Source organism: Hylemonella sp. W303a, assembly GCF_046452315.1.
In the GTDB taxonomy this organism is placed as follows: domain Bacteria; phylum Pseudomonadota; class Gammaproteobacteria; order Burkholderiales; family Burkholderiaceae_C; genus Hylemonella.
This window is the reverse complement of sequence record NZ_JBKFDG010000005.1, coordinates 278130-321512: the sequence shown is the minus strand read 5'-3', so window position 1 is coordinate 321512 and position 43383 is coordinate 278130. Positions and strand designations below refer to the sequence as shown.

42 protein-coding genes (1 of these 42 cut by a window edge) are annotated in these 43383 nt (G+C 65.3%); 12 read left to right on the top strand and 30 right to left on the bottom strand.

All coding sequences use genetic code 11. The features are described 5' to 3' along the window. Positions 1 to 1026, top strand: a 1026-nt coding sequence (locus tag ACLBKS_RS12020; protein WP_410193038.1) for a methyl-accepting chemotaxis protein, incomplete at its 5' end; no start/stop codon positions are given. Positions 1027 to 1119: 93 nt separating this feature from the next. On the opposite strand, the gene ACLBKS_RS12015 is transcribed toward ACLBKS_RS12020, so the two are convergent. From ACLBKS_RS12015 to ACLBKS_RS11995, 5 genes are all read right to left on the bottom strand, one after another. Then, positions 1120 to 1557: a PaaI family thioesterase gene (locus ACLBKS_RS12015; RefSeq protein ID WP_410193037.1), complete on the bottom strand. Its 438-nt coding sequence runs from the start codon at positions 1555 to 1557 to the stop codon at positions 1120 to 1122. Positions 1558 to 1570: 13 nt separating this feature from the next. Then, on the bottom strand, positions 1571 to 2017 hold the full coding sequence (locus ACLBKS_RS12010) for an SRPBCC family protein (protein WP_410193036.1): 447 nt from the start codon (positions 2015 to 2017) through the stop codon (positions 1571 to 1573). A 130-nt stretch (positions 2018 to 2147) separates the two neighbouring features. Further along, entirely contained in the window at positions 2148 to 2771 is a 624-nt protein-coding gene (rsmD, locus tag ACLBKS_RS12005; protein ID WP_410193035.1) for a 16S rRNA (guanine(966)-N(2))-methyltransferase RsmD, read from the bottom strand. After that, a complete protein-coding gene (locus ACLBKS_RS12000) occupies positions 2771 to 4147 on the bottom strand; it encodes a M16 family metallopeptidase (protein ID WP_410193034.1) in 1377 nt (458 codons plus the stop codon). The genes rsmD and ACLBKS_RS12000 overlap by 1 nt, the downstream gene beginning before the upstream one ends. A gap of 50 nt (positions 4148 to 4197) precedes the next feature. Beyond that, positions 4198 to 5628, bottom strand: a complete 1431-nt coding sequence (locus ACLBKS_RS11995) for a M16 family metallopeptidase (protein ID WP_410193033.1) — start codon at positions 5626 to 5628, stop codon at positions 4198 to 4200. Between the two features lie 28 nt (positions 5629 to 5656). Between ACLBKS_RS11995 and ftsY the strand changes: the two genes are divergently transcribed. Continuing rightward, positions 5657 to 6679: a signal recognition particle-docking protein FtsY gene (ftsY, locus tag ACLBKS_RS11990; protein WP_410193032.1), complete on the top strand. Its 1023-nt coding sequence runs from the start codon at positions 5657 to 5659 to the stop codon at positions 6677 to 6679. Positions 6680 to 6765: 86 nt separating this feature from the next. On the opposite strand, the gene ACLBKS_RS11985 is transcribed toward ftsY, so the two are convergent. Beyond that, on the bottom strand, positions 6766 to 7590 hold the full coding sequence (locus ACLBKS_RS11985; protein WP_410193031.1) for a hypothetical protein: 825 nt from the start codon (positions 7588 to 7590) through the stop codon (positions 6766 to 6768). A gap of 257 nt (positions 7591 to 7847) precedes the next feature. On the opposite strand from ACLBKS_RS11985, the gene ACLBKS_RS11980 reads away from it, so the two are divergent. Continuing rightward, a complete protein-coding gene (locus ACLBKS_RS11980; RefSeq protein WP_410193030.1) occupies positions 7848 to 8597 on the top strand; it encodes a sulfite exporter TauE/SafE family protein in 750 nt (249 codons plus the stop codon). Between the two features lie 78 nt (positions 8598 to 8675). On the opposite strand, the gene phhA is transcribed toward ACLBKS_RS11980, so the two are convergent. From phhA to selD, 3 genes are all read right to left on the bottom strand, one after another. Then, entirely contained in the window at positions 8676 to 9563 is an 888-nt protein-coding gene (gene phhA, locus ACLBKS_RS11975; RefSeq protein ID WP_410193029.1) for a phenylalanine 4-monooxygenase, read from the bottom strand. A gap of 15 nt (positions 9564 to 9578) precedes the next feature. Next, positions 9579 to 9902, bottom strand: coding sequence for a 4a-hydroxytetrahydrobiopterin dehydratase (locus ACLBKS_RS11970; protein WP_410193028.1), 324 nt, complete (start codon positions 9900 to 9902; stop codon positions 9579 to 9581). A gap of 277 nt (positions 9903 to 10179) precedes the next feature. Next, a complete protein-coding gene (gene selD / locus ACLBKS_RS11965) occupies positions 10180 to 11259 on the bottom strand; it encodes a selenide, water dikinase SelD (RefSeq protein ID WP_410193027.1) in 1080 nt (359 codons plus the stop codon). Positions 11260 to 11322: 63 nt separating this feature from the next. Here selD and ACLBKS_RS11960 point away from each other — a divergent pair, with 63 nt between their 5' ends. Genes ACLBKS_RS11960 through ypfH form a run of 3 tightly spaced genes read left to right on the top strand, consistent with a single transcriptional unit; the run spans position 11323 to position 13469 of the window. Further along, complete coding sequence (locus tag ACLBKS_RS11960; protein ID WP_410193026.1) at positions 11323 to 11784, top strand: DUF962 domain-containing protein; 462 nt, start codon at positions 11323 to 11325, stop codon at positions 11782 to 11784. Between the two features lie 9 nt (positions 11785 to 11793). Next, a complete protein-coding gene (locus ACLBKS_RS11955) occupies positions 11794 to 12684 on the top strand; it encodes an urease accessory protein UreD (protein ID WP_410193025.1) in 891 nt (296 codons plus the stop codon). Beyond that, positions 12642 to 13469, top strand: a complete 828-nt coding sequence (gene ypfH / locus ACLBKS_RS11950) for an esterase (RefSeq protein WP_410193024.1) — start codon at positions 12642 to 12644, stop codon at positions 13467 to 13469. The genes ACLBKS_RS11955 and ypfH overlap by 43 nt, the downstream gene beginning before the upstream one ends. A gap of 25 nt (positions 13470 to 13494) precedes the next feature. On the opposite strand, the gene ACLBKS_RS11945 is transcribed toward ypfH, so the two are convergent. The 6 genes from ACLBKS_RS11945 to ACLBKS_RS11920 form a co-directional block, all read right to left on the bottom strand. Further along, positions 13495 to 13938, bottom strand: coding sequence for a DoxX family protein (locus ACLBKS_RS11945; protein ID WP_410193023.1), 444 nt, complete (start codon positions 13936 to 13938; stop codon positions 13495 to 13497). Positions 13939 to 14156: 218 nt separating this feature from the next. Beyond that, positions 14157 to 14645, bottom strand: a complete 489-nt coding sequence (locus tag ACLBKS_RS11940; RefSeq protein WP_410193022.1) for an SRPBCC domain-containing protein — start codon at positions 14643 to 14645, stop codon at positions 14157 to 14159. Positions 14646 to 14819: 174 nt separating this feature from the next. Then, positions 14820 to 15398: a YceI family protein gene (locus ACLBKS_RS11935; RefSeq protein ID WP_410193021.1), complete on the bottom strand. Its 579-nt coding sequence runs from the start codon at positions 15396 to 15398 to the stop codon at positions 14820 to 14822. An 84-nt stretch (positions 15399 to 15482) separates the two neighbouring features. Next, entirely contained in the window at positions 15483 to 16067 is a 585-nt protein-coding gene (locus tag ACLBKS_RS11930) for a YceI family protein (RefSeq protein ID WP_410193020.1), read from the bottom strand. A 26-nt stretch (positions 16068 to 16093) separates the two neighbouring features. Next, on the bottom strand, positions 16094 to 16666 hold the full coding sequence (locus tag ACLBKS_RS11925; protein WP_410193019.1) for a cytochrome b: 573 nt from the start codon (positions 16664 to 16666) through the stop codon (positions 16094 to 16096). A gap of 65 nt (positions 16667 to 16731) precedes the next feature. After that, a complete protein-coding gene (locus tag ACLBKS_RS11920; protein WP_410193018.1) occupies positions 16732 to 16899 on the bottom strand; it encodes a hypothetical protein in 168 nt (55 codons plus the stop codon). Here ACLBKS_RS11920 and ACLBKS_RS11915 point away from each other — a divergent pair. After that, complete coding sequence (locus ACLBKS_RS11915; protein WP_410193017.1) at positions 16898 to 18409, top strand: amino acid permease; 1512 nt, start codon at positions 16898 to 16900, stop codon at positions 18407 to 18409. The genes ACLBKS_RS11920 and ACLBKS_RS11915 overlap by 2 nt on opposite strands. Positions 18410 to 18544: 135 nt before the next feature. Here the strand turns inward: ACLBKS_RS11915 and ACLBKS_RS11910 are convergent, their stop codons facing one another. Beyond that, on the bottom strand, positions 18545 to 19219 hold the full coding sequence (locus tag ACLBKS_RS11910; RefSeq protein WP_410193016.1) for a TetR/AcrR family transcriptional regulator: 675 nt from the start codon (positions 19217 to 19219) through the stop codon (positions 18545 to 18547). A gap of 74 nt (positions 19220 to 19293) precedes the next feature. Between ACLBKS_RS11910 and ACLBKS_RS11905 the strand changes: the two genes are divergently transcribed. Next, a complete protein-coding gene (locus ACLBKS_RS11905; RefSeq protein WP_410193015.1) occupies positions 19294 to 19740 on the top strand; it encodes a DUF2214 family protein in 447 nt (148 codons plus the stop codon). Positions 19741 to 19804: 64 nt separating this feature from the next. Here the strand turns inward: ACLBKS_RS11905 and eutC are convergent, their stop codons facing one another. From eutC to kdpA, 12 genes are all read right to left on the bottom strand, one after another. Then, positions 19805 to 20641, bottom strand: a complete 837-nt coding sequence (gene eutC, locus ACLBKS_RS11900) for an ethanolamine ammonia-lyase subunit EutC (protein WP_410193014.1) — start codon at positions 20639 to 20641, stop codon at positions 19805 to 19807. Positions 20642 to 20691: 50 nt separating this feature from the next. Continuing rightward, positions 20692 to 22095 (bottom strand): ethanolamine ammonia-lyase subunit EutB, encoded by a 1404-nt coding sequence (locus ACLBKS_RS11895; protein WP_410193013.1) that lies wholly within the window; start codon positions 22093 to 22095, stop codon positions 20692 to 20694. A 189-nt stretch (positions 22096 to 22284) separates the two neighbouring features. Continuing rightward, on the bottom strand, positions 22285 to 23229 hold the full coding sequence (locus tag ACLBKS_RS11890; RefSeq protein ID WP_410193012.1) for an exopolyphosphatase: 945 nt from the start codon (positions 23227 to 23229) through the stop codon (positions 22285 to 22287). Positions 23230 to 23313: 84 nt separating this feature from the next. Then, positions 23314 to 24462 (bottom strand): TIGR03364 family FAD-dependent oxidoreductase, encoded by a 1149-nt coding sequence (locus tag ACLBKS_RS11885; protein WP_410193011.1) that lies wholly within the window; start codon positions 24460 to 24462, stop codon positions 23314 to 23316. 20 nt (positions 24463 to 24482) lie between these two features. Continuing rightward, positions 24483 to 26213: a putative 2-aminoethylphosphonate ABC transporter permease subunit gene (locus ACLBKS_RS11880; protein ID WP_410193050.1), complete on the bottom strand. Its 1731-nt coding sequence runs from the start codon at positions 26211 to 26213 to the stop codon at positions 24483 to 24485. 56 nt (positions 26214 to 26269) lie between these two features. Further along, positions 26270 to 27373, bottom strand: a complete 1104-nt coding sequence (locus ACLBKS_RS11875; RefSeq protein WP_410193010.1) for a putative 2-aminoethylphosphonate ABC transporter ATP-binding protein — start codon at positions 27371 to 27373, stop codon at positions 26270 to 26272. Between the two features lie 114 nt (positions 27374 to 27487). Further along, a complete protein-coding gene (locus ACLBKS_RS11870) occupies positions 27488 to 28525 on the bottom strand; it encodes a putative 2-aminoethylphosphonate ABC transporter substrate-binding protein (protein ID WP_410193049.1) in 1038 nt (345 codons plus the stop codon). A gap of 272 nt (positions 28526 to 28797) precedes the next feature. After that, positions 28798 to 29499, bottom strand: coding sequence for a response regulator transcription factor (locus ACLBKS_RS11865; RefSeq protein ID WP_410193048.1), 702 nt, complete (start codon positions 29497 to 29499; stop codon positions 28798 to 28800). 60 nt (positions 29500 to 29559) lie between these two features. Beyond that, on the bottom strand, positions 29560 to 32364 hold the full coding sequence (locus tag ACLBKS_RS11860; protein ID WP_410193009.1) for an ATP-binding protein: 2805 nt from the start codon (positions 32362 to 32364) through the stop codon (positions 29560 to 29562). A gap of 4 nt (positions 32365 to 32368) precedes the next feature. After that, positions 32369 to 32965 carry a potassium-transporting ATPase subunit KdpC gene (gene kdpC, locus ACLBKS_RS11855; protein WP_410193008.1) on the bottom strand — a complete coding sequence of 199 codons (597 nt, stop codon included), beginning with the start codon at positions 32963 to 32965 and terminating at the stop codon, positions 32369 to 32371. Positions 32966 to 33020: 55 nt separating this feature from the next. Next, a complete protein-coding gene (gene kdpB / locus ACLBKS_RS11850; RefSeq protein ID WP_410193007.1) occupies positions 33021 to 35102 on the bottom strand; it encodes a potassium-transporting ATPase subunit KdpB in 2082 nt (693 codons plus the stop codon). Between the two features lie 32 nt (positions 35103 to 35134). Beyond that, positions 35135 to 36835: a potassium-transporting ATPase subunit KdpA gene (kdpA, locus tag ACLBKS_RS11845; protein ID WP_410193006.1), complete on the bottom strand. Its 1701-nt coding sequence runs from the start codon at positions 36833 to 36835 to the stop codon at positions 35135 to 35137. 198 nt (positions 36836 to 37033) lie between these two features. On the opposite strand from kdpA, the gene ACLBKS_RS11840 reads away from it, so the two are divergent. Beyond that, positions 37034 to 37906: an EamA family transporter gene (locus tag ACLBKS_RS11840; protein WP_410193005.1), complete on the top strand. Its 873-nt coding sequence runs from the start codon at positions 37034 to 37036 to the stop codon at positions 37904 to 37906. A gap of 86 nt (positions 37907 to 37992) precedes the next feature. Here the strand turns inward: ACLBKS_RS11840 and ACLBKS_RS11835 are convergent, their stop codons facing one another. Both ACLBKS_RS11835 and ACLBKS_RS11830 read right to left on the bottom strand, forming a co-directional pair. After that, a complete protein-coding gene (locus ACLBKS_RS11835; protein WP_410193004.1) occupies positions 37993 to 38814 on the bottom strand; it encodes a DUF4198 domain-containing protein in 822 nt (273 codons plus the stop codon). A gap of 2 nt (positions 38815 to 38816) precedes the next feature. Continuing rightward, complete coding sequence (locus tag ACLBKS_RS11830) at positions 38817 to 39326, bottom strand: hypothetical protein (RefSeq protein WP_410193003.1); 510 nt, start codon at positions 39324 to 39326, stop codon at positions 38817 to 38819. A 183-nt stretch (positions 39327 to 39509) separates the two neighbouring features. On the opposite strand from ACLBKS_RS11830, the gene ACLBKS_RS11825 reads away from it, so the two are divergent. The 3 genes from ACLBKS_RS11825 to ACLBKS_RS11815 all read left to right on the top strand — a co-directional run. Beyond that, a complete protein-coding gene (locus ACLBKS_RS11825) occupies positions 39510 to 41711 on the top strand; it encodes a TonB-dependent hemoglobin/transferrin/lactoferrin family receptor (RefSeq protein WP_410193002.1) in 2202 nt (733 codons plus the stop codon). Between the two features lie 185 nt (positions 41712 to 41896). After that, positions 41897 to 42739 (top strand): phosphonoacetaldehyde hydrolase, encoded by an 843-nt coding sequence (gene phnX, locus ACLBKS_RS11820; RefSeq protein WP_410193001.1) that lies wholly within the window; start codon positions 41897 to 41899, stop codon positions 42737 to 42739. Between the two features lie 165 nt (positions 42740 to 42904). Then, positions 42905 to 43383: the 5' end (the start) of a benzoate/H(+) symporter BenE family transporter gene (locus tag ACLBKS_RS11815; protein WP_410193000.1), read on the top strand. 685 nt of this gene lie beyond the right edge of the window; 479 of the gene's 1164 nt are visible here — the first part of the coding sequence; the start codon lies at positions 42905 to 42907; its stop codon lies beyond the right edge, outside the window.

Here is a 43383-nt window from a genome sequence, read left to right as displayed (position 1 = left end):
CTCTCGATCAGCGCGGTGTTGATGCTGGTGATCGTGGCGCTGGCTTGGGACATGCTGCGCACCTTGGTGCGTCAACTCGGCGGTGAGCCCCAGTACGCGGCCGAAGTCGTCAAGCAGATCGCCGATGGCAATCTGGTGGTGAACGTGGCGACGCGGCCCGGCGACCAGACCAGCATCCTGGCGGCGATCCAGCTCATGCGCGACAACCTCGCGCGCCTGGTGCGCCAAGTGCGCGAGAGCACCGACTCCATCACCACCGCCTCGGCGGAAATCGCCGCTGGCAATGGTGACCTGTCGGCCCGCACCGAATCGCAGGCCAGCGCGCTGGAAGAGACCGCGGCGTCGATGGAGGAGCTGACCTCTACCGTGCAACAGAACGCCGAAAACGCGCGGCGCGCCAACGAATTGGCCGTGGCTGCCTCGGGCGTGGCGGCACGCGGCGGCGCGGTGGTCGAACAGGTGGTGGGCACCATGGCCTCCATCGACGTGTCCTCGCGCAAGATCGTGGACATCATCAGCGTGATCGATGGCATTGCCTTCCAAACCAATATCTTGGCGCTGAATGCCGCCGTGGAAGCCGCCCGCGCGGGCGAGCAAGGCCGAGGCTTCGCCGTCGTGGCCAGCGAGGTGCGCAGCCTGGCGGGACGATCAGCAGAGGCCGCCAAGGAGATCAAACGCCTGATCGATGACTCGGTGAGCAAGGTCGGCGCAGGCACCACCTTGGTGGAACAGGCTGGCGAAACCATGCGCGAGATCGTCGCAGGCGTGGAGCGTGTCACGCAGATGGTGGCGGAGATCAGCGGCGCCAGCGCCGAGCAAAGCGCGGGCATCGCGCAGGTGAATCAGGCCATCACGCAAATGGACCAGGGCACGCAACAGAACGCCGCGCTGGTGGAAGAAGCATTGGCTTCCGCGCAATCGCTGCGTCAGCAGGCGCAGGCGCTGTCGCGCACGGTGGACCAATTCCACATCAGCGACACGGCCGCCGCGCCCAAGTCCGCCGTGGCCCTGCCCGCCCCGCGCTGAGCCCTGCAGGGCCAGCAGGGGCGCGACCGCCACCCCGCGTCGTGATCGACGCGGCGCAGGCAGTCAGGCGTCGCGCCCAACGGTCCGGGCGCCTCAACGTGTCGAGGGAATCGCGTAACTGCCCACGGCGTGGGCCACGGGATCGTCCAATCCCTCGGAATACACGCTGGCCTCGCCGACGGCGAGCGTGCGCCCGACTTTCAGCAGCCGACACACACCGATCAGCGCCCGGTCACCCGCGGGCTTGCGCAAGAAGTTGAAACTCAATTGGGTCGTGACGATCATGGGCAAGAGCCCCACCCGGGCCATGATCGCCACATAGAGCGAGACATCGGCCAGGGCCATCATGGTCGGGCCCGAGACGGTTCCGCCGGGACGCAATTCGGCGAGTCCGACTTCGTGCCTCAGCGTGGCGCCCTCGTCACTCAAGGACACGATGCGGCAGGGTGTCTGCGGAAACTCGCGCTCGAGAAAGGCAGCCAGTTCCTCCTGAGTGGGGCGCTGGGTGACAGGCTCGCGCGGTGCGACCATTGTCAGTCGAGCCTTATTCGGCGATGTCAGGCTCGACCAGCCGCGCCAGTTGCTCCAGCGACTCTTGCCAGCCCAAGTAGCACATCTCGGTCGGAATCACTTCGGGAATACCATCCTGCGTCACTGAAAGATCCGTGCCGCACGACACGGCCCGAAGCACGACCGTCGTCGTCATCTGCCCCGCCGGACCTGGCGCGTCAAAGCGGTCGGTGTAGCGGATCTTTTGACCTGGCACCAATTCCAGGTAGTCACCGCCAAAGGCGTGGCTCTGGCCTGTGCCAAAGTTCCTGAAGGCCATGCGGTAGCTGCCACCCACGCGCGCGTCCATGTGTTCGACCGTGCAAGTGAAGCCATAAGGTGGCAACCACTTGGCCAGGGCATCGGGTTCCAGGAAGGCGCGATAGAGGCGCTCGGGAGGCGCACGCAAAACACGGTGCAGTTGTACGGTGCCAGTGGCCATGAGGGCTCCCTGATTCAAAGTCAAAGCGCTTGCAAAAACACGCACAGCAGGGTGCGCGAATAAGCGTCCATGATATGACGGCGCCGCTCAAGGTGGTGCTGGGGCCTGCCCCAGGAACCCCAGGAGGCCCTCAATCGCGCCGCAAGAGGTGCGCGTGCACCGCGCCGGCTTTGAGATGGCGGTGAGGCGTGAGACCCAGCGGCGCGAGTTGCTCGGTCGTCCATTCAGTGGGGGCTTCGAGGTAGACGCAGGCCCCAGGTTTGACCACGCGCGCCGCGGCCTTCAAGGCGGGCTCGAACAACTGCGCATCAAAAGGTGGATCAAGAAAAACGAGGTCCAAGCCATCCTGTGGCTGCGCGGCTGGCCAGGCGGCCAAGGCCGCGATGCCGTCGCCGCGCCGCAACGTGATCTGAACGCCTGCCGCATCGGTCTTGAGGTGATCCTTGATTTTCTGGAGTTGAGCGATCAAGGCCGCGTCCTGCTCGACCAGGGTGACCTCCTTCGCGCCGCGCGAGGCCGCCTCGAACCCCAACGCGCCGCTGCCCGCGAAGGCATCGACGCAGCGCCAGCCCGTGAGGTCCTGCCCCAGCCAGTTGAACAGGGTCTCGCGCACGCGGTCGGGCGTGGGGCGCAGGCCGGGCTTGTCGGCCACGGGCAGCTTGCTGCGCTTCCAAAGCCCGCCGATGATGCGAACCTCGTGTTTGCGAGGCGTCGCTGTTGGAGTGCGCGCCGCAGCGGGCTTGCCTTGCCGCATCACTTGCCGCCCAGCACCACGGTCACCATGCGGTCCGCGCGCAGCTTGCGGGCGAACGCGGCTCGGATGTCAGCGACCGTCACCTTGTTCACCTGCTCGGTCCAGCTGTCCAGATAGTCCAGCGGCAAGTCGTGCGCGGCGATGTTGGCAAGGTTGTCGATCAACTTGCGATTGCTGTCGATGCGCAAGGCAAAACCGCCGATCAGGTTGGCCTTGGCCGCCTTCAGTTCAGCCTCGGTCGGGCCCTGGATCAGGAAACGCGCCAGCACCTCGCGGGCCACCTTGAGTGCGGCCTCAGCCTGGTCAGGGCGGGTCTGCAGACCAATGGAGAAACTGCCCGCATGCAAGCCGGGGTTGAAGTAGCTGTAGACGCTGTAGCTCAGACCGCGCTTTTCCCGCACCTCCTCGGTCAGGCGCGAAACGAAACCGCCCCCCCCCAGGATGTAGTTGCCCACGGTCAGCGCGAAATAGTCCGGGTCGTCCCGCTTGAAGCCGGGTTGTCCGATGAACACCTGCGCTTGCGCGGCGTCGAAAGGAATGCGCAGATCGGCGGCCTTGTCCAGGGGTGCCACCTCGGGCACGGGAGGCAAGGAAGGGCAATCCTTGGGGTCCCGACTCCGGGGCAAGCGCGCCAGCAGTTGCGCCGTGAGCTCTTGCGCCTGCGCGCGGTTGACCGCTCCCACGATGCTGACCTTCGCGCGGCAGGCCAGGAACGTGCGTCCATGCCAAGCCTGCAGGTCGACCAGACTGATGCGCGCCAGGCTCTCGTCCGTCATGGCCTGCCCGTAGGGATGCACGCCAAACACGGCGCGCTGGTAGGCGCGCGAGGCCACGGTGGCCGGTCGCGTGAGGGATTCCCGCAGCGCGGCCTGCATGCGCTCGCGCTCGCGCGCCCAAACCGCCTCGGGCCAGGACGGTTCGGCCAGCACACGTGCCGCCAGGGCAGCGGCGCGCTGCAATAGGTCCGTGTCCGTGAGGCTGCGCAGAGAGAAGCTCACGCGGTCCGTGGTGTCATCGCCACCGAACATCGCGCCCAGGTCGGCCCAGGCCTCGCCCAAGGCGTTCTCGTCCAACGCAGGTTCGCGCCCTGCCTTGCCCAAGGAGTCACGCACGCCCTTGCCCATCATCAGGGTGCCGGCCTCGGCCAGGCCCGCGCGGTCCGCCGGGTCACGCCGGCCTCCGCCATCGAACTCGAGGCGCACATCGACCATGGGAACGGCCGGGCTTTCGATCAACCAGACCTGAGCCCCTTGCCCTGGGCCTTCCGGCTGGGTCCAGTGCTGGATGGGAATGGCGGCGTGGGCCGAAGCCACGGCCCATCCGCCGAGCAGCGCCGCGAGAAGCCGCGCCACGAATGTGTTGTGCATCATGTTCATCTTCAGTTCACGCTGTGAGGGCATCAGTGCCGGCAGGCCAGGTCAGGCACTCAGAAATCCCTGCCGCCGCCCATGGGTCGCGAGCGCCGTTGCGGGTCCGGCGGCAAGGGGTGCAGTACCCCGACGGTGAGGGTGTCCTCGCCAAAGTACCGCATCGCGACGCTCTGCACCTGCTGGGAGGTGATGGTGCGCAGATGCACGAGCAACCGGTCATCCGCGTCCAACGGCAAATTCAGCATGGCGTTGGCCCCTAGCTTGCGTGCGCGATAAAACAGGGAATCGCGCTGGTACACCTCGCCAGCCATCCACTGCGTCTTGACGCGGTTCAATTCGGCCTCGCTCACGCCTTCGCGCGCGATGCGCGCGACTTGTTCGCGCAAGGCGGTTTCCAGCTCAGCGGGCGTGCGCCCCGCCACGGGCGAGCCATCCAGCACGAACAGTTGCGGACCGCGGCCCGTCAGGCCATTGCCCGCGCCAGCGCTGTCGGCCACGCGCTTGGCGTTCGCGCCTTGGCCTTGCACGAGGGCACGTTGCAGACGCGCGCCGTCATAGCCATCCAGCACGGCGGCGAGCACGGTCAGGGCCATGGCATCCCAATCTTCGGCCGTGGGGTTGGCGATGTTGCGCAGGCCCGGCACTTTCCAGGCCAAGGCCACGTAGGCCTGTTCGGCAGGGGCTTTGACCTCCACGCGTTTCACGCCCGTCTGCGGCGGCTCCACGCGCGGCTTGCGCTCAGGCAAGGCACGCGCGGGCACCTTCCCGTAATACTGCTCAGCCCAACGGCGCACCTGGGGCACCTTCACGTCACCGGCCACCACCACCACGGCGTTGGCAGGCACGTACCAGTCGCGATGGAAGGCGCGCACATCGTCCGGCCGCAAATTATCCAAGTCATTCATCCAGCCCACGATGGGACGGCGGTAGGGTGAGGCCACGAAGGCCGTGGCTTCGAGCGTCTCGTACAGCAGCGCGCGCGGCTCGTCCTCGGTGCGCATGCGGCGCTCTTCCTTGACCACCTCGATTTCCTTGGTGAACTCGCTGTCCGGCCAGTGGTTGTGCGCGAAGCGGTCGGCCTCGAGTTTCATCACGTCTTCCAGCCGGTTGGCCGGGATTTGCTGGAAGTAGCCCGTGTAGTCGCTGGCGGTGAAGGCGTTCTCGCGCCCGCCCAGGGCAGCCACGCGGCGCGAGAACTCACCCGCAGCCGTGCTGCCCGCAGCCGATTGCGTGCCCTTGAACATCATGTGCTCCAGCACGTGCGCCACGCCGCTCTTGCCGTCCACCTCGTCCATGCTGCCGGCGCGCACCCAGAGCATGTGCACGGCGGTCGGCGCGCGTCGATCCACCTGCACGATCAAGGTCATCCCGTTGGCCAGGGTGAACTGCTGGGGCTTGGCGCTGATGGCGTTTGCGCTCGCGTGTTGCGCCTGCGCGCCCGCCCAGGCGGACAACAAGGCAAAAAAGCAGATGAGTAGGCGTTTCATAGAATGCGGCATTGTAGGAATGCCCTTCATGTTCAGTATCTTCAGAAGCAAATCGTCGACCGAAGTTCCTCAGCAGCCCGCTCCCCCCGTCCCCCCCCCTCAAGCCCGCGAGGGCTGGCTGGGCAAACTGCGCGCGGGCTTGCGCAAAACGGGCAGCGGCATCGCCACGGTATTCACCGGCACGCGCATCGACGATGCGCTCTATGAACAACTGGAGGAAGCCCTGCTGATGGCCGACGCAGGCGTCAAGGCTACACAGTATTTGCTGGACGATTTAAAAAGACGTGTAAAGGAAAGCAAAGCCACCGACCCCGCCACCGTCAAGGCCCTGCTGGTCGATGCGCTGGCCGAACTGCTCGTCCCCTTGGAACAAACCCTGACTGTCGGCGCGCACAAGCCCACCGTCATCATGGTCGCGGGCGTCAACGGCGCGGGCAAGACCACCAGCATCGGCAAGCTCACGCACCACCTCGCCGAGGCCGGTGCCAGTGTGCTGCTGGCCGCGGCCGACACCTTCCGCGCTGCGGCGCGCGAGCAATTGATGGTCTGGGCCGAGCGCAACCGGCAGGGTTCGGGCAGCGTGGACATCGTGCACCAGGCTGGCGGTGACCCGGCCTCGGTCTGCTTCGACGCGGTCAGCGCGGGCAAGGCCCGTGGCAAGGACGTGGTCCTGGTGGACACGGCGGGCCGCCTGCCCACGCAACTCCATCTGATGGAAGAGCTCAGGAAGATCAAGCGCGTGGTGCAGAAAGCAGATGCGTCCGCTCCCCATGAGGTTCTGCTGGTCATCGACGGCAACACCGGCCAGAACGCGCTCACGCAAGTGAAGGCCTTCGACGAAGCGCTGGCCCTGACCGGTCTCATCGTCACCAAGCTGGACGGCACGGCCAAGGGCGGCGTGCTGGCGGCCATCGCACTGTGGGCGCGTGACCGTGCCTTGAGCACGCCGGACGCACGCCCCGTTCCGGTCTATTTCATCGGCGTGGGCGAGCAGCTCGACGAACTCGAAACCTTCAACGCGCGGGAGTTCGCCCAGGCCCTGCTGGCATGAATCACAGCAGCTGCGTCACGTAGTCCTGCCGGATGGGCGTTTCGCGCCGGTCTTTCACCAGGTCCTGGACTGGCAACCTCATCACATCAGGCGGATTTCCATCCAGTAAAAGATGCAACATTGCCGTCCCACGCGGATCCGCGCTGCACGTCGCCGCCCATACCAAGCTGATAACGGTTTTCCCCCTTTGCAATCAATTGGCTTTGCCAACTCCAGGAGGAGAAGCCCATGACGATTCTGGGCCGATTTGGGTCAATTCGAAGTGACGCTTTGTTGGTCGCTTCCACATTGAACTGCAGGCCAAGATCAATGTTTTGACTGAAGTTCTCGACATCGAGATGGAATCGCCCCAAGCCATGGCGGGTGTTGTCACTCATTCCAACGTATTCAATGATGGACTTCGCCAATGCCCTAGCGTTGTCAGCAAGAAGCTTGGACTCATTGGCGCGCGCTTCAATGCGCTCCTTTTGCTCAAATGTCAGCTTGGTGTCCTTGCCATCGGTGATAAGGATCGACCCATCCTTGTCCAGAGTGAAACCAAAATCCATGTTTTCAAAGCCAATCTTCGCCTTGAAAGCTTCCCAAGCATCGCCGGCCTTGCCCCTCAATGCAGTGATTTCATGCTTGTTTTCCTGGTGTATCGCTTTTTCTTCGGCATTGCGAGGCCCAAGGTAAAAAGCTGCCTTGATGCTCAGCTCTTGGCTGTAAGTCACATCCGGCACTTGTGCGAGGCCGATCGCCAATATGGCGCTGCGCTTGTCCTCCACGAGTTGCGCCAATGAACGCCCATCTTCCGTGCTCTCCACCGCAGCGACAGCCGCGTTACCACCGGCCTTGGCCTGCGTTGCCCGCAGCTCCGAAGCCCAGTCCTTCGCTGCGCTCAGTGCCGCAGTGCTTGAGTTCACGTTCATCGACATGCTCCTTGATTGGCCCGATGGGAGACCTTGTCTTCTCAAGTCGGCATTTGGTGCAATAACTTGAGCGCACATTCCGCCACATCAGGAATTCGTTACAAACCAGCGTCCTACCGTGCTTCCAGAGCCGCTTTGAATCGCCATGGAACTGCGCATTCAGCCTGCGTGGTGACATCGCGGCCACTCGCGACGTTGGCGAAATCTGAAACAAAGCTGCACCAATACTCGGATACCGCCTCCAATCCAACACCTGCATGACTGATACCTCCCTCATCCTCATCCTCGGCGCCGCCCTGGGCGGTCTGGTGCAAGGCATCTCGGGCTCCAACTTCGGCATGACTTCCACCGCGGTCTGGGCCTGGTTTCTCGCGCCGCAACTGACCGCCGTGCTGTCCCTGTGCGGCTCGCTGACCGGACAGATCCAGGCCGCCTTCACCCTGCGGCGCGGCTGGCACTGGCGGCGCTTCCTGCCCTTCCTGGTTGGCGGCCTGCTGGGCATTCCCCTGGGCGTGTTGCTGCTGCCGCAGCTGGACGTGGGCCTGTTCAAGACCGCGCTGGGCGGGCTGCTCGTGCTGGCCTGTCCAGCGCTGCTGCTCGCGCCCAATCTGCCGCGCATCCACCACGGCGGGCGCTTCGCGGACGGGCTCACCGGCCTGGGCGGCGGCATTCTGGGCGGGCTGGGCGGCTACACGGGCATCCTGCCCACGCTCTGGGGCACGCTGCGCGGCTGGCCCAAGGACGAACTGCGTGCCCTGGTGCAGAACTTCAACCTCGGCATCCAGCTCGTCACCCTGGTCGCCTACCTGGCGCGCGGGCTGATCAACCGCGCTACCCTGCCCTCTCTGGCTTTGCTCATCCCCGTGGTGCTGCTCAGTTCCTGGCTCGGCACCCGGCTTTACCTGGGCCTGAGCGAGGCGCGCTTTCGCCAGATCGTGTTGATCTTGCTCACGGTGTCAGGTGCGGCCCTGCTGGTGTCCGGGCTGACGCAATGGCTGGCGCGCTAAGGCACCGCAAGCCTGGGCTGGCTCACTGAGAAGCTCTCACCGGGTAGGCTGCCTCGGCCCGGATGAAGCCCCCGCCGATCAGGACGCGCGCTTGGCCGCGTGGTAGCGGCCCGTACCCCGCGTGATGACCTCGTCCACCTCCAGCACCTCACCCGGCTGCAGCTCGGGTTCGATCGCTGCGCGGGCATAAAGGGGCGCGAAGTCGATGTTGGCCAGCCCCAGCAACTCATCCAGATGCGAGAGGACGAAATAGCTCTCCTGGAAATCATCGATGCGGTAGCGGGTGCGCATCACACGCGCCAGGTCGAAGCGCAAGCGGTTGGGTGAGGCATCCTCGACACTGAAACAGGTCTCCGTGTACGAGGACACGATGCCCGCGCCGTAGATGCGCAGCCCATCGGGTTGCCGCACCAGGCCGAATTCCACCGTGTACCAATAGACCCGCGCCAGCGTGTCGAGCACGCCCAGGCGCTGGGCGCGCAGACCGCCCTCACCGTAAGCCTGGATGTAGTCGGCGATGACGGGGTTCATCAGCATGGGCACATGACCGAACACGTCGTGAAAGACATCCGGCTCTTCGAGGTAGTCCAGTTCATGGGGCTGGCGGATGAACTGGCCGGCCGGGAAACGCCGATGCGCCAGGTGTTCGAAGAACACTTCATCGGGCACCAGGCCTGGCACCGCCACCACTTCCCAGCCGGTCTTGCGGCGCAGCACGCGAGACATCTGCTCGAAGTCAGGAATGCGATCCGCGCGAAAGGGCAAATCCCCCATGCCGCGGATGAACTCGTCGCAGGCGCGGCCTGGCAAGAGGCGCGACTGCCGTTCGTACAGCGTGGCCCAGACGGCATGCTCCTGCGCCGTGTAGTGCTGCCAGCCCTGATCGATGACCCAGTCGGGACGTTGGGGCGCATGGCCCAATCCCGCCGCCAAGCCGTGCTTGCCGGATGCCGCAAGGGTTTGCATGGTGCGCTCCCTGCTTCAGCGCTGGGCGGACAAGAGCGCCGCCGCGCAGCGGTCCATGAAGCGCGCCATCGCAATGTCCTTGGGCGTCAGACCTTGGGCATCGTGGGTGGTCATCACCACCGACACCCGGTTGTAGACGTTGAACCACTCGGGATGGTGATTGCGCTTCTCAGCCTCCAGGGCCACCTGGGCCATGAAGCCGAAGGCCTGGGTGAAATCCGCGAAGCGGAATTCACGAGTGATCAAGCCGCCGCGCTCCGCGCGATGCGTCCACTCGGGCAGGGCCGCGAGTTCAGCGCGCAATGACGCCTCGTCAAGTTTCAAGGAAGGGTTGGACATTCTGCAAGCTCCAGAAATCGAATGACCCAGACAGGCCACCTACGCCCACACGGGGCGGTGGCCCAGAAGACAAGAAGGTCAAATCGGTGGCGCGCACGGCACGCCTCGCACGCTGCGCGCGAGGTGATCGCCAATGATGCTGTCAGCGTGCGTCATGGTTGCGCAGCAGGTCCGTCGTGATGTGCCCGCCTTCTGGCGGGGCCTGATCGATTATCAGCGCCCGACACGCCAGCGACGCCGTGGGTAAACCCTGGACGGTCCGCGAACGCTTAGCGGATCAGCGCACCAGCAATCGGCCCGCGCCCTCGTCCGTCACTCGGCCGATCTCGGCGGCGGCTTCAAACCCATGTCGGCGGAAGGTCTCCAGCACCTGGGACACGGCTTCGGGCGCGCAACTCACCAGCAGGCCCCCGCTGGTTTGGGGATCGCTCAACAGCGCCTGATCCACAGACGCGAAGCTTGCGGGCAAGGTCACGGACGCGCCATAACCCGCCCAGTTGCGGCCCGACGCACCGGTGACGAAACCTTGTGCGGCCAGATCACGCACCCCTGGTAGCAAGGGCACGCGGGACCAATCGATTTCCACCGTGCGCCCGGCGCCGCGCGCGAGTTCCAACCCGTGCCCAGCGAGACCAAACCCCGTCACATCGGTCAGGGCATGCACACCCTCGATCGCGGCCAGTTCGGGGCCGGGCGTGTTCAGGCGCGTGGTTGTGTCGATCATGCGGGCATAGCCCGCTGCATCCAGTTGTTCCTTCTTGAGCGCGGCCGACAACACACCCACGCCCAGCGGTTTGCCCAGGATCAGGCGATCGCCCACCCGGGCATCGGCATTGCGCTTGACGCGCTCGGGGTGCACCAAGCCCAAGGCCACCAGCCCGTAGATGGGCTCCACCGAATCGATGGTGTGCCCACCCGCGATCGGGATGCCCGCCGCCTTGCACACGGCCTGGCCGCCATCGAGGATGCGGCCGATGGTCGCCGTGGACAGCACATTGATGGGCATGCCCACCAGCGCCAGCGCCATGATGGGCCGCCCGCCCATGGCATAGACATCGCTGATGGCGTTGGTGGCGGCGATGCGACCGAAGTCGTAGGCATCGTCCACGATGGGCATGAAAAAGTCGGTGGTGGCGATCAGGGCCTGTTCATCGTTGAGCCGGTAGACCGCTGCGTCATCGGCCGTCTCGATGCCCACCAGCAGCTCCGGCGGCATGGGCAAGCCACTGCTGCTTTTGAGGATGTCGGACAGCACGCCCGGCGCGATCTTGCAGCCGCAGCCACCGCCGTGGGACAGCGAGGTCAATCGGGGCTCGGCAACACGGGAAACAACAGGGATGGAAGTCGATTCAGCCATGGCTATCATTGTGCCCTGCATAAGAGGTTTGCCACCCGGACCCACCCCCTACAGGAGACCACCATGACCACGCTTGCCCAGGACAACCACGACGGCGCCACGCGCCGTGTCGACCAATTGCTCGCCCACTACGGCGCAAGCCACCGCAACCCGGCCAACGAGCTGATCCATTACGCGGCGATTCCGCTGATCATGCTCAGCATCGTGGGCCTGATCTTCGCCATCCACCCGCTGGCGGCTTATGCCTTCATTGGTGCCAGCCTGATTTATTACATCCGCCTGTCACGCATGTTCACCCTGGCCATGGCGGCCATCTCGGCCCTCGGCCTCGCCCTGGTACACCTGATGGGTGACTACCGTGTCGCCATCTGCGCCAGCATCTTTGTCGTGGCCTGGATCTTCCAGTTCATCGGCCATCGCATCGAAGGCAAGAAGCCTTCCTTCTTTGAAGACGTTCAATACCTCTGGGTCGGACCGCTCTTCGTCCTCAGCCATCTGTTTCTCAAGCGCGGCCTGCGCTGGTAAGTTTTCTGCATGAGCTGGCACGCCGCGCTGCGACTCGACTACACGCTCCACAACGGCCGCAGCGTGGCGCATTACCGCCACGATGGGCCACTGCGCATCCTGCAAAGCCTCTACCCCGAGGGCGACGCGATCTGCCACAACGTGCTGGTGCACCCGCCCGGCGGCCTGGTCGGCGGCGACACGCTGGACATCCAGTTATCCGTGGCCGCTGGCGCGCATGGCCTGGTGACCACGCCCGGAGCGACGCGCTTCTACCGCAGCACCGGCGAGACCGCCTCGCAACAGGTTCACGCCCGGATTGAGGATGGCGCGCGGCTGGAATGGCTGCCGCTCGAAGCCCTGGCCTACCCACAATGCATGGCCAACAACCAAGCTGTGTTCGACCTGACCCCAAGCGCGGAGATGATCGGTTGGGACGTGACGGCACTGGGCCTGCCGACGGCCGATCAACCCTTCAACCTTGGCCGCTTTTCGCAGCACCTGGAAATCCAGGGCGTGACCGGGTTGGGCGATGCGTCGCCCACGCCGGTCTGGCTGGAACAAGGCCGCATCGACGCGACCGACGCACGACTGATGGACGGGCCCTTGGGTCTGGCCGGACACCGTTGCCTGGGCACGCTGTTTTTCGCGGCGGGCACGGCCATTGCGCGGGAGCGCCGTGAAGCCGCTTTGGACGCGGTGCGGACCGTGCTGGAACCCTGGGGTCCAAGGGCCGCCGCCGACGGCATCGCCCTTCCCCTCGTCGCGGGCGCGACCAGTCCGCATCCGCAAGTACTGGCCGTGCGGGTGCTGAGCCCGCTGGTGGAACCCGCGCTGGACCTGCTCAAACGCCTGCGCGGCATCTGGCGGCGCGAGCTATGGCAACTCGACGCGACGCCGCCACGAACCTGGGCGCTTTGATCCGCGCAAGGCAAGCCGCGCCACCACCCAGGGCAGCCCCACCACGCATCGACACCGCACAGACCATGAACAACGACGCCCTGATCCTCCAAGACCCCACGCAAGGCGGCGCGAAAGCCGCCCAACTCATCCTGCTGTTGCATGGCGTGGGCAGCAACGCGCAGAGCATGACGGACTTGGGACGGGCTTACGCACGGGTGTTCCCCAGCGCGATGGTTGTGGCCTTGAATGCACCCGAACCTTTCATGCCAGGCTCGCCCGTGCAGTTCGCGGGCCGCCAGTGGTTTTCCATTCATGAAGTGACGGAAGACAACCGCCCCGCGCGCGTGGCCGCGGCCCTGCCCCAACTGGAGGCCTTGGTTCGCGATTGGCAGCAGCGCAGCGGCGTGGACGCGGGTGGCACGGCGCTCGTCGGTTTCTCACAAGGCGCCATCATGGCGCTGGCCGCTGCCATGCAGCCCGAGCCGGTGACGGCACGCACCATCGCCATCGCAGGACGCTTTGCGACCCTGCCCGAAGCAGCGCCTCACGAGAACTGCACCATCCACTTATTGCACGGCAAGACCGATGCCGTGATGCCCTATCGGCACGCCATCGAAGGCGCGCTGCGCCTCAAGGAATTCGGCGCGGACTTCACCGCCGACGTACTGCCCTTCGTCGGCCATGAACTGCACCCTGATCTGGTGGAACTGGCGGTGGAGAAGCTGGAGAAGCACATCCCGGCGCGGCTGTGGTTAAAGCCTGGGGAGGGAAACGATGTCGGCGAAGACGATCCGACGCGGTAAACCCGTGCCCGGCTCAATCGTTGGTTTACTTGGCAGCTGAGTCCTGATTGAACTCGTTCCATGCGACCGCAAGGCAAACGATCGCCCAAAAAACCGGATATTCGTATCCCCCTGTGTTCCAGGTCCAACCAAAACCTTTGACCATGTGAAGGGCGTACACGGCAACGGCCAATGCCCCCGCGGCTCCCAATGCCGCAATGCGCGTGCACAGGCCCAGAACCAGCGCAACTCCGGTCCCCGCTTCAACCAAGGCGGCCAAGATCACCCAAAACTCTGGTGGCATGAAGCCCGCTTTGGCGAAAAAACCGACGGTCCCCGGGTTCAGCGTTCCAGCCACAAATTTGCTTGTCACGTGGGGAAACATGAACGCACCACAAACAATGCGGAGGACATTCCAAGGATTGCTTGGATTGAAGTTTTCAGCGCGGATTAAAAAATCCCTTTTAGTGATTCCCAGCACGATGTTCATCCTTTCTTAAATCGTGCTTCATCGTATTCTTATCGAACATAACGATTCAAGTTGAATCAACGTGTCCATTGATTCAAATCAACCAGCCCACGGGGAGCTTGGGCTCATCACACCATCGAGTCAGGCGGCATGCAATGGGCGCTGCACATCAAGGGGCATGCCTAGTCAATCGAGGTGACACGTCGTCCAGCGCGCTTCTAAGCTGCTTGAATCAGCGATCAAGCTGCGCCCTGATCTTCGAAATATCGAACTAAATTGTCCAGCGCTGCCGCCTGGCCCACCTTGTGCCCTTCGATCATGGCGGCTCCTATGAAAGAAGCCACCTGGATGGTGTTCTTGAGCCGGGTTCGGCCCGCTAAGGGCACAAACTCCACGGTGGTCAGCGCCGCGCAGAGGCGGCGCCCCGAGGTCGTGATGCTCTCGCTGCAGACGATGCGCCGGTTCACGATGATCTCCAGGTAGTGCGTCACCACATGGATGTTCGGGTCCTGACGGGAGCCGCAGCGGAAGCGATCCATGCCACCCTCCCTGAAATCCTCGGCGTCGTAAATGATGACGGCCGTCTCGGACGGCGCCCCCCATCGGGCGCGCAGCGTCGCATCGGCATAGGCCTCGAAGACCGCAGTGATCGGGGCGGGCAGCTCGCGCTCGAAAACCAGGGTGGCATGCTGGACGGCAGGTGCGCGATCGTGTTCGGTGACGGACATGGAAGCTCCAGAATGATTGCGATACCTGTTCGACGAACGGCGCAAGCCCGGTTCGACATTCCACGGTTCGGGAAGAACCCGAAGCCCGGTAGGCTGCATGCCTTGATTTCACCCCTCGGCGCATGAAAAAAGCCGGTCGAACCCGACCGGCTTTTTGAGAGAAGCGAAACCCGCTTACTGCTTGACGGCTTCCGCCTGCACCAGCAGCTTCACTTCCTTCGGGAAGCCCCAGTTCAGACCGAAGTCGATGCCATAGGCGCTGCGATCGATGGTGGTCTCGAAATCGCCGCCGCAGACTTCACGCTTGAGCATGGGGCTCTGGTAGCAGTTGAACTTGCTGGCCTTGAGCGTGACGGGCTGGGTCTTGCCCATCAGGGTGAGGGTGCCAGCGATTTCGCTGACCTTGTCACCGTTGAAGCTGAACTTTTCAGCAGCAAACTTGGCGGTGGGGAACTTGGCGGTGTTGAAGAAATCCGCGCTTTGCAGGTGCTTGTCGAACGCCGCGGTTCCGGTGTTGACGGAGGTCATGTCGATGGTGATCTCCACGCTGCCCTTCTTGGCGGCCTTGTCCAGCGTGACTGATCCATCCTTCTTGTCGAAGCGGCCACGGTTGGTCGAGGTGCCCATGTGGTCGATCTCGAAGGTCACGAAGGTGTGAGTCGGGTCGATGCTGTAAGACGCGGATTGGGCTTGGGCGGTGCCAGCGGCGGCCAAGGCCAGGCCCACGAGGGTGGCGACGGTGATCTTGCGCATGAGGGGACTCCTGTGTATCAGCAAGGGTTGAGGAAGGGAAAATCGGAAGGGAAATCGCGAGGCGGCTCGGCACGCGGCAGGGCGTCAGAACTTGCCCACGCCGGTCAAGGCCAGCTTGAACTTGACCTGAACCTCGTCCGCCACCATGGAGGTGTCAGACCATTGGTTCTCACCGATGGCGAAGGCCAGACGCTTGATCGTGAACGAGCCCGTGGCAGTGGTCGTGCCGCCCGCTTGCGTCAGGGTCACCGGCACCGTGACTGGGTTGGAACGCCCCTTGATGGTGAGCTGCCCCGCCACCTCGTACTTGCCACCCCCCAGGGCCTTGATGGCGCTGGACTGGAAGGTGGCCTTCGGAAAGCCGGGCACGTTGAACCAGACCGCCTTGGGCAGCTCGGCATCCGCCTCGGGCACGCCCAGCGTGGCGCTGGCCATCTCGACGGTGAAAGCGATCTTGCTGGTTGGCAGCTTTGCGGGATCGAAGGCGACCTGCGCGTCGAACTTCTTGAAATAGCCCTCGACGGGCACGCCCATCTGCTTGCTGACGAAGACGATTTCACTCTGGGCAGGCACCAGCTTCTGCTGGGCCTGGGCAGGCAAGGACAGGCTGACGAGGGCGGACAAGGCCAGCAGCAGGCTGCCCGTGAGATGGCGGCGGATGAAATTCATGGTGGGTAGAACTCCGAAGTGAATGATCAAGACCGGCCAAACCACATGCGACCGATCAGGCCGTCGCGGTCCAGCCACTGGTGCTTCAAGGCCGCCGCCACGTGCAGCAGCACGAACAGGGCCATCAGGTAGGCGCCAATCTCATGCGCCTCCTTGAGGGTCTTGGCCAGGGCGGGGTCCTTGCCGACGAAATCAGGCAGAGGCAGCACGCCAAAGACAACGATGGAAAAGCCCGAGGCCGAGCTGTAAGCCCAGCCCAGCAAGGGCACGGCGAAGAACAACCCATAAAGCACCACGTGCGTGCCGTGGTGCGCAAGACGCTGCCAGGCCGGCATGGCCTGCGCGATGTGGGAAGGCAAGGCGGGCGCGGGACGGATCAAGCGCCAGAACAAGCGCAGGAACGACAGGGCCAGCACCAGGATGCCCACCCATTTGTGCCAGTTGAACAGCTTGAGCCGCTCAGGTGAAAAGGGCAGGTCGGCCATGTACACCCCAAGGGAGAACAGACCGATCAGCAACAGGCCGAGTGCCCAGTGCAAGACGATGGCCAGGCCGTTGTAGCGCGTGATCGGGGGAATGGAGGCGTTGAAGGTATTCATGGCAATGGGGTGCGATTCTAGGAAGCCCCCTTTATCCCCAGGATGAGCAGGCTTGTCGGCTGAGTTCAAATTTTTTGCTCGCCCGCCTGGGTGAACACCTGGACGTCCTTCCCTCTGGCACCGTTTTTGCACTCGCCCTCCGGGTTGACCCGGTGTTCCTTTTTCGAGCCAGGTTCGACAGGTACCCGTTCCCCTTGTTCCTTGTCTTCTCCTTTGCTGAAAGGCACTTCCATGAGTGAAACAACAACAGCCGCGGCGTCTGGCGGCGGTGTCACCTACCAATCGGTGGACAGCAGCTACTTCGAGAAACGCGGCCTGCGCCGCTACGCGGGCGTGGCGTCCCTGTGGGCGCTGGGCGTGGGCGCGGTAATTTCCGGCCACTTCTCAGGCTGGAACTTTGGGCTGGGCGTCGGCGGCTGGGGCGGCATGCTGCTCGCCACGATCTTCATCGCCATCATGTACCTGGGCCTGACCTTCTCCATCGCGGAGATGAGCACGGCCCTGCCCCACACTGGCGCGGCTTATTCCTTCGCCCGCTCCACCATGGGGCCCTGGGGCGGTTTCATCACCGGCCTGTGCGAGAACGTGGAGTACGTCATCACGCCAGCGGTCATCGTCTTTTTCATCGGCTCCTACCTGGGCTCCATCTTCGGCACGCCTGAGAGCTTCCAACCGGTCTACTGGATCGGCGGCTACATCGTCTTCGTGGGCTTGAATGTCATCGGCGTGGAGCTGTCCTTCAAGGTCACGCTGGTGGTCACGCTGCTGGCCCTGGCCTGCCTGGTGGGTTTCTGGTTCAGCGCCATCCCCAACATGGACTTCACACGCTGGGCGCTCAACATTGGCGTCGGTGCCGATGGCGCGCCGGTCGAACTGGCTGAAGGTGGCGGAAGCTTCCTGCCGTTCGGCTTCCACGGTGCGCTGGCCGCCATGCCCTTCGCGGTCTGGCTCTTCCTGGCCATCGAGCAGTTGCCGCTGGCCGCCGAGGAATCGATCGACCCCAAGCGCGACATGCCCAAGGGCATCATCCTGGGCATCATCACACTCATCGTCTCGGCCTTCATGATCCTGCTGCTGAACTCCTCGATCGCCAAGGGCGCCTTCGCACTGGCCACCTCGGGCGAGCCGCTGCTGGACGGCTTTCGCGCCATCTACGGCGACGGCATCGCCAAGATCCTCGCGCTGATCGCGGTGATCGGCCTGATCGCCAGCTTCCACACCATCATCTACGCGCAGGGGCGGCAGATCTATTCGCTCTCGCGCGCAGGTTACTTCCCGCGCGCGCTGTCCATCACGCATGGCACGCGCAAGACCCCGCACCTGGCCATGGTCGCGGGCGCGGTGGTGGCGCTGATCGTGATGTGCGTGATCTGGTACGGCGTGCAAAACAGCGCAGCCATCATCGGCGGAACGCTGCTCAACATGGCGGTGTTCGGCGCGATGATCTCCTACATCATGCAGGCCCTGTCCTTCATCCTGCTGCGCAAGAAGTTCCCCCAAATCGCACGCCCCTACACGAGCCCCTTCGGCATCGTGGGCGCTGCGCTGACCATGCTGATCGCGCTGGTCACCATCTACTTCCAGCTCTCCGACCCGGTGTACCGCGCGGGCGTGATCGGCGTGGCGATCTGGTTCGCGGTTGGCATCATCTACTTCGGGCTCGTGGGACGCCATAAGCTGGTGCTGTCACCGGAGGAAGAGTTCGCCCGCTCCAAGGGCACGGCGGAGTACAAGTCACTGTGAAACACGTCGATATGACGCGGCAGACGCCTTGCTCTTACTGAGGGACCCAAGGGTCAGCCAAGGTCGAAGCAAGGCGACGCCTCCAATGGAACAGGGAAGAAGGGCAACCTTCTTCCCTTTTTCATGCTCGGTGGTTCATGCTGGGTCGGCCAGCCCGCCCATCAGCAGTTGCAGCAGCTTGGCGCCCATGGCGCTGGCGGCTTGCTCGCGTCCCGCACCCAAGCCATAAAGCCCCGCCGTTTGCTCTTCGAGCACCAAGGTGGCGTAGCCATGCGCGCATGACCAGGCCAGCAGGATGCGCTCGCCCAATTCGGTGGGCGGCAGCCCCCGCTCGGCGATCAGCGCCGTGTACACCTCGCGCAGGGCATCGCCGGTGCGGCGCCCGGCCGCTTGCAACGCGGCGTCTTGCGGGTCCAGCCGGTCGCGGCGAAACATCAGCTGGAACAAGGCGCGGTGCGTCAGGGCGAAATCGATGTAGGCCGCGCCCAGGGCCTGGGCGCGCGCGCGCGCGTCCCCGCCCGCGCTGTCCATGCGCGCCTGCATCGCGTCGGCCAGGCGCTCGAAACCATCCGCAGCGCAGGCCGTCAAAAGCCCCCGCGCGTCGCCGAAATGGTGGGCGGGCGCCGCATGCGACACCCCGGCCGCTCGCGCGGCGGCACGAAGGGAAAAACCTTCCAGCCCCTGCTCGCGCAGCAAGGCGCTGGTGGCATCGATCAGCGCCCGGCGCAGATCGCCATGGTGGTAAGGCAGAGGTTCAACTGCTGGACGGCGGGCAGCGACAGATGCTGAGACAGTTTTGGAACGGGGCATGGCCGCATCATAACTTGACAATGTCAAATTACACCGATAGAGTCCATCCACCAAATCTTGACAACGGAAACATCATGAACCCTCAACTCTCAGATCTCTTGCTGGCGCTGCTGCACCACCTCGCCGCTTTCGCTCTGGTCGCGGTGCTCTTCTCGCAATACCTGCTTTTGGGAAGCCAGCCCGACACGGCGCGTCTGCGCACCTTGGGGCAACTGGACAAAGGCTACGCCGCGCTCGCTGCGGGCGTGCTCGCCATCGGTTTCGCACGCGCCGCGCACGGGGCCAAAGGCTGGGCGTTTTACGCCGACAACCCCGTGTTCTGGAGCAAGATCGCGGTCTTCGGGCTGATCGGTCTGCTGTCCGTCGTGCCGACGCTGCGCTTCCTGCGCTGGCAAAAGCAGGGCGGTTTGCCGGACGCGCACGACTGGCGTGGCACCCGGCGTTGGCTCTTGGCCGAGCTGTTGCTGTTGCCCTTGCTGCCGCTGCTGGCCATCCTGATGGCGCGAGGCATTGGGTTGTGAGCGGCATGAGGCGCCCTCTGCAGAACCCGGGCCGACTGGTCCGCCCGATGCGCGTGAACAGGCTCTAGGACAAGCCCGGTGCGGTGCCGCCCGCATCGAGCGTCAACGCATCGCTGCGGTCCTTGAGATCCACGCCGGTGAGCTGCAACTTGCGCGCCTCGCGGCACAGCCACCAGAGTCGTGCCGCGGCAGCAGCAGCGGGCAAGCCTTCGGGCCGCACATTGGAGATGCAGTTGCGCTGGGCGTCATTGCGCCCCGGCCGGGGCGCCCAGGTCAGGTAGATGCCCAGACTGTCGGGTGAGGACAAGCCGGGCCGCTCGCCGATCAGCACGGCGACCATGCGGGCCTGAAGCAATGCCCCCACTTCGTCCCCCAGGGCCACGCGCGCCTGGGTGGCGATGACCACGGGGCCGAGCGTCCAATCGGAGGGCGCGAGCTGGCGAATGGCCTCGATCAGCGGCACGGCTTGACGCTCCACCGCGAGCGAGGACAGTCCATCACCGACCACCAACAGCAGGTCACAACCGCCGGGTCGCGTTGGCGCCGCAAGTTGCGACGCATCGTCGGCATTCAAACGGCGGCCCAAGTCGGGCCTCAGAAGGTAGGTGGCACGGTCGCTGGCGGCGCTGCGCACGGTCAGCGTTTCGCAGCCCAGGGCCTGCAAGCGCGTGGCCAAGGACGCCGCATCAAGTTGGATGTGCACCGCGTCCCGCGCCTGGGCATGGGCCAGGCCGAAGCTCAGCAGTTCCTTCGTGGGCAGGCCCGCGCCCGATCGCCCGAGTGCAATGCGCGCCGCCGTGTGAGCGCGCAAGTCCGTCCAGGTGTCGGCGGTCCAGCCGTCCGCGCTCCGAACGTCTGAGTGGGTGCCCTGCGTGGGCAACTCGATCACCTTGCCATTCATGGCCTACCTCTGTCTGCGGGGTGCATGCGAAGTCCTTGCACGTGCTTGCTTCAGGCCGCCTTGCGCATCAGCTCCAAGGCAGGTTGCCGCGCCTTGCTGCTGAGCAGGCGACCGGCCTCATCGATGATCTGCATGCGCTGCAACCAGGCCTCGAATTCGGGCGCGTGGCGCAGGCCCAGCACCTGGCGCACGTAGAGCGCATCGTGGAAGGAAGTGCTCTGGTAATTGAGCATGATGTCGTCCGCGCCTGGCACACCCATCACGAAGTTCACGCCCGCCGCGCCCAGCAGGGTGAGCAGATTGTCCATGTCGTCTTGGTCGGCTTCGGCATGGTTGGTGTAGCAGACGTCCACGCCCAAGGGGGCGCCCAGCAGCTTGCCGCAGAAGTGGTCTTCCAGGCCCGCGCGCACGATCTGCTTGCCGTCGTACAGGTACTCAGGGCCGATGAAACCGACCACGGTGTTGGTCAGCAAGGGCTTGAACTCGCGTGCCACCGCGTAGGCCCGAGCCTCGCAGGTCTGCTGGTCCACGCCGTGGTGGGCGTTGGCGGACAAGGCACTGCCCTGCCCGGTCTCGAAGTACATGACGTTATCGCCAATCCCATCCTGCAAGGGACGGCCACGCTTGAGCGAGAGCGCCGCCTCGCGCGCCTCGCGCAGCACGGCCAGGCTGACACCGAAGCTCGCGTTCGCGGCCTCGGTGCCCGCGATGGACTGGAACACCAGGTCGACCGGCGCGCCCTGCTCGATCATCTGGATGGTGTTGGTGACATGCGTGAGCACGCAGGTCTGGGTCGGGATGCCCAGCCGCTCCACGACCTCGCCCATGCGCCGCACCAGGGTGCCCAGGGCGGCCACGCTGTCGGTGGCCGGGTTCACGCCGATCACCGCGTCGCCGCAGCCATAGAGCAAGCCATCGATCATGCTGGCCGCGATGCCGCGCACGTCGTCCGTCGGGTGGTTGGGTTGCAGGCGCACGGCCAGCCGCCCGGGCAGGCCAATCGTGTCGCGGAAGGCCGTGACCACGCGGCACTTGCGCGCCACGGAGATCAGATCTTGGTTGCGCATGAGCTTGCTGACCGCGGCCGCCATCTCGGGTGTGATACCGGCGCGCACGGCGCTCAGGGTGTCGCTGGTGGTGCGCTCGTCCAGCAGCCAATCCCGGAAGGCGCCGACCGTCAGGTGGGCGATGGGGGCAAAGGCCGTGGCATCGTGCGTGTCAATGATGAGCCGCGTGACCTCGTCGGTCTCGTAGGGAATCAGCACCTCATTGAGGAAGGTGCTCAAGGGTAGGTCCGCCAGCGCGAGTCGCGCCGCCATGCGTTCCACCGAGGACGTGGCAGCCACGCCCGCCAACGCATCGCCGGACCGCAGCGGCGTGGCTTTGGCCATCAGATCCCGCAGGTCTCGGAACTGCCAGTTCTGGTTCGCGACGGTGGCTTGGTAGGCGGGCATGGTGCCTCTCCTTCAAGCAGCAAATATGCCAGCGAGCCCCGTTACGGGCAAGGAGGGACAGGCGCGCGATCAAGCGCTCAAGCACGCCCGCCCAAGCATCACACCAGGGGTGAGCGTCAGCACCGGCGCGCACCAGCCAGTGCAGAGGTCAGGTGTCGGCGCAGACGGGTGTCAGATGCGGCCGTGACCTCAGCCGTCCGCGTTGATCTTGGCGATCAGCTTCTTGAGCACGTCCTCGGCTTGGTCATTCGGCACCTGGCAGGTGCCCGCCGCCTGGTGCCCGCCCCCGCCGTACTGCAGCATCAGGTCGCCCACATTGGTCTTGCTGGAGCGATCAAGGATGGACTTGCCGGTGGCAAACACCGTGTTCTGCTTCTGCGGCCCCCAGAGCACGTGGATGGAGATATTGGTCTGCGGGAACAGCGCGTAGATCATGAAGCGGTTGGTCGCGTAGATCGTGTTCTCGCCACGCAGGTCCAGCACCGCCAGATTGCGGTGCACGGTGGTGCAACGCTTGATCTGTTCCTTGGCTTTCTCGGTGTGCTCGAAGTACAGGTCCACCCGTTCCTTGACGTCCGGCAGGGCCAGGATGTCGTCGATCGTGTGGTCCTTGCAGTACTTGATGAGGTCCATCATCAGCTGGTAGTTGCTGATGCGGAACTCACGGAAACGCCCCAGGCCCGTGCGGGCGTCCATCAGGTAATTGAGCAGCACCCAGCCTTTGGGGTCCAGCACTTCGTCGCGCACGTACTGCGCGCTGTCGGCCTTGTCCACGGCCTCCATCATCTCGTCGGAGATGCCAGGGAACTTCGCCTTGCCGCCGTAGTACTCGTAGACCACGCGCGCGGCCGAGGGCGACTTGGCGTCGATGACGTGGTTCTTGCGCGCCTCGGCGGACTGGCCCGCGTTGCGGATGGTTTCGGAGAGGTGGTGATCGAAGGCCAGGTGCGCGCCGGGCACGTACGGCAGGTTGGTGGTGATGTCCCGCTGGCTGATTTCCACCTTGCCATCTTGCATGTCCTTGGGGTGGACAAACTTGATGTCGTCAATCAGGTCCAGCTCGTTCAGCAAGACGGCGCAGACGAGACCATCAAAATCGCTGCGGGTGACAAGGCGGTATTTTTCTTGGCTCATTGATCACTCTCCTCCATGAATATGTAAGCAGATATTACAACACCGGTTTTGGCCTGTGAGCGGGTATCGACCCGGAGTCAGGCCTCATGCGCCGAGGGCCAATGTGAGCAATTCCTCGGCGAAGGCATACGAGGTGGACGCCCCCGTGCCACCGGTCACGATGCCCAGGGCCACGCCTCGGGATGGCGAGGTCTTGAACACCACGTCGGCCGCACTGGCATAGGTGCCCGTCCAACGCTCGGTGACTACAGCGCCCGCGGCCCCGGCTGCGGGCAGCACGCGTCGCAATTCGTCCAGGATCAGCTCGTCCACGGCCGTGCTGCCAAAGGGCGCCTCGGCATCACCATAGACATGGCTGTCTCCCACGACCAGCGAACCATCGGCCGACTGCACCACGATCAGGTGCACGCCCTGGCGCAGGTGCTCACACTGCTCGGCTTGCAAGCGCCGCAACAGCGGGGCTGCCTCCGGCAGCTCGGCATAACCTTCATAACGCACCAGGCTGAGGTCTGACATCAGGGCTGCGGGCAGGCGCAGAGGCACGGCGGGCTGCACGCGCATCATCTGCAAGGTGCTCATGCGGATACCTGCCTGCTCGATGGCCTCGGGGTAAAGCGCGTTCAATTCATGGCCGGGGCAGACCACGCAATGGTCGGCGCGCAACACGCCCCGGCTGGTGGCGACGGTGGGCAGGTCCACGCCATGCACCACCGTGCGCCAGTGGAAATCCACGCCCTGTGCCGCCTGCAGCCAGGCCGCAAGCTTGGGGATGGCCTCGCGCGACTCGACCCGACGCTCGTGCGGGCTGTAAAGTGCGCCCAGCTGCGGCCCCAAGGCCGTCGCGCCAAACCGAGCCTGCGTCTGCGCCGACGTGAGCAATTCACAACCCTCGCCCATCTCGGTGCGCATGAAGGCCTCGATCACGGCCAGGGCCTCGGGGCGCTGGGCCGTCAGGTAGAGGCCGGGATGGATCACGGGAATGCCCGCTTGCGGCGCGATCGCCAGCCAGGCGTCACGCGTCTTCATCGCGCGGCGCCAGTGCTCGCCGCGCCGCTGGCCCGTGACCGTGACGAAACCGAAATTGCGGATGGACGCGCCGATGCTCTGCGCCGTGCGCTCGACCACGGCGACCTTGAGGCCGCGTTGCCGGGCCGCGTACGCGGTCATCAAGCCGACGACGCCCGCGCCCACGATCACCAAGTCGTAATGTGTGTCGCCCATGCGCTTTGTCATGTTGCCTGCCTTTGGAAAATTCAACGCGAGCGCCAGGCTTGGGTCCGCCGCCCTGCCCACCACCCCAAGGCCATGAAGCACAGGCTCGCCAAACCGGACACCAGGGTGATCAGCACCGCCATCGCGGCGGCCGGACCCGTCTCACCCGCCTCGTCCAGGTTCAGGATGGCGATGGCCGCCACCTTGGTCTGCGGCGCGTAAAGAAAGACCACGGCCGACACGGTGGTCATGGCGTTGATGAAGAAATAACGCGCGACGTCAATCACGGCCGGCAGACAAATGGGCAGCGTGACACGCCACGCCGTCTTGTAGAAAGGCACCTTGAGGGACGCGCTGACGGACTCGAACTCGTTGTCCAGGCCCTTGAGCGCGGTCACCGCCGTCAGATGCCCCGTGGTGTAGAAGTGCACGATGGTGCACAGCGTGAGCAAGGCCATGGTCTGGTAGAGACCCCCCAGGGGATTGCCCGGCGCGTTGAAGAAAAAAATGTAGCCCAGTCCGAGCACCAGACCGGGCACGGCCATGGGCAGCATGGCCAGGAGACGCAGCAAGCCGCGCAGCAGGCCGTCCAGGCTCACCCCGGAACCCGGGGCTCGGCGCGGCGCGGTCTTCTCCAACAGGTAAGCCCCGGTGAACACCAGCACGGTGCCGCCCAGCGCGGCCCCAGCCGCCATGCGCAGGCTGTTGAGGAAGCCGACACCCACCTCGGCCTCCGTCAGGCCGTAGACATAGTGGTTGAGGCTGGGCATGAGCTTGTACGGCCAGAAGGTGGCCAGGGACGCGAACACGGCCATGCCCAGCATGGCCAGCATCAGCGCCGCGACACCGAGACAGTAGAGCGAGAACGCAGCGTCACGGCCGCGCGCAGGCTTGGGTGCGTAGGGGACGGCGCGCGCACCCAGCATCGCGGTCTGGCGCCGCTGCAGCAGGTGATCGACGGCGAAGGTCAACACGGCGGGTGCCAGCAAGAGGATGGCCACCACCGAACCCTTGGCGAAATCCTGCTGGCCGATCACGAGCTTGAACACATCGGTGGCCAGCATGTTGAAGTTGCCCCCGATCACCTTGGGAATGCCGAAGTCCGTCATCACCAAGGTGAACACCACGAGCGCGGCCGAGACCAGGCCGTACTTGGCCCCCGGCAAGGTGATGGTGAAAAACTTGCGCACCGCGCCAGCGCCCATGGAATCCGCAGCTTCGTAGAGCCGCGCATCGGCCAGGGCCAGCGCCGTCACCAGGATCATGAGCGCGTGTGGGAACACCGCGAAGCACTCGGCGAGCACGATGCCCGGTGCGCCATAGATCTGCGCGTAACCCAGGCTCTGCAGCAAGCCCTTGGCCACGCCTTGGTTGCCGAACCAGTAAATCAGCGAAATGGCAGGCAGCAAAGACGGCGCCAGCAGCGGAATGAGCGCCACCAGACGCAGCGCGCCTTTCATGCGCATGCAGGTGCGCGTGAGCGCATAGGCGAAACCGAAGGCCAGGGGCACGGCGATGGCCGTGACCAGCGCGGCCACCCAAACGCTGTTCCACAGGCTTTGCAGCAAGGCGGGCGTGCGCGCGTAGGCCAGGAAATTGTCCAGCGCGACAAACTGGCCCTCCTTGCCCAGCATGGCTTGCCAGAGAATGGCCAGCAGGGGCAGGGCCAGGCCGCATAACAGCACCAGCACGGCCAACAGCACGAGAGCACGCGCCAGGCGATCGGTCCAGTGCAGGCGCTGATGGACTGTCTCCCTCAAGGCTGAGCGCAAGAGCGGGGCGACCCGCGCGCCGCCACTGGCGCTCGCGTCGGTCGTTTGCGCCGTGCTCAAGCGGCCTCCGCCCCGGCCGGGAAGACGCGCACACGGTCGGCCCGCAGCGCAAAGGACAGCGGCTGGCCCACGCGCACGCCGAACTCGTCCATCTGGTTGAGCGAGAACTGCAGATGCAAGGGCAGCACTTGGCCCTCGGCGTCACGCAAGCCTTCCACCTCCAACTCCGCCAAGCAGTTGCTGCCCAGAAATTCGATGCCGCGCACCACGCCCGTGCAACGGCCCGGGTCGTCCGGCGACACGTCGATCATGCGCCGGTCCTCCGGGCGCAGGTACAGCGTCACGGGACGGCCGGGACGGAACTCCGCGCCTTGCGTGCACTGCAGGCGCAGCGGCCCACACCGGAACCAATGCCCGCCCTCGGCCACGGCCGGCAAGCGATTGGCCTTGCCCACGAACTCGGCCACAAAAGGAGAAGCGGGTGTACGGTAGATGTCCAGCGGCGTGCCGACCTGTTCGATCACGCCCTGGTTCATGACCACGATGCGGTCGGCCATGGACAGTGCTTCGTCCTGGTCATGCGTGACCATGATGGTGGTCAGCCCCAACTTGCGTTGCAGCGCTCTGATTTCCTTGCGCAGGTGCACGCGCACGATGGCGTCCAGCGCCGACAGCGGTTCGTCCAGCAGCAAGAGGCTGGGCGAGGTGGCGAGCGCGCGCGCCAGCGCGATGCGCTGTTGCTGCCCGCCGGACAACTGCGCCGGAAACTTGCGCTCGCTGCCAGGCAGACCCACCAGCGTCAGCAACTCGTCCACGCGCGCGGCGATGCGCGCCCGGTCCATGCTGCCGTTCAGGCCGTAGGCCACATTGGCCGCGACCGTGAGATTGGGGAACAAGGCGTAACTCTGGAAGACGATGCCGTAGTCGCGCTGCGCAGGCGGCAACGCGGAAATGTCGCGCCCGTTTTGCCAGACCTGGCCGCTGCTCTGCACCTCCAGGCCCGCGATGATGCGCAGCAGCGTCGTCTTGCCGCAGCCCGAGGGACCGAGAAAACAGACCAGCTCACCGGCCGGCAGATCCAGGTCGATGCCGTCCAGCGCCGTGAAGGCGCCAAACGTCTTGCGGACCTGGCGCAGTGAGAGATAAGGAGATTCAGGCATGCCGTGACTTCGTACGCGGGCTCCCATGGAACCGGCTTTGCCGGGCCATCGGGAGCGTCCCCCCACCACCGCAGGATGAGTGGGGGGAAGGCGCGCAGCGCCTCAGGGGGGAATTCACTTCTTAATTTCAGTCTTGCTGTCGTAGCGCTTCGTCCATTCGGCCAGAATGCGCTCGCGATTGGAGGCGGACCAGGCGAAGTCCATCTTCACCAGGCGCTTTTCATAGTCCGCGGGCACGTTGGCCAGAGGTTCGGCCACGCCCGGCACGGCGGTGATGGCGAAATTCTTGCCGTAGAGCTTCATCGCGTCCAGGCTCGAAGCCCAGTCCGCCAGCTTCTTCGCCGCAGCCAGGTTCTTGGTGCCCTTCTGGATGGCGAAGGCTTCCAGATCCCAGCCCAGCCCCTCCTTCGGGAAGACCAGTTCAATCGGCGCGCCCTTGGCCTTGTTGCTGTTGCCGCGGTACTCGAAGCTGATGCCCGCCACGTACTCGCCTGCGGCCGCCATGTTGCAAGGCTTGCTGCCGCTGTGGGTGTATTGGGCGATGTTCTCGTGCAGCGCGTCCATGTACTTCCAGCCGCCGCCCTTGCCGTTGTCGTCACCCCAAAGCGTCAACCAGGCCGCCACATCGAAGTAGCCGGTGCCGCTGGAAGCCGGGTTGGGCATGACGACCTGGCCCTTGAATTCAGGCTTGGTGAGGTCCTTCCAGCTTTCGGGTTTCTTGATGCCCTTCTTCTCGGCTTCCACGGTGTTGAAGCACACGGTGGCGCCCCAGACGTCCATGCCGAACCAGGCCGGCGGGTTCTTCTTGTCCTTGTAAGCAGGGCTGATGGCCTTGAGGTTGGCCGGCGCGTAGGGCTCCAGCATCTTGTTGGCATCCAACAGTGCGAGGCTGGAAGCGGCCACGCCCATCACCACGTCGGCTTGCGGGTTGGCTTTTTCGGCCAGCAGCTTGGCGGTGATCACGCCCGTGCTGTCGCGCACCCATTTGATCTCTATATCGGGCTCGACCTTGTTGAAGCCTTCCTGGTAGGCCTTGAGTTGGTCGGTTTCCAGCGCCGTGTAGACCAGCAAGGTGGTTTTCTGGGCCCAGGCCGCCGAGGTCGCCCCGGCCAGCACGGCCGCGAACACCCAGGTCCGGAAAGAAAGCGTCATGCGCATGGTGAATGCTCCTGATGATGGAAACCGGCATCGTGTGACGTCACCGTGACGCGTTGATGACGGCAGCCTGATCGATCAATGCAAACCTCGTGCCCGGCAGCAGCGCTGCCTCGCGGGCCGCGCCAGTCGTTGACGCCCTGTGGGGTGGCGCGACATGTCACCGTTATGGTGCGGCGTGGGGATGAAAACTCGGGCCGTCGGTGCACGCCCCCGTCACCGTCACCCTCAGGCCATGGGGCGCAACCGCGCTGCCGCCACGGCTGGCCTCAGGACGATCCGACCAAAAAGCGCAGGCCCACGCCCGGCTCGGTGGCGATGTAACGTGGCGACAGCGCGTCGTCGCCCAGCTTTTGCCGCAACTTGCCCACCAGGATGCGCACGTAATGCGTGTCGTCCTGGTGGGTCACACCCCAGACCTCGCGCAGGATCTGCGGCTGGGTCACCACGCGCCCGGCATGCTTGATCAGCAAGGCCAGCAAGGCATACTCTTTGCGGCCCAAGGCGAGCAGCTCACCGCTCAAACGCACCTCGCGGCGCGCCAAATCGATGCGCAGGTGGCCGTCGTCGAACACCGTCTGTCCTTCTTTCACACCGGGTTGCTGACGCAACAACACGCGGATGCGCGCCATCAACTCCTGCGTGCCGAAAGGCTTGGTGACGTAGTCATTGGCCCCTTCGTCCAGAGCCGTTACCTTCTCCGATTCACCCGCGCGCACGCTGAGCATCAGCACCGGCACCTGGGACCAGGCGCGGAGCTCTCGCAGCACTTCGTGGCCATCGATGTCAGGCAGGCCGATGTCGAGCACGACCAGATCGGCACCCTGCGCCGCCAGCGCGGCCAAGCCTTCGCGACCTGCCGCGGCCAGCGCCACTTCATAGCCTTGCGCGCGCAAACTGATTTCGAGGAAGCGCCGAATCTGCGGTTCGTCGTCGATCACCAGCACACGCACGGGCGTGGAAACCGGCATGGCGGGCGAGACGGGAGATGGCGTGGACATGGACGTCAGAGCGCGGGCTGGTGTGGCAGTCTATCGGCTGTCGGCGTCAAACAGTGGTTCAGAGGACATCCTGGGCGGCGTCATCAACGGCAGGGTGATGCGGATCACGGTGCCGCGACCGTCCGGGCCCGACAGGGCGGAAACACTGCCACCGTGCGCGCCGACCATGCCCTGCGCGATCGTGAGACCCAGTCCCGTGCCGTGGCGACCTCGGTCCCCGCGCTCGACGCTGTAGAACATGTCGAAGATGCGTCCACGTTCTTCCACGGGTATGCCGGGGCCGCGGTCGCGCACGTCCAGTTGCAGGACGCTAGGCTGCAAGCGCTCGCGTCCATCGTCCGTCTCACCGGTCTCTTCGACCCCTTGGGCCGTGATGTCGATGGTCTCGCCCGGTGGAGAAAACTTGGCGGCGTTTTCCAACACATTGAAGAGTGCCTGTTCCACCAGCGCGGGATGCACCCAGATCGGAGGCAACCGCGGCGCCAGCGTCACCTGCAGCAGCACGCCCGGCTGGTATCGGCGCAGGCGCCCGCAGGCCGATCCGATCAACTCGTCCACGCCGATCCAGTCGCGCTTGAGGCTCAGGCCCGTGTGGCCCAGACGGGTCATGTCCAGCAGGTTCTGGATGTAGCGGTCCAGCCGCTCGCCTTCGACCAAGATGGTGTCGAGCAGGCTCTTGCGGTCCTGCGCGCTCATGGCCTCGCTGTAACCGGCCAGGCTGCCAGCCGAGCCGATCATGGCCGCCAGCGGCGAGCGCAGATCGTGCGAGACCGAGGACAGCAGCGCTGAACGCAGGCGCTCGGTTTCGTTGTTGACGCGCGCTTTTTCCAAATCAGCCACCAGCCGCGCGCGCAAAGCCGCCTGAGCGATGTCTTCGGCCATGGCCTCGGCCAGACGGCGCTGCGCGAAGGACAGGCGCCGGACGTCTTCGCCGAAACGCAGCCCGACAATGCCGATCACGTCGTCGCTGGTTTCGCCTCCAAGGCCCGCCATGTTTTGCTCCTTGCGCAGGGGCAGCCACCACCAGGCCGCCCCGGCCAGGGTGTCGGTGAATCGCCCCGAGGGCTGACCATGCGACAGCGCCCAATCGGCCGCGGCGCGGTCGATGTCCGCCAGCACCGCGCCGTTGGAACACGACTCCACGTCGGCGCCGCTGCCTTCGCCATCCCCGGTCACGCGCAGCCAAGCGCCCGCGCCCAGATGGCGTTCAAGCACCGTGCGCCCGGCCTGCAGCACGCCCCCCAAGTCGGCGGCTGCGCTGAGCTGCTGCCCGAGCCCCTGCAACACCGTGACGTGCGCATTCGCAGCGCGCAGGGCCAACACCTGCATGCGCAATTGGGACGCCAGCCGCCCGGCCACTAACGCGGTGATCAAGAAGAGAAAGACCGTGGTCACGCCTTGGCGCGCGCCGATGTAAAGCGTGAATCGTGGTTCGATGAAGAAAAAGTTGTAGGCCAGGAAGCACAGTCCCGCCGCGACCACCGCCGCCGTCATGCGCGTGCGCGCCGCGACCAACACCACCGCCACGATGAAGACCATGGAAAGATCGCTCAAGCCCAGCCAGCGCTCCGCCGCCCAGGCCCCCGCGATGGCGACCAGCGTGGCCAACAGGGCCAAGGCGAGGTCATAGCGGCCCAGCCATGCTGCTGGGCTTTCCCGGCGCTGCCGCGCTCGGGCGCGTGCCTGCGGCGCGCTGATGATGACCAGTTCGTAATGCGCGCCGTGTTGCAGCAGTTGCTGGGTGAGCGTGCGGTTCACCATCCGGGCGAAGGGGCGCTCGCGCGTGCGCCCGACGACGATCGTGGAACTGCCGTCACGCGCGGCATGGTCAAGCAGGGCGTCGGCGACACGCGGTCCATGCAGCACTTCGGTATCGGCACCCAGCTTGCGCGCCAGCGCGAAGGCGCGGTCGAGTTCAGCCTGCCGCGCCGGATCGACCTTGCCGCCGGGGCCGGATTTCACCGTCACCACGCTCCAGGGCGCGTCGCGCCGCTCGGCGATGCGTCGGCCCGCGCGCACCAGGTATTCGGAGGACCCCAGGCCGTCGATCGCGACCAGCACGCGCCGACGCAGCGCCAGACCGGACTGTCCGCGCGCGGTCTGGGTTTCGCGCAGGTCTTCGTCCACGCGGTCGGCCGCTGTCTGCATGGCCAGTTCGCGCAGCGCAGCCAGGTTCGAAGGCAGAAAGAACGCCTTCAAGGCACGCTCCGCTTGGTCGGGCAGATAGACCTTGCCTTGTTTGAGTCGCTCGATCAGTTCGCGCGGCGGCAGATCGACCAGGCGGATGTCACGCAGACGGTCGAACAGCGCGTCGGGCACGGTCTCGCTCACGCGCACGCCGGTGATGCGGTGCACGATGTCGTTGAGGCTTTCCAGGTGCTGGATGTTGACGGCGGTGCAGACGTCGATGCCCGCGTCCAGCAGTTCCTCCACGTCTTGCCAACGGCGTTCGTGCCGACTGCCCACGGCGTTGCGGTGCGCCAGCTCGTCGACCACGACGACGCGCGGTCGACGCGCCAGCACCGCGTCGATGTCCATCTCCTCCAGCCAACGCCCCTGGTAGTCAACGCGCCGGCGCGGGATGACTTCGAGGCCATCCAGCAGCGCCGCGGTTTCGACCCGACCGTGGGTCTCGACCAGGCCGATCACGACATCCACGCCCTGCTTCTGCAACTCTCGCGCCCGCGAGAGCATGGCGTAGGTCTTGCCGACACCCGGCGCCGCGCCCAGGAAAACCGTCAGCCGCCCCGCCGCGTCGCGGCGCAGTCCACTCGCCCATGCGTCAGCCCGGGCCTCGCGGTCCGGGTCACGTGGGACCTTGTGTTCCTCGCGCATGCGCCTATTGTGCTTGCGCGGCCACTGCGCGGCTCAGGGCATCCAAGGCCAGGTTCAGCACCAGCACGTTGACGCGGGGCTGACCGAAGAGACCGAGCTGCGGGCCTTCGGTGTGCCGGGCCACCAGCTGACCCACCTGGTCCGCGTCGAGCCCTCGTGCCCGCGCGACACGCGCGATCTGGACGCGGGCGCCCTCGGGGCTGATGTGCGGATCGATGCCACTGCCGGACTGAGTGAGCAAGTCCCCCGGCACAGCCTCGGGTGAGATGCCCTCGCGCGCAGCCACTGCCACGCGGGCGTCGGCGATGCGCTGACGCAGGTCGGGATTGCTGCGCGCCTGGTTGCTGCCCGCCAGGGCCATCGGGTCGTAGGCGGCCGCCGAAGGGCGCGGCTGGAAATAGCGCGCGTCGGCAAAGGGCTGCGCGGCCAAGGCGGAGCCGACGACACGGCCCTCGCGCTCGATCAGACTGCCCGTGGCCGTCCGAGGAAAGAGCAAACCGCCCAGGCCCGCCACGGCGATGGCATACAACAGACCGAACACCAGCAGAGAGACCAGGGCCAGCCCCAGGGGTGCGCGCAAGGAAGAAGAATGGCTTGTCATGATGAACCTCTTGACCTCTTAACCTCTTAATCAGCCTCGGGTGAGACTTCGGACTTCAGGCGCCGACCGTCACGGTCAGCATCATGTCGATCAGCTTGATCGCGGGAAATGGCAGCAACACACCGCCCAGGCCATAGACCAGCATGTTGCGGCGCAGCAGCGCCGTGGCGCCCATCGGGCGGAAGCGCACGCCACGCAACGCCAGCGGAATCAGCAGCGGAATGATGAGGGCGTTGAAGATCAGCGCCGCAATCACCGCGTTGGCCGGGCTGGACAGCTGCATCACGTTCAGCGCGGCCATGGAAGGAATCGCACCCGCGAACAGCGCCGGCAGGATGGCGAAGTACTTGGACACATCGTTGGCCAGCGAGAAGGTGGTCAGCGCACCGCGCGTGATGAGCTGCTGCTTGCCCACTTCGACGACTTGCAGCAGCTTGGCCGGGTCCGAGTCCAGATCGACCATGTTGCCAGCCTCCTTGGCCGCCTGCGTGCCCGTGTTCATGGCCAAGCCCACGTCGGCCTGAGCGAGTGCGGGCGCGTCGTTGCTGCCATCGCCCACCATGGCGACCAGACGACCACCGGCCTGCTCGGCACGGATGCGGGCGAGCTTGTCCTCGGGCCGGGCTTCGGCGATGTAGTCGTCGACCCCGGCCTCGGCGGCGATGGCCGCGGCGGTCAGCGGGTTGTCGCCGGTGATCATCACGGTGCGGATGCCCATGGCGCGCAACCGGGCGAACTTCTCCTGGATGCCGTGCTTGACCACGTCCGACAACTCCACCACGCCGAGCACGTGGCGACCGTCGGCAACGACCAGGGGCGTGGCGCCCTTGCGCGCCACCTGCTCGACACGGGCCTGAAGCTCGGTCGGCACGCCCCCCCCAGCCTCTTGCACGCGTCGCACGATGGCGTCCATCGCGCCCTTGCGGATGGAACGACCATCGGGCAGGTCCACGCCGGACATCCGTGTGGCGGCGCTGAAGGCCACGAAGTGCGCGCCCACGGGCTCTTCCAGCGGCACCGATGAACCGTCACGGTTCTGACGGCGCGCCAGCTTGACGATGGACTTGCCCTCGGGCGTCGGATCAGCCAGCGAGGCCAGCAAGGCGGCCTCGCGCAGCAAGGACGGCTCCACCCCCGCGAGGGCGTGCAGCACCGTGGCCTGACGATCGCCATGGGTGATGGTGCCGGTCTTGTCCAGCAGCAGCACGTCCACGTCGCCCGCCGCCTCCACCGCCTTGCCGGATTTGGCCAACACATTGGCCGCCAACGCGCGGTTCATGCCCGCGATGCCGATGGCCGGCAGCAGGCCGCCGATGGTGGTCGGGATCAGGCAGACCAGCAGGGCGACCAGCAACAGAGGATCGAGCGTGATGCCGACGAAGGACGCGATGAAGGGCAGGCTGACGACCACGATCAGGAAGGTCGCGGTCATGGTCAGCAGCAACAGGCCCAGTGCGATCTCGTTCGGCGTCTTCTGCCGGTTCGCGCCCTCGACCAGGGCGATCATTCGGTCAAGGAAGCTGTGTCCCGGCTGGGCCGTGATGCGGACCACGATCTCGTCGGACAAGACCTTGGTGCCACCGATCACGCCGGAGCGGTCGGTGCCCGCCTCGCGCAGCACGGGCGCCGATTCGCCCGTCACCGCCGATTCATTGAGGGTGGCGAGACCACGCACGATCTCGCCATCGGCGGGCACGATCTCTCCCGCGGACACGACGACCCGATCGCCCGGAATCAATTCAGCCGCCGGAATGCTCACCGCGCGGGTGATCGCCTCCGCGTCATCGCGGCCCCCCAGACGACGGGCCACCAAATCCTTGCGCACGCGACGCAGCGAGGCGGCCTGGCCACGCCCGCGCGCTTCGGCCACCGCCTCGGCGAAGTTGGCGAACAGCACGGTGACAAAGAGCAGCGCCGTCACGGCCCAGCCCATGCCCGCGGACGTCGCCCCGAGCAGGGTCAACACAGCGCACCAGAGCGTGCCGAACCAGACCACGGCCATCACCGGGTTCTTGAAGGCGTGTTGGGGCGCCAGCTTGACGAAGGAAGCACGCAGCGCGACCTTGAACCCAGCAGCGTCCAGCAATGCGACTGGGCGGCTGGGAGCGATCGCGGGGAAATTGTCTTTGACATTCATGAGAAGGTTCTCCGACTTGGGTTCCATGGCGCTCACTGCGCGATCATCGACAGGTGTTCAGCGACGGGTCCCAGCACCAGCACGGGCATGAACTGGAGCAGGGTCAGGATCACGACCACCGCGATCAGGGTCAGGGCGAAGGTTGGGGTCTCGACCTGCAGGGTGCCGGCGCTTTCCGGCGCAAAGCGTTTGCGGGCCAGGGAGGCGGCGATCACCAGCGGCAGGATCAGCGCCGGGTAACGGCCCAAGGCCAGCACGGCGGCGCAGCTGAGGTTCCACCAGTACGTGGCGTCGCCCAGGCCCTCGAAGCCGGAGCCGTTGTTGGCGAAGGCCGAGGCGTACTCATACAGCACCTGGCTGATGCCGTGGAAGGCTGGGTTGGAGTTACCGGTGAGGGAGGGGATGGCCAGGGTGACGGCCGTGAAGCCCAGCACTACCAAGGGCTGCAGCAACACCAGCACAGCGAGCAACTTCACCTCCTGCGCTTCGATCTTGCGGCCGAACAACTCGGGCGTGCGCCCGGTCATCAGCCCCGCGAGGAAGACGCTCAAAAGCAGGTAGACCAGGAACTGCTGCAGGCCGCAGCCGATGCCGCCCCAGATGGCGTTGACCAACATATTGCCCATCGTGACCAAGCCGGTCAGCGGCGCCAACGAGTCGTGCATGGCATTGACCGAGCCGTTGCTGGTCTGCGTGGTGAACGCGGCCCACAGCGCGGAGGCGTCAGCACCGAGGCGCACTTCCTTGCCTTCCATCAGCGCCGCGTCGGCCGTGGACGAGGAATGGCCCTCGGACCACAACGCCAAGCCCGTGGACGCCAGGGACATGGTCAGCATGCAGCCCAACACCAGCGCGCTGAACTTCTTGCGCCCCGTGAAAGCACCGACCATGAAAGCCACTGAAACCGGCAACAGAATGAGCGAGAACGTCTGCAGCACGTTGGACAGCGGGGTCGGATTTTCCAGCGGAGCCGCGCTGTTCGGGCCATACCAACCGCCGCCATTGGTGCCCAACTGCTTGGCCGCGACCATGGGCGCGACGGGCCCCAGCGGGATCTTCTGCTCCTTCATGGCCACGCTCGCGTCCAAGGGCGTGACCTCCGGCCCACCCGCCAGGGTGGAGGGCACGCCCTGCCATGTCAACAGCATCGAGAGCAGCACACACAGCGGCAGGAACACACGCACCGTGGGTCGTATGACGTCGGCCCAGTAGTTGCCCAGGTCCACGGCGCTGGCATCGGCCTGCCCCTCGCGGGCCTGGCGTCCACCGAACAGGCCGCGCAGCGTGGCCACCACGAGGGCCAGGCCCATCATCGGCGTGACAACCTGCAAGCCGACGATGCCCGTCATCTGGGCCAGATGCGACAGTTGAGCTTGACCCGAGTAATGCTGCTGGTTGGTGTTGGTGAGGAAAGAGACGGCCGTGTGCAGCGCCAGATCCCAGCGCAGGTTCGGCGCGTCGTTCGGGTTCAGCGGCAACCAGGCTTGGGTCATGAAGATCGCCGTGACCAACAAGCCCAGCACCCAGTTGCTGAGCAGGAACGCTCTGGCATAGTCCTGCCAGCCCATGCCTTGCGACGGGTCTACCCCCAGCAGGCGGTACAGAGGGCGCTCGACCCGGCCCCAAAGCCGGTCACCGCGCATGGGCTCGCCGCGCATCACGGCGGCGAGATAACTGCCTAGCGGCCAGCCCAACACGAGGGCCAGCCCCAGGACAACGATGAGTTCGATCATGTGCAAGGACTCCTGAATGTCGATTCAGCACAGGCCGCAGAGACCTCGGCGACCACGTGCAAAATTCTCGAAGTGGCACCCGTAAATTCGCCAGCCTCGCGGCCGGACCAAGGCATAAATTCCGCGTAAATTCCGCGCCTTCCGGCCCGCCACGGCACGGTCGCGCGGGCCTGGCACGATCTCTGCGACACTCGCCGCATGACCCTCACCTGGCCCATCGCCGCCGCCGTGCTGTTCGGCGCGCTACTGCACGCAAGTTGGAACGCCCTGGTCAAGTCCAGCCAGGACAAGACGCTGGACACAGCGCTGATTCACCTGCTGGGTTCGGTCGTCACGTTGCCGCTCCTGCTCTGGTTGGGGCCGCCGCCGCTCTCTGCCTGGCCCTACATCGCAGCCTCGGTGCTGATCCACATCGGCTACTACATCGCGCTGGCGCGCGCCTACCACCACGGTGACCTGGGCTTGGCTTACCCGTTGATGCGTGGGACCGCGCCGCTGCTCGTCGCCCTGAGTTCGGCGCTGTTCGTGGGGGAGCATCTTTCACCGCTGGCCTGGATCGGCGTGCTGGGCGTGTGCTGCGGCGTGCTGGCGCTCGGGTTGTCGCGCCACGCGCTGGATTCGCCCAAAGCCGTGGGCTTCGCGCTGGCCAACGCGGTCATCATCGCCATCTACACCCTGGTGGACGCGCTGGGCGCGCGAGCGGCCAGCACGGAGGCGGATGGCTTGGGGGCGCTGCGCTACGTCATCATGCTGTTCGCCTTCGATGGCTGGCCCTTCGCCCTGCTTGTGCTGGCGCGGCGCGGCAAGGTCGCTTGGCCGCGCACACTGTCCTACGCCCGCCAGCGCTGGCGCATTGCGCTGGGCGGCGCGCTGGCCTCGCTGGGCTCCTACGGCATCGCGCTCTGGGCCATGACGCGCGCGCCCGTGGCCACCGTGGCCGCGCTGCGCGAGACCTCGGTGCTGTTCGCGGCCATCATCGGCGCCTGGCTGCTGCGCGAGCCCTTCACGCCGCGCCGCGCCATGGGCACGGCCGTCATCGTGGCGGGCGTGATGGCGCTGCGCTTGGGTTGATCAACACCGAGCAAGACCGGGTTAAAAAAAAGCCCACTCTCGGCTGCCTGAGCCGCGAGCGGGCCGTGAGACCTTGCTGTCCGTATTTAAGGCGTCATCACCCGGAAAGTCAGGGTGTAGTTGTAGCCGTACATCGGCGCGGCAGCGCCCTTGGGCGCCGCACCGCGATAACGCACCAAGGCCAGATAGACGCCCGGTTGACTCAGCGCATAGGCCACGCGACCTTGCGCATCGGTCTTCACACTCGCGCTGGTGTGCTCGCTGCCCAGGTCCATGGGGGAGCGGTAGATGTCCACCGTCTGCCCCGCCAGCGGCTTGCCATCGAACAGCACGGTGAACTCGAACTTTTCACCCGTGACCAAATCGTTCGGGTGGGTGATGGGTGCGATTTCCAGACCCTGCTGGGTCGGCTCCAAGGCGCGCTTGTTGGGTGCCCCGGCCGTCACGTACGCCTCGGAAATCGAATGCGACTGGTAATGGGACAGCAGCTTGACCCCAGGCGGCGGGGTCTTGTTCCCATCGCGCGAGATCTCCACCTTGCCGTCCTGCTCCCAGCTTCGGAAGATTGAACCCAAGCGCACGCCCGTGCTCAGACGGTAAGTTCCCTTGGCACCGGGCAACTTCTGCTCGGCCACGGTGCGGGACTTGAACTGATGCACCTCCCCGAAAGGCAGCAAGCTGGCGTCCGGCGTGGTGATCACGAAGCGCGTGTCGCCAAAGTTCACTTCCGACAGGAAGAATTTTTCGGCATAGCCCGCGTCCACGCTGACGATGGCATCGGGGGACACGTCAAAGCTCAGGGGCAACAGGTAAGGCGTGTGCGCCTGGGCGGTGCCGGTGAAGAGCAGTCCCGCGCACAGGCGCAGCAGCGTGACGCGTGCAAAGAAGGGGCGAAGCATGCGGACCATGATCAATTCGCGCCTTTCTTCATGTCATCCGCGGCGTTCACGACGCCGTCAAGGTTCACGTCCCCCGTCTTGAAGGTGCGCTCGGCGACATCGTTCTCCTCGTCCACCGACAGGCGGCCGTCCTTGTTCTTGTCCAGGATGTTGAAGCGCACATGGGCCTGTTTCATCATTTGCTGGTAGCCGTCGTCGGGCGAGCGGCCCTGGGCGGCGTACTGCTGCTTCAAGCGCGCCTCGAACTCGGCCACGTATTCGGCCTCGCTGAGCCAGCCGTCCCGGTTGATGTCGGCCGCCACGTAACGCTGCTTGCGCAGCGTGTCGTACTCGTCGCGCGTGACCACGCCGTCACGGTTGACGTCGTAGCTGCCCATGAAGGCGGCATGGCCGTGCCCGCCCGCGGGGTTGACGGGCCCAAGCGCCTTGTCAGCGTTCGGTTGGGACGGGGACGCGCAGGCAGCCAGCAGGACGGTCACGCCCACGGCAAGCGCCACGAGGGCTGGACTTGTTTGTTTCATGAAAACCTCAAAGATGGATAAGAGTGAGGGTTGGGATGGGGAAGCGAGAAGGCGGCTATTTTTACACAATTATTTATTGCGAATCATTCTCATTATTAATATACTTTGCAAAGATTTGTGGCACATCACGGGCCATCAAGTCGGTTCACCCCACCTTTCCTTTCATTGCCTACAAGAAAGTCCATGCCTTCCAAATCCAAGTCCCGTCGCGACGTCGTCCGCACCTTCCGCCTCAAACCCCTGGCCTGGCTGGCGGCCTGCGCCCTTGGCCCCGGACTCACCGCCCAGGCGCAGGAAGTCGCCCAACTCCAGGCCATCGTCGTCAGCGGCTCGCGCGTTGAGCAGTCCGCCGACGATTTGCCCATGTCCATCGACGTCATCGGCACGGAAACGATGGAAGAAAAGCAGGTGCGCGACATCCGCGACCTGGCGCGCGAACTGCCCAATGTGAGCGTGCAGCGCTCGCCCGCTCGCTTCGGTATGGCCAGCGGCAGCACAGGCCGAGACCAAAACGCAGGCTTCAACATCCGCGGCCTGGACGGCAACCGCGTGCTGGTGCTGGTCGATGGCATCCGCCAGCCGCGCAGCTACGCTTTCGGCGCCACGTCGTTCGGGCGGGACTACCTCGACGTGGGCCTGATTCAGCGCGTGGAGGTGGTGCGTGGCGCCACCTCGGCCTTGTATGGCTCGGATGGCATGGGGGGGCTGGTGCACTTCATCACCGCCGACCCGGACAACTTGCTTGATCAAAACGACGACTTCGCGGGCCGGATCAGCCTGGGCTATGACAGCGCGAACCAGTCCAAGCGCCTCGGCACCACGCTGGCGGGTCGCATCAACGACGAGTTGCAGTGGTTGCTGGGTGCGAGCGTGTCGCGCGCCCAAGAACTGGACAACCAGGGTGACAACGACAGCAAGAACGCCACCCGGACCACGCCCAACCCCCAAGAAGACGAGAACTACAGCCTGCTGGGCAAGTTGGTGTGGACGCCCGGCGCGGGCCAGCGCCATGCGCTGACGCTGGAGCATGTGGACAAGAGCAGCGACTATGAGCTGCTGACGGCGCGCACCGCCACGGTGCTGCGATCCGACGCCAGCACCGACATGGAACGCAGCCGCGCGACCTGGGACAGCCGCTGGCAGACGCAATCGGCCTTGGCCGACGAAGTGCGCGCCGTGCTGAGTTATCAGGACGCCCATTCGCGCGAATGGGCAGACGAAGATCGCACCACCACGGACCGCGTGCGTGACACGACCTACGACGAAACCACCTGGCAGTCCAACCTGCAAGGCAACAAGCTGCTGCGCATGGGCGGTGGCTCGGCGCAGAAGATCACCTACGGCGTGGACTACGTCGTCACCGACGTGGTCAACGAGCAGGATGGCGTCACGCCGCCCGCCGGAGAGACCTTTCCGCTCAAGCGCTTCCCCGACACGCGTGAAACCAGCACCGCGCTTTACGTGCAGGACGAATTCATCATCGGGGACTTCAGCGTGACCCCGGGCGTGCGCTTCGACCACTACAGCATTGACGCGAGCCAGAAGAACTTCAACGCCGACGCCAAGTCGATTTCAGGCGACGCCACCAGCCCCAAGCTGGGCGTGCTCTGGCGTGCCACCGACCAGTGGAGCCTGTTCGGCAACTACGCGGCGGGCTTCCGTGCGCCCAATGCGGGGCAGATCAACGCCTTCTTTGAGAATGCCGCCGCGGGTTACAAAACCATTCCCAACCCGGACCTGAAACCCGAGACCAGCCAGAACTTCGAATTGGGCCTGCGCGGCCGACTCGACGGCGTGAGCTTCGACTTCGCCGCATTCACGGGCCGATACAAGGACTTCATCGAGGACACCTACAAGGTCGGCGGCGCGGGCACCCAGGCCAATCCTACGGTCTACCAGTCCGTCAACATCGGACGGGTGGAGATCAGCGGCTTTGAGGCCAAGGCCGACATCCGTTGGGGTGCGCCGGGCCAGTTCGCGGGAGGCACGCTGTCGAGCCCGCTCAGCTACAGCCAAGCGCGCGGACGGGACACGGCCCAGGACGTGCCGCTGGACTCGATCAACCCCGCGCGCATGACCGCCGGTGTGCGCTACGACACCCCCGTCTGGATGGTGCGCTTGGACGCCACGCACAGCGCCGCCAAGGACAAGAGCGATGTGGACTCGAGCACGCAGTTCCTGCCCGACGCCTACACGGTGTACGACCTCAGCGGCCAATGGCGCATCCGCAAGGACCTGCGCCTGACGGCTGGCGTCTACAACCTGACGGACGAGAAGTACTGGAACTGGTCTGACGTGCAAGGCCTCGCCGCCTCGTCCGCGGTGCTCGATGCCTACACCCAGCCCGGCCGCTCGGTGCGCGTCTCGATGAGCGCCGACTTCTGACGCCCGCGGCGGTCTGAAGGCCTCGCAGATCCAGGCCGGTCATGCGCAGAGCGTGACCGGCCTGCTGCATTGGGGTTCGCATCGAGTCTCGAATGTGGGTTCGCATGTGGGCTCGCCCAAGAGAATCACGCAACCCAAGCAACCGGTTTGAAACGACCGTCATCGCCCAGCGGGATAATGAAGCCATGACCTTCGTGAAACCGCCCCACCTGCCCTCCCCCGTCCTGGCCGTGATCTTCGACTGGGCCGGCACCCTGGTTGACCATGGCTCACTCGCACCCACGCAGATCTTCGTGGACGCCTTCCAGACCTTTGGCATCCGCATCACGCTGGAGCAGGCGCGGGGGCCCATGGGACTGTCCAAGCGCCTGCACATCCATCAGTTGCTGAACGACCCGGGCGTGCAAGCCCAATGGCAAAAAGTCTTCGGGCGCCCCTCGACCGAGGCCGACATTGACGCGATTTACGAGCGCTTCATGCCCATGCAGATCGAGAAGGTGGGGGCGTACTCGCAGCCGATTCCCGGGGCGGTGGACACGTTGGCCTGGCTACGCGCGCGCGGCATCAAGATCGGTTCCTGCTCGGGTTATCCCAAGCAGGTGATGGACGTGCTGCGTCCTTTGGCCAAGCAAGCGGGCATCGCGCCCGACCATGTGGTCGCGGGTGACGAGTTGCCCGCAGGTGGGCGTCCTGGCGCCTACATGGCGCTGGCGAATCTGCTCGCGCTGCAAGTCCCGAACGTGCGCGCCTGCGTGAAGGTGGACGACACCACGCCGGGCGTGGAGGAAGGACGCAATGCGGGGATGTGGAGCGTGGGCTTGGCGCTGTCGGGCAATGAGATGGGGTACACGCTGGCTGACGCTCAGGCCATGAAAGCGGCGCAGCCGGCTGAGTACGAGACCCGTCTGGCCCAGGCCCGGCGTCGGCTGCAGGAGGCGGGCGCGCATTACGTGATCGACAGCGTGGCGGAGTTGCCTGCGGTGATTGAGGCGATTGAGGCTCGACTGTCAAAGGGCGAGGCTCCTTGAATTAGCACTCAAGCATTGGTGAAGGCAAGAGGATGCGGGGTAAAGACTGCGCTCATGTCCCCCGAGCGGCTGCGCCGCTCTCCTCCTTTACTTCGCTCCGCCTTCACCCCGCATCCTCTTGCCAGCGGGCATCTGCGCAATCCTCAAATCTAAAAATCCAGCGCCATGCGTTTCTTCAAAGACCTCCAACTCTCCGCCGCCAGCGCAGGCTTTGTTGCCGTGCTGGTCGGTTTCACCAGTTCCGTCGCGCTGGTGTTCCAGGCCGCGCAATCGTTTGGCGCGACGCCGGAAGAAATCAGTTCCTGGATGTGGGCGCTGGGCCTCGGCATGGGGCTGTGCAGCGCCCTGCCCTCGCTGATCCTGCGCCAACCGGTGATGGTGGCATGGTCCACGCCGGGTGCGGCGGTGCTGGCCGCCGCTGGGCTGGCGGGGGGGTTTTCAATGGCCGAGGCCGTCGGTGCCTTCATTGTCAGTGCGGCGCTGATCACGGTGGCGGGTGCCACGGGCTGGTTTGAGCGGGTGATGAACCGCATCCCCATGGCCCTGGCTGCGGCCTTGTTGGCCGGCGTGCTGGCGCGCTTCGGGCTCAATGCCTTTGGTGCCGCGCAGACCGCGTTGCCGCTGGTGCTGCTGATGTTGGCCAC

What these genes read in the sequence shown, in the direction of transcription:
- ACLBKS_RS12015 (WP_410193037.1), bottom strand. Translation starts at nt 1,557, where the DNA reads ATGGTCGCACCGCGCGAGCCTGTCACCCAGCGCCCCACTCAGGAGGAA.
- ACLBKS_RS12010 (WP_410193036.1), bottom strand. Translation starts at nt 2,017, where the DNA reads ATGGCCACTGGCACCGTACAACTGCACCGTGTTTTGCGTGCGCCTCCC.
- rsmD (WP_410193035.1), bottom strand. Translation starts at nt 2,771, where the DNA reads ATGCGGCAAGGCAAGCCCGCTGCGGCGCGCACTCCAACAGCGACGCCT.
- ACLBKS_RS12000 (WP_410193034.1), bottom strand. Translation starts at nt 4,147, where the DNA reads ATGAACATGATGCACAACACATTCGTGGCGCGGCTTCTCGCGGCGCTG.
- ACLBKS_RS11995 (WP_410193033.1), bottom strand. Translation starts at nt 5,628, where the DNA reads ATGAAACGCCTACTCATCTGCTTTTTTGCCTTGTTGTCCGCCTGGGCG.
- ftsY (WP_410193032.1), top strand. Translation starts at nt 5,657, where the DNA reads ATGTTCAGTATCTTCAGAAGCAAATCGTCGACCGAAGTTCCTCAGCAG.
- ACLBKS_RS11985 (WP_410193031.1), bottom strand. Translation starts at nt 7,590, where the DNA reads ATGAACGTGAACTCAAGCACTGCGGCACTGAGCGCAGCGAAGGACTGG.
- ACLBKS_RS11980 (WP_410193030.1), top strand. Translation starts at nt 7,848, where the DNA reads ATGACTGATACCTCCCTCATCCTCATCCTCGGCGCCGCCCTGGGCGGT.
- phhA (WP_410193029.1), bottom strand. Translation starts at nt 9,563, where the DNA reads ATGCAAACCCTTGCGGCATCCGGCAAGCACGGCTTGGCGGCGGGATTG.
- ACLBKS_RS11970 (WP_410193028.1), bottom strand. Translation starts at nt 9,902, where the DNA reads ATGTCCAACCCTTCCTTGAAACTTGACGAGGCGTCATTGCGCGCTGAA.
- selD (WP_410193027.1), bottom strand. Translation starts at nt 11,259, where the DNA reads ATGGCTGAATCGACTTCCATCCCTGTTGTTTCCCGTGTTGCCGAGCCC.
- ACLBKS_RS11960 (WP_410193026.1), top strand. Translation starts at nt 11,323, where the DNA reads ATGACCACGCTTGCCCAGGACAACCACGACGGCGCCACGCGCCGTGTC.
- ACLBKS_RS11955 (WP_410193025.1), top strand. Translation starts at nt 11,794, where the DNA reads ATGAGCTGGCACGCCGCGCTGCGACTCGACTACACGCTCCACAACGGC.
- ypfH (WP_410193024.1), top strand. Translation starts at nt 12,642, where the DNA reads ATGGCAACTCGACGCGACGCCGCCACGAACCTGGGCGCTTTGATCCGC.
- ACLBKS_RS11945 (WP_410193023.1), bottom strand. Translation starts at nt 13,938, where the DNA reads ATGAACATCGTGCTGGGAATCACTAAAAGGGATTTTTTAATCCGCGCT.
- ACLBKS_RS11940 (WP_410193022.1), bottom strand. Translation starts at nt 14,645, where the DNA reads ATGTCCGTCACCGAACACGATCGCGCACCTGCCGTCCAGCATGCCACC.
- ACLBKS_RS11935 (WP_410193021.1), bottom strand. Translation starts at nt 15,398, where the DNA reads ATGCGCAAGATCACCGTCGCCACCCTCGTGGGCCTGGCCTTGGCCGCC.
- ACLBKS_RS11930 (WP_410193020.1), bottom strand. Translation starts at nt 16,067, where the DNA reads ATGAATTTCATCCGCCGCCATCTCACGGGCAGCCTGCTGCTGGCCTTG.
- ACLBKS_RS11925 (WP_410193019.1), bottom strand. Translation starts at nt 16,666, where the DNA reads ATGAATACCTTCAACGCCTCCATTCCCCCGATCACGCGCTACAACGGC.
- ACLBKS_RS11915 (WP_410193017.1), top strand. Translation starts at nt 16,898, where the DNA reads ATGAGTGAAACAACAACAGCCGCGGCGTCTGGCGGCGGTGTCACCTAC.
- ACLBKS_RS11920 (WP_410193018.1), bottom strand. Translation starts at nt 16,899, where the DNA reads ATGGAAGTGCCTTTCAGCAAAGGAGAAGACAAGGAACAAGGGGAACGG.
- ACLBKS_RS11910 (WP_410193016.1), bottom strand. Translation starts at nt 19,219, where the DNA reads ATGCCCCGTTCCAAAACTGTCTCAGCATCTGTCGCTGCCCGCCGTCCA.
- ACLBKS_RS11905 (WP_410193015.1), top strand. Translation starts at nt 19,294, where the DNA reads ATGAACCCTCAACTCTCAGATCTCTTGCTGGCGCTGCTGCACCACCTC.
- eutC (WP_410193014.1), bottom strand. Translation starts at nt 20,641, where the DNA reads ATGAATGGCAAGGTGATCGAGTTGCCCACGCAGGGCACCCACTCAGAC.
- ACLBKS_RS11895 (WP_410193013.1), bottom strand. Translation starts at nt 22,095, where the DNA reads ATGCCCGCCTACCAAGCCACCGTCGCGAACCAGAACTGGCAGTTCCGA.
- ACLBKS_RS11890 (WP_410193012.1), bottom strand. Translation starts at nt 23,229, where the DNA reads ATGAGCCAAGAAAAATACCGCCTTGTCACCCGCAGCGATTTTGATGGT.
- ACLBKS_RS11885 (WP_410193011.1), bottom strand. Translation starts at nt 24,462, where the DNA reads ATGACAAAGCGCATGGGCGACACACATTACGACTTGGTGATCGTGGGC.
- ACLBKS_RS11875 (WP_410193010.1), bottom strand. Translation starts at nt 27,373, where the DNA reads ATGCCTGAATCTCCTTATCTCTCACTGCGCCAGGTCCGCAAGACGTTT.
- ACLBKS_RS11870 (WP_410193049.1), bottom strand. Translation starts at nt 28,525, where the DNA reads ATGACGCTTTCTTTCCGGACCTGGGTGTTCGCGGCCGTGCTGGCCGGG.
- ACLBKS_RS11865 (WP_410193048.1), bottom strand. Translation starts at nt 29,499, where the DNA reads ATGCCGGTTTCCACGCCCGTGCGTGTGCTGGTGATCGACGACGAACCG.
- ACLBKS_RS11860 (WP_410193009.1), bottom strand. Translation starts at nt 32,364, where the DNA reads ATGCGCGAGGAACACAAGGTCCCACGTGACCCGGACCGCGAGGCCCGG.
- kdpC (WP_410193008.1), bottom strand. Translation starts at nt 32,965, where the DNA reads ATGACAAGCCATTCTTCTTCCTTGCGCGCACCCCTGGGGCTGGCCCTG.
- kdpB (WP_410193007.1), bottom strand. Translation starts at nt 35,102, where the DNA reads ATGAATGTCAAAGACAATTTCCCCGCGATCGCTCCCAGCCGCCCAGTC.
- kdpA (WP_410193006.1), bottom strand. Translation starts at nt 36,835, where the DNA reads ATGATCGAACTCATCGTTGTCCTGGGGCTGGCCCTCGTGTTGGGCTGG.
- ACLBKS_RS11840 (WP_410193005.1), top strand. Translation starts at nt 37,034, where the DNA reads ATGACCCTCACCTGGCCCATCGCCGCCGCCGTGCTGTTCGGCGCGCTA.
- ACLBKS_RS11835 (WP_410193004.1), bottom strand. Translation starts at nt 38,814, where the DNA reads ATGGTCCGCATGCTTCGCCCCTTCTTTGCACGCGTCACGCTGCTGCGC.
- ACLBKS_RS11830 (WP_410193003.1), bottom strand. Translation starts at nt 39,326, where the DNA reads ATGAAACAAACAAGTCCAGCCCTCGTGGCGCTTGCCGTGGGCGTGACC.
- ACLBKS_RS11825 (WP_410193002.1), top strand. Translation starts at nt 39,510, where the DNA reads ATGCCTTCCAAATCCAAGTCCCGTCGCGACGTCGTCCGCACCTTCCGC.
- phnX (WP_410193001.1), top strand. Translation starts at nt 41,897, where the DNA reads ATGACCTTCGTGAAACCGCCCCACCTGCCCTCCCCCGTCCTGGCCGTG.